We start from the raw sequence: 57,671 nt of genomic DNA, 5'->3' as shown, positions 1-57,671 counted from the left end.
TGCGCGGCGTGTTGGTGACGACGACGGGCTTCATGCCAGTTCCTCGACGATCTGCGGGAAGATGCGCTGGTAGGCTTCGCCATAGGTCATGGCCTTGCCCGAGTTCCGGCCGCCCTGCATGCCGCGATTGAGTGCGACGCGGGTGTAGTATTCCCACAGGTGCTTCTGGGCGGCGAGGATCTCGAAGGCCTTGCGCTTCGTCTCCCAGACATCGTCGATGTTGAGGATCACGTTGGGCTTGTAGTTGCACTGCTCGGGCTGGTGTGGCTCGAACAGGAAGACCGGCGGCGCATTGTAGGCGAGGTCCGGATTCGGCTTGTGGCCGGCCGCCTGCGCGATGATGCGCGCCTCTTGCGCAAAGCGCGTCGCCTCCGGGTGGTCGACGTTATAGGGATCCTCAAGCGAGTGGGTGAGCACGAAGGAGGGTTTCATCTCGCGGTAGATATCGACGAGGCGGTCGAGCATTTCGGGCGTGGTGTGGAGCGGATAATCGCCCGCATCGAAGAACTCGATCTCGGCACCGAGCGTTTCGGCCGCGCGCTGGGCCTCCTCCTGCCGCTGGGACTTGACCTCGGCGAGGGACACGTCGCCCTTCTTCCAGGCCCATTGGCTTTCGCCGCGCTCGCCATAGGAGAGGCAGACGATCTTCATGCGATAGCCTTTGCGGGCATGAAGGGCGATCGCGCCGCCCGCCCGCCACACGAAGTCGCCCGGGTGGGCGGTCACAACCAAGCCGGTCTTTCCAGTATTCATCGGTGCCTCTGAAATGGGGTTCGTCGGTCAGGCTGCCTGCGGCCAGCCTGGAATGCCGGGTTGAATGGATCGACCGGAGGGTGCATCAGCCATTTGGGTGCATCAAATGGTTTGTTTATGGGCTTTGATGAATTTTTTTCATCGCGGTGCGAGGAGATCCTCGCTTCTGCCTCGGTTCCGCGAAGGCCTGCACAATCAGCTTGCGCAGCTCGTCCGCCAGGGGCGAGAGCGGCGTGCCGCGTTTCGAGATGATGCCGAGCTGGCGGGTGACGCTCGGATTGCGCAGGGGGATCAGCTTCAGCCCGCGCTCATCGACCGTATCGAAGGCGAGGCTCGGAATGACGGTCAGCGCCACGCCGGCCCGGACGAGGGCGACCGCCGTCTGGATGTGCTGCACCTCGTAGCGCCAGCTCAGCGCCTCCCGGCGGCTCCCCAGCGCATCGTCGATGATGATCCGGTTTCCGGTCTGCGGGCTGATCCGGATCAGAGGTTCGTCTGCAAGGTCCGCCCAGCTCGCGGTCGCCTGCGCGGCGAGGGGGTGATCGTCTGGGCAGACGAGGGTGAACGGGTCCTTCATCAGCAGTTCGATGTCGAAATCCCAGCGATGGGCTGCGACGAGGGTGATGCCGAAAGCGATGGTGCCATCCTGGACCAGGGTGCTGATCTCGGTTGCCGAATTGTCGTAGATCCGCACCAGCACATCCGGATGCCGTTCCTGGAAAGAATGCAGCACCCGCGGCAGGCGCCCGGAGGCGATGGTCGGCAGGCAGCCGATCGACAGGGTCTCCTGCCGGCTGCGGCCCTCCTGGCGCAGGTCGTCGAGAGAGACGGCGAGGCTTTCGATGGTCTCCTTCACCCTTGGCAACAGATTGAGCCCGGCCTGCGTGAGCGAAACCTCCCGGGTCGTGCGTGACAGGAGTTTTACGCCGAGATCCTCTTCCAGCTTCCGGATCCGATGGCTGAGCGCGGTCTGCGAAAGGTTCAGATGGGCGGCCGCATGCTGGAAGCTGCCGCGCTCGGCAATGGCGACGAAGGCGTGAAGGCCAAGGAAGTCGATACGCATGCAGGTCTCCGAAGTCGGCTCTCTTGCTAAAGATGAAACAAATTCATCAATAGACAAATATAAACCATTTGCTTCATGTTTTGGCGATGCCCATGCTCGGCCCGACTCTCGAAGGATGGGAAGGCGAGGCGGGCGGCAGCCTGCCGGCGTGACCATGCCCGACATTCTTCGATCCGCCTGAAAAGGCTCTCGATCAACGCTCATCCGAACGGCAGCATGACGTCAGCGCCCCTGATCCCGCCTCCGCATCCCGATCCGCATGTGCCGTCCTTCAAGCTCCCGCCGAAGGCCTGCGACACGCATTGCCATATCTTCGGGCCCAATCACCTTTATCCTTACGTACCGGAGCGCCCCTATACGCCGCCGGATGCGCCGCTGGAGATGTTCAAGGCGCTGCACGAACGGCTCGGGGTCGAGCGGGCGGTGATCGTCAATGCGACGCCGCACGGCCGCGACAACCGCGTGGTGACCGATGCGATCGCCCAGAGCGGCGGACGCTACAAGGGCGTTGCAAATGTCGACGAGGCGTTCAGCGATCGGGATCTCCAGCGACTCACCGATGCCGGCATCACGGGATGCCGCTTCACCTTCCTGCCGCGCCTCGGCAAGCTTCCGGACATGTCGTCCTTCGACCGGATCGTGGAGCGCGTCGCCGCGTTCGGCTGGCATGTGGACCTGTATCTTCCGGCGACGCTATTGCCCGATTTCAGACCCAGGCTGACTGCCTTGCCCGTCTCTTACGTGCTCGACCACATGGGGGTCGTCGATGTCGCGCAGGGGCTGGGTCAGCCGGCCTTCACCGCATTGCTCGATCTGCTGCGCGATGACGAGAAATGCTGGGTCAAGGTCACCTGCCCGGAACGCATGTCGCGGACTGGGCCGCCCTTTCACGACGTCGCTCCCTTCGGCCGTGCCTTGATCGAGGCGGCGCCCGATCGCGTTCTCTGGGGGACGGACTGGCCGCATCCGAATGTGCCCGTCATGCCCGACGATGGCGATCTCGTCGATCTCATTCCCCTCTACACCGAGGATCCCGTCCTGCAGCGCAAGCTGCTCGTCGACAACCCGGCACGCCTGTTCCGCTTCGCGGATTGAGTGCCGCGGCAAACACATAAGAATTCAGGGAGAAACACATCATGTTCGAAACCATTGCGAGGCGAACGTTGCTGGCGTTTGGCGTGGCAGCTGGTCTTTCCGCCGCGATGCCGGCACAGGCGCAGCCGGCCTATCCGACACGCCCTGTCAAGGTGGTCGTTCCGTTCGGAGCCGGCGGTGTCGCCGACATCACGATCCGCATCGTGTCGGAAAAGCTGAGCGAAAAGCTCGGGCAGCGCTTCATCGTCGAGAACATGCCGGGGGCGGGGGGCATCACCGCCGCCCGCGCCGCCCTCTCGGGGGAACCGGACGGCTACACCCTGACCATGCTCACCAACGGCACGGCCATCAGCGTGCCGCTCTTCGCCAACCTGCCGTTCAACCCGGTGACGGATTTCGTGCCGATCTCGACCCTTGGAACATTCGACTTCCTCTTCGTCGTCAATGCCAATTCGAGCTTCAAGACGCTCGAGGATCTGCTCCAGCAGGCGAAGGCCAAGCCCGGCTCCCTGAATGTCGCGACTGTGGCCGTCGGCAGCAGCCAGCATCTCTCCTCGGTGCTCTTCAAGGCCGAGTCGGGTGCCGACATGGTTCATGTGCCGTTCCGCAGCACGCCCGATGCACTGGTGTCGCTGCTGCGCGACGACAGCCATCTGCTGATCGATTCGCAGGCTGCGGTGAAATCCGGTCTCGAAGGCAAGCAGGTGAGGGCGATTGCATCCTCCGGGCCGAACCGTTCCGCCGCCATGCCCGATGTCCCGACCGTGCGCGAATCCGGAATCGAGGGCTTCGACGTCACCTCGTGGAACGCCCTGTTCGCGCCGAAGGGAACGCCGCAGCCGATCATCGACACCCTCAACAAGGCCCTGCAGGACATCCTGAAGGCGGATGACGTGAAGGCGCGACTGCTCGATCTGGGCATCGAGGCCCGCAGCGAGACGCCGGCCGAGCTGAGCCAGCGCCTGCGCTCCGACATCGAAAAATGGCGGGCGGTGATCGAGAAGGCCGGGATCCCGAAGCAATAGCCAATTCATGAGGGATTTTCATAAATCCCGAAAAACAAACCATTTGCTTCATGTTTACGCCCTGGCCCATCTTTGGAGCCAGGCTGGATACAGGGATCAATGAGCAAACGGCCGACCATCGTCCTGCTGCCGGGACTTCTCTGCGATGCCAGTATGTGGGACGCGCAGAGGAAGGCGCTGGAGCCCTATGCGGATGTGCGCATCGGGGACTTCTCCCAACTCGATTCCATCGAGGCCATGGCCCGCTCGGCGTTGGCCCTCGCGGATGGCCCGCTGGTCGCGATCGGACATTCCATGGGCGCCCGCGTCGCGATGGAAATGGTCCGCCTGGCTCCGGAACGCATCACGAAGCTGGTGCTGATCGATACCGGCATCGACCCACGCCGGGATGGCGAGCAAGAGAAACGGCGGGAGCTAGTCGATCTCGCTTTCGCCGAGGGCATGGAAGCCCTGGCGGACACGTGGCTGCCGCCGATGGTTCATCTGGAACGGGTCGCGGACGAGGCACTGCTTGCCCCACTCAAGGACATGGTTCTGCGGGCCTCGCCCGAGCAGCACCAGCGCCAGATCAAGGCGCTCCTCGATCGCCCGAATGCCCGGCTTGGCCTTGCGCAGATCGCCTGTCCGACTCTGGTGATGGTGGGACGGCAGGATCGCTGGAGCCCGCTGGCCCAGCATGAGGAGATGGCGGCGCTGATCCCTGAGGCCGAACTCGTGGTGATCGAAGATAGCGGGCACATGTCCCTGGTGGAGCAGCCCGAGCAGGTCTCACAGGCTCTGCTGCGTTTCCTTGGTTTCGGGAACAAGAACGACGACACCCATGGCGTCGCGACAGGGAGAGAAGAGCCGATGGACGAAGAGGCCGCGCCGGATCGCATTCCGGATACACCTTTGTTCGACCGCAAGCGGTCGCTGCGCGGATACCGCATCAACAAGATGGCCATGGGCCTCGGCGATCCCGCCAACCGGGAAGCGTTCAAGCAGGACGAGAGCGCCTATCTCGACCGCTTTGGCCTCACCTCCGAGGAGAAGGACGCGGTGATGACGCGCAATTGGCAGGAGATGGTACGCCTTGGCGGAAACCTCTTCTTTATTCTCAAGATCTCGGCCGTCGATCCGGTGCGGATCACGGAGATCGGCGCCCATCAGGCGGGCATGGAACATGCGGATTTCCTGCGCGACCGTTTAGGGAAGAAATAAGAATGGCAAAGCTCATTGGCGGCCTTGGAACATCGCATGTTCCCTCGATCGGTGCGGCTCTCGACAAGGGGTTGCGGGATACACCCGATTGGAAAGCCTTCTTCGACGGCTACATTCCCGGCCAGGAATGGGTGAAGCGGCACAAGCCCGACGTTGCCGTGGTGATCTTCAACGATCACGGCAACACGTTCTTCCTCGACAAGGTGCCGACTTTCGCCGTGGGCTGCGCGGAGGAATACCGCCCGGTCGACGAGGGCTGGGGGCCGCGCGCCATCGCGCCCTTCAAAGGGGAGGTCGACTTCTCCTGGCATTTCATCGACACGCTGGTCGAGAACCGCTTCGACCCGATGATCTGCCAGGAGATCGAGGTCGATCACGGCTTGCAGGTTCCGATGGAACTGTTCTGGGGCAAGCCCGACGCATGGCCGGTGAAGGTGGTGCCGATCTTCGTCAACGTGATCCAGTATCCGATTCCGCTCCCGAGCCGGTGCTATGAGATGGGCCGCGTGCTTCGAAAGGCCATCGAGAGCTATGACAGCGACGAGCGTTTCGTCATTCTCGGCACCGGCGGCCTGTCTCATCAACTCCAGGGCGCTCGCGCCGGCTTCGTCAATCCGGAGGCGGATCAGGCGTTCTTGAATGACATAGCCGACAACCCCGACAAGCTCGCCGGGATGTCGCGGGAGCAATATGTCGAGATGTTCGGCAGCGAAGGGGCCGAGCTCATGATGTGGCTTGTCATGCGCGGGGCGATGGACCCCGACGTGGTCGTCCGACACAAGCACTACTTCGTGCCGGCCTCCATGACCGGAGCCGGCATGATCGTCATGGAAAACCGGGCGGATGCCGCCTCGGCAGCGGCTGCCTGACGCCATGTACTGGCTCATGACCTGCCGTCACCGGCGCGATGCACCGGCGCTACGCGAACAACATCGGGATGCACACCGCCAGCATGTCGCTTCGGGCGGCGGTGGATTGGTTCGGGTGCTGATCGGCAGCGCTCTGACCGAGGACGACGGCGAGGCACCGAATGGCAATTTCGGCATTCTGGAAGCACCTTCGCGAGAGGCGGCGCAGGCCTTCGCCGAGAGCGACCCCTATGCTCTGGCGGGCCTCGTCGAGGCTATCGAGATCACCGCGCTCGCCTCGCGGTTGCAGGCGCATCGGATCGACCCCATGACGCCCTAGCAGTTTCATAGACAGAGGCTCCGGGTCGCTCAAGAAGCCCGGGCCGAAGACTTCGGGAGGAAGACACAAGTGACGACACAAAAAGACCTGGGGGCTTTGACTCCGGCATCCGGCATGACGCGCCGCCATTTCCTGATGGGTGCCACCGCCTTCGGTATGGCAGCGACCTATTCCATAAGCGTCTCCGCACAGGCCTATCCGAGCCAGAACATCCTTCTCGTCGTCCCGTTCACGCCCGGCGGATCGACCGACATTCTGGCAAGGCTTCTCGGGCAGCGGCTCGAGGGCGCGCTCAAATATCCGGTCATCGTCGAATCCCGCCCGGGCGCCGGCGGCTCGGTCGGTGTGGGTTCCGTCGCTCGCGCCGCCGCGGACGGCCATACCCTGGTCATGGGCCATATCGGCACCTTTGCGGTCAATCCGGCCCTCTACCCGAAGCTGCCCTACGATCCGATGAAGAGCTTCGAGCCGGTCAGCGGCATCGCGAACGTGCACAACATGCTTGTCGTCCATCCGGACGTGCCGGCAAAGACGTTGCAGGAACTCATCGATTACGCCAAGGCGAACCCCGGAAAGCTGAACTACGCCTCCGGCGGCATCGGCAGCGCGGCCCATATCGCGATGGTCGCGCTTGCCGACCGGACGGGCATGAGCCTGACCCACGTTCCCTATCGCGGCACCGCGCCGGCGGTGACCGATCTTCTCGGCGGTCGTGTGCAGCTTACCTTCACGGGGGCGCCGAACCTGCTGCAGCATGTGGAGGCCGGCTCGATGCGGGCGCTTGCGGTTTCCGGGTCGTCGCGCCTCAAGAGTGCTCCGAACGTTCCCACCGTAGCGGAGTCGGGCTTTCCCGGATTCGAAGCGTCGCAATGGTACGGCATCCTGGTGCCGGCCGGCACGCCTCAAACGGTGGTGGACAAACTCAACACGGAGATCAGGACGGCGATGGCCGCGCCTGAGATCGCCGAGCGTCTGTCGCTGGAGGGCGCCGAGGTGTGGACCAACACGCCTGCCGAATTCCGCGATCACATCTCCAAGGAGATGGTGCGCTGGGGTGACCTGGTGAAACGCACGGGCATCAAGCCTGAATAACCATTTCCTTCCTGCTTCCTGAAAGGGATGCCGTCAGACGCATCCAAAAGGAGGCGGGGAGTTTCATAAGGGAGGAAAGAGAATGCTACGACGGACATTGTTGAGTGCTGCAGGAGCAGCCGCCGCCATGCTCGCCTTGGGTGGGGCGGCGATGGCGCAGGAGACGCTGAAGATCGGCCTGATCCTGCCGATGACCGGGCCCTTCGCCTCGACCGGACGCCAGATCGAGGCGGCGGCGAAGCTCTATATGCAGCAGAAGGGCGATACGGTCGCGGGCAAGAAGATCCAGCTGATCGTCAAGGACGATACCGGCACCGCCGACGTCACCAAGCGCCTCGCCCAGGAGCTGATTGTCCAGGACAAGGTCACGGTCCTTGCCGGTTTCGGGCTCACGCCGCTGGCCCTGGCGACGGCGCCGCTCGCCACGCAGGCGAAGGTGCCGGAGGTGGTGATGGCGGCCGCGACCTCGATCATTACCGAGCAATCGCCCTTCATCGTTCGCTCGAGCTTCACGGCCGCGCAAGCTACCGTTCCTCTTGCCCAATGGGCGGCGAAGGAGGGTCTCAAGCGCGTCGTCACCATCGTTTCCGACTATGGTCCGGGCATCGATGTGGAGAAGGCGTTCACCGAGACCTTCACCAAGGCCGGCGGGCAGGTGGAGAACCTGCGTGTTCCGCTCGCGAACCCGGACTTCTCGCCCTTCCTGCAGAAGGTGGCCGACGCCAAGCCCGATGCGCTTCTGGCCTTCGTGCCTTCGGGCGTCGGTTCGCAGTTCATGAAGCAGTTCGTAGAGCGTGGCCTCGACAAGAGCGGCATCCGCTTCCTCGCGGAAGGCAGCGTCACGGATGACGATCTGCTCAACAGCATCGGCGACGTGGCGCTCGGCGCCGTGACATCACATCACTACTCGGCAGCCCATGACAGCCCGGAAAACAAGGCGTTCGTCGAGGCCTTCAGAAAGGCCAATAACGGCATGCGTCCGAACTTCATGGCTGTCGGCGGCTACGACGGCATGCACCTGATCTACGAGGGCCTGAAGAAGACCAACGGCGAGGGCGGGCAGGCGCTGATCGACGCCATGAAAGGCATGAGCTGGACGAGCCCGCGCGGTCCCGTCTCCATCGATCCGCAGACCCGCGACATCATCCAGAACGTCTATGTCCGCAAGGTCGAGCGCAAGGACGGCGAGCTTTACAATGTGGAGTTCGCCACGACGCAGAACGTCAAGGATCCGGTGAAGGCAGCGAAGTCCAACTGAGCATCGAATCGTGACTGAGGCGCTGTTGCAAGACGGCGCCTCTTTTTATGTATACAGATTTAACGCTCACGCTTCGCTTTTTGTGCATCCGGTCGCGAATTAGCCGCAAGTATAGTTGCCTCGCGCCGCGACCTGTATACAGTCTGTATCAGGGAGAAAAAGATGACGCACGCCAATGCCTTTCCCCTCAATGCCTGGTACGCCGCGGCCTGGGGCCATGAGATCGCGCACGAACTCGCCCCCCGGACGATCTGCGACAAGGATGTGGTTCTCTACCGTCGCAGCGATGGTCAGGTGACCGCGCTCGAAGACGCCTGCTGGCATCGGCTGTTGCCGCTCTCCATGGGCCGCCTCGAAGGCGATCAGGTGATCTGCGGCTACCACGGGCTCGTGTTCAACTCGGCCGGGCGCTGCACCTACATGCCGGCGCAGAAGACCATCAATCCCTCGGCTTGCGTCCGTTCCTACCCGGTTGCCGAGCGCCATCGCCTCGTCTGGATCTGGCCCGGAGATCCCGCTCTGGCCGATCCGGCCAAGATCCCCGATTTCCACTGGAACGACGGTACCGAATGGGTCGGCGAGGGCGGCACTTTCTACAGCCTCAAATGCGACTACCGCCTCGTGATCGACAACCTGATGGACCTGACGCACGAGACTTACGTCCATGCCGGCAGCATCGGCGACGAGGCCATCACCAGCACGCCCTTCGACGTGACGCATACGGAACGTACGGCGACCGTCACGCGCTGGATGAAGAACATCGAGCCGCCGCCGTTCTGGGCCAAGCAGCTGAACCGGCCCGGCGAGCATGTGGACCGGTGGCAGATCATCTATTTCCAGGCGCCCTCGACGGTTGTGGGCGACGTGGGCGTCGCCGTGACGGGAACCGGTGCGCCCGAGGGCGACCGTTCCCAGGGCGTCAACGGCGCCTTTCTCGCGGCGATCACGCCGGAGACGGACAAGTCCTGCCACTATTTCTGGAACTTCGTGCGGACGTTCAGGACGGATGACGAGCAGCTCACGCGCGACATCAACAAGGCGCATGTGAACGAGGGCAAGGGCGTCTACGACCAGGACCACACAGTTCTCGAGGCGCAGCAGATCGCCATCGACAGAAATCCGCGCATGCCGTTCTACAACCTCAACATCGATGCCGGTGCGCTCTGGGCCCGTAAGTTGATCGATGGGATGCTGGCCGATGAGCACGGTCCGCGGCCTCACGTTCCGAGCCAGGCGGCCGAGTAAGATCCAACGATGGCCGAGCAAATCGAATGGCGCTCTGCGAAGCTCATCCGGACGCGGGATCTCACCCGTGATATCCGGCTCTTCGAGATCGAGCCCTCGGGAGACTTCGTGGTCCCGAAGGCAGGCAGCCACATCAATGTGACGGTGCAGATCGGCAGCCGGCCGGACGTGCGGTCCTATTCGATCGTCGGCCCGTGCACCGATGGCATGTACCGGATCGCGGTCAAACTCCTCGGCGACAGCCGCGGCGGCTCGGCCTATATGTGGAGCTTGGCTCCCGGCGCCCATCTCACCATCTCGACACCGGGCAACCATTTCGATCTCGGGCGCAACCGGCCGGAATATCTGCTGCTGGCTGGCGGCATCGGCATCACGCCGATCTTCACGATGGCCCTGGCTCTCGCCGAGATCGAGGCCGATTTCCGGGTGCTCTATGCCTGCCGCAGCCGGGCGGACATGGCGCTGGCCGACGAATTGCGGGAACGCATCGGCGAAAGGCTGCAGATGTTCGTCGATGAGGACGGGCAGCGGGTCGATCTCGACGCCGAGATCGCTAGGCTTGTCCCTGGTGGGGAACTCTACGTCTGCGGCCCCATCGGCATGCTGGAGGCGGCAAAGAGAGCCTGGCAGCAGAGCGGCCGCCCGGTCGAGCAGCTGCGGTTCGAGACGTTCGGCAATAGCGGGCGCTTCGCCTCGCAGCCCTTCAGGGTCAACATCCCGCGCCTCAACCTCGTGGTCGACGTGCCGCAGAACCAGACCATGCTGGACGCCCTCGAAACAGCCGGAATCGCCATGATCTCGGATTGCCGGCGCGGCGAATGCGGGTTGTGTGCGCTGCATATTCTCGACGTCGACGGTATTGTCGACCACCGGGATGTGTTCTTCAATGACGAGGAGAAGGCTGCCAATGCCAAACTCTGCACCTGCGTCTCGCGGGTCGCAGGGGGCAGCATCACCATCGATACCGCGGACAGGGCAGCGTGATGAGCGTGGACAAGGTCAGCGACCGCTCGCTTTCCCAGACGGTGAAGGCCCAGCTCGCCCTGCGCGAGCTCGTGCTTCGCGGCGAACTCAATCCCGGCGAGCGCGTATCCGAACTGCAGATGGTCGAACGTCTCGGCGTGTCACGGACCCCGGTCCGCATGGCCCTCGTCCGGCTCGAGGAGGAAGGTCTGCTGGAGGCCATTCCGTCCGGCGGTTTTGCGGTCAAGGCCTTCTCGGAGAAAGAAGTCTACGAGGCGATCGAGATTCGCGGCACCCTGGAAGGAGTGGCCGCGCGCTTTGCCGCCGAGCATGGGGCGAGCCGGACCGACCTGCGCAATGCCGCTGATATTCTCGATGCCATTGACGACGTGGTTCGACAGGAGCGGATCGAGATCGACCTTCTGCAATATGTGGAACTGAATGCGCAGTTTCACCGGATCCTTCTCGCCATGGCGGACAGCCCGACCCTGGCGCGGCAGCTCGAACGGGCCAATGCGCTGCCCTTTGCTTCGCCGAGCGCTCTCGTTCCGGTACAGTCGCGCTCGCCGGAGCTGCATCATATCCTGACCGTCGCGCAGGACCAGCATCGCTGCGTCCTCAGCGCCATCGAACGGCGGGAGGGAAGCCGGGCGGAAGCCATCATGCGGGAGCATGCGCGCATCGCTCACCGCAATCTGGAATGGGCGCTCACGAACCAGCGGGACATGGATCTCGTGCCCGGTTCCGCGCTGATCAAGAGGCGCATCCGCGCCTGAAACAGGAAGGCTTGGAAAAAGCCGAAGAGGGAGGAAGAGACATGCTGAGACGGACATTGTTAAGCGCTGTAGGCGCCACGGCGGCTATGCTGGCTCTGAGCGGGGTGGCGATGGCTCAGGAGACGGTAAAGATCGGCCTGATCCTGCCGATGACCGGGCCCTTCGCCTCGACCGGACGTCAGATCGAGGCGGCGGCGAAGCTCTACATGCAGCAGAAGGGCGATACGGTTGCAGGCAAGAAGATCCAGCTGATCGTCAAGGACGATACCGGCACCGCCGACGTCACCAAACGCCTTGCCCAGGAGCTCATCGTCAACGACAAGATCGCCGTCATGGCCGGCTTCGGGCTGACGCCGCTGGCCCTGGCGCCAGCGCCTCTGGCGACGCAGGCGAAGGTGCCGGAGGTGGTGATGGCGGCCGCAACCTCCACCATCACCGAGGCCTCGCCCTTCATCGTCCGCACCAGCTTCACCCTGCCTCAGGCGACCGTGCCGATGGCGGATTGGGCGGCCCAGAACGGCCTCAAGAAAGTCGCGACGCTCGTCTCCGATTACGGCCCCGGCATCGACGCCGAGAAGGCCTTCACCGCCGCCTTCACCGCCAAGGGCGGGCAGGTCGAGAACCTGCGAGTGCCGCTCGCGAACCCGGACTTCTCGCCCTTCCTGCAGAAGGTGGCGGACGCCAAGCCTGACGCCCTGTTCGTGTTCGTGCCCTCCGGTATCGGCGCCCAGTTCATGAAGCAGTTCGTCGAGCGCGGCCTCGACAAGAGCGGCATCAAGCTCATCGGACCCGGCGACGTCACCGATGACGATCTGCTCAACAACATGGGCGACGTTGCACTCGGAGCGATCACGACCCAGCATTACTCCGCAGACCACGACAGCGCGGAGAACAAGGCGTTCGTCGAGGCCTTCAAGAAGGCCAACAACGGCATGCGCCCGAACTTCATGGCGGTGGGCGGCTACGACGGCATGCACCTGATCTATGAAGGTTTGAAAAAGACCAACGGCGAAGGCGGGCAGGCTCTCGTCGACGCGATGAAGGGCATGAGCTGGACCAGCCCGCGCGGTCCGGTCTCCATTGACCCGCAGACGCGTGACATCGTGCAGAACATCTACGTCCGCAAGGTCGAGCGCAAGAACGGGGAACTCTACAACGTCGAGTTCGCCACGATTCCCAATGTCAAGGACCCGGTGAAAGCCGCCAAGTCCAATTGATCACTTCCGGAAGCGCCGTCGAAGGGCGGCGCTTCCCTGAATACGCCTGGAGAGAACGGTGCTGACCATCCTCTTTGACGGCATTGCCTACGGCATGCTGTTGTTCGTGCTGGCCTGCGGGCTCGCGGTGACCCTGGGACTGATGAACTTCGTCAATCTCGCGCACGGCGCCTTCGCCATGGCCGGCGGCTATGTGACGGCGGTTCTCATGAACCGCTTTGGCGTGCCGTTCCTTCTGACGCTTCCCCTGGCCTTTGCCGTGCCGGCCATCATCGGCCTGGTGCTCGAGCGGACGCTCTACAAGCAGCTCTACGCGCGCAGCCACCTCGATCAGGTGCTGTTCTCCATCGGTCTGGTCTTCATGGCGGTCGCAGCCGTCGACTATACCATGGGATCGCAGCAGCAGATGATCCAGATCCCGACCTGGCTCCAGGGCCGCGTCGAGATTCTCGGCATCCAGGTCGGCCTCTATCGCAGCTTCATCATCGCCGTTTGCGGCGTCCTCGTGGTGGCGCTGCAGTTCGTCCTGACCCGGACCCGCTTCGGCAGCCGCTTGAGGGCGGCGGTTGACGACCCGAGGGTCGCGCGCGGCCTCGGCATCAATGTGAGCGTGATCTTCGCCACCACCTTCGCGGTCGGCTCCGGGCTCGCGGGCCTAGGCGGCGCGCTGGGCGCGGAGATCCTTGGCCTCGATCCCACGTTCCCGCTCAAGTTCATGATCTATTTCCTGATCGTGGTGACGGTCGGGGGCACCACCAGCATCACCGGCCCGTTCCTGGGCTCCCTGCTGCTCGGCATCGCCGATGTCGCCGGCAAGTATTACGTGCCGAGCCTCGGTGCCTTCGTCATCTACACGCTCATGATCGTCGTTCTCGTTCTTCGCCCACAAGGCCTGTTCGCCCGTGCGCGCTGAACCGACAGGAAAACACCCGATGCAGTCGACCACTGCCGAAACCGTCAGGACGGGCTTAAGCCGAAGAGGGCGATGGGGCCTGGGCGAGATCGCCTTCTGGCTCGTGGCCGCAGCGACCCTGTTCTTCCTGCCCGAGCGCCATCTCATCCTGAACGAGATCGCGATCATCGGCCTCTTCGCGCTCTCCCTCGACCTCATCCTCGGCTACGCAGGAATCGTGTCGCTCGGCCACGCCGCCTTCTTCGGCCTCGGTGCCTATGTGGCTGGGATCCTGGCCAAGAATGGCATCACTGACCCGCTGGCGGGTCTGGTCGTCGCTGCGATCGCTTCGGCAATCCTGGGCTTCGTCACCAGCTTCCTCGTGCTGCGCGGATCCGATCTGACCAAGCTGATGGTGACGCTCGGCGTCGCGCTGGTTCTCGGCGAGCTGGCCAACCAGATGTCCTGGCTGACCGGCGGGGCCGACGGCCTTCAGGGCATCAGCATGGGACCGATCCTCGGGCTGTTCGAGTTCGATATCTTTGGGACTGTCGCCTATGCGTACAGCCTCGTGGTGACCTTCGTGCTGTTCGTGCTTGCGCGCCGGATCGTCGTGTCGCCCTTTGGCCTGTCGCTGCGTTCGATCCGCGACAATCCTCTGCGGGCCCGCGCCGTCGGCATACCGGTCAACCGCCGCCTTGTCGCGGTCTACACGCTCGCCGCGGCTTACGCGGGCGTTGCCGGCGGGCTCCTGGCGCAGACGACCCAGTTCGTCTCGCTCGACGTGCTCGCCTTCCACCGCTCCGCAGACGTGATGCTGGTGCTGGTGATCGGCGGCGTCGGCTATCTCTACGGCGGATTGATCGGGGCTGTGGTCTTCAAGGTGCTCCAGGACGTCCTCTCGGCCTGGACGCCGCAATACTGGCAGTTCTGGATCGGCCTGATCCTCGTCCTTCTCGTCCTCGCGGGTAGGGAGCGCCTGACAGACAAGGCCAGATTCGCAGTGAAGCGCTTCTTCGGCCGCTTCAAGGCGCAGCGCACCGACGCGATGCCGACCACCTCGGCCCGGGAGATCTGACATGGCGCCTGCTCTCGAAACCAGAGGCCTCGTGAAGCGCTTCGGCGGCCTCGTCGCCACTGATGACGTGACGTTCAAATTGGAGCAGGGCGCGCGTCACGCCCTGATCGGCCCCAATGGCGCCGGCAAGACCACCTTCATCAACCTGCTCACCGGCGTGCTGACCCCTACCTCCGGCCAGATCCTGCTGGAAGGCGAGGACATCACGCGCCTGCGTCCGGAACTGCGGGTCCAGCGCGGCCTGGCGCGCACCTTCCAGATCAATCAACTCTTCCCGGCCATGACACCGCTCGAGACCCTGGGCCTTGCCGTGTCCGAGCGGATGGGCGGCGGACGCGACTGGTGGCGCGTGATCGGCAGCAAGCGGGAGATCGTCGACGAGATCGTCGAGATCGCCCAGCGCTTCCGCCTGACCGACGTGCTCGACGAGCGCACCTCGAATCTCGCCTATGGCAAGCAGCGCCTGCTGGAAATCGCCGTCGCCTTCGCCTGCCGGCCGCGCGTGCTGCTTCTCGACGAACCGGCGGCGGGCGTGCCCGAGGCGGAGCGGCACGAGTTGCTCGCCACCGTGGCGGCGCTGCCGCGCGACGTCTCGGTGCTGCTGATCGAGCACGACATGGACCTCGTGTTCAGTTTCGCCGACCGGATTTCGGTTCTCGTCAACGGCGCGCTGTTCACGGAAGGCACCGTTGAGGAGGTTTCGAGTGACCCCAGGGTCCGCGCCGTCTATCTTGGGGAGAGCGTCGATGAGTGATCTTCTCAACCTGCAGCAGGTTTCGGCAGGCTACGGCGATGCCATCGTCATCTCGAAGATCGACCTCAGCCTGAAACCTGGGGAATCGCTCGCGGTGCTCGGCCGCAACGGCACCGGCAAGACCACGCTCATCAACACCATCATCGGCGTGACCCGCCTTCGCGGCGGCTCGATCACGCTCGGCGGTCGCGACCTGACCACGACCCGCCCCGACAAGCGGGCGCTCGCCGGAATCGGCTGGGTGCCGCAGGAGCGCAACATCTTCAAATCGCTGACGGTGGAGGAGAACATCACGGCCGTCGCCCGCCCTGGTGCTTGGAACCTCGCGCGGGTCTATGAGATGTTTCCCCGTCTCAAGGAACGGCGCTCCAATCTCGGCAACCAGCTTTCCGGCGGCGAGCAGCAGATGCTGGCCATCGCCCGCGCGCTGGTGCTCAATCCCAAGCTCATGCTGCTGGACGAGCCGACCGAAGGCCTGGCGCCGATCATCATCGAGGAACTGCTCGCTGCGCTCAGCCGGATCATCCGCGGGGAGGGCATGTCGGCCATCGTGGTCGAGCAGCACGCCCAGAAGATCCTCGGCGTCACCGACAACGCGCTTATCCTCGATCGCGGCACCATCGTCCATGCCGGTCCGAGCCGGGCGCTCATCGAAGACCCGGCCGCCCTCGAGCAGCATCTCGGGGTGACGGCCAAGAAAAAGTCCGCACGCGTGGCGGCGCACTGAACCAAGACAATGGAGGAACATCTGATGCAACGGACCAAGCCACCTTTCCGCGCCGACATGGTCGGCAGCCTCCTGCGCACCGCGGCTCTGAAGGACGCGCGCCACAAGCATCACGACGGCGAAATCTCCGACGAGGCTCTGAAGGAGATCGAGGACCGGGAGATCCGCGCCCTGATCAAGCGCCAGGAGGAGATCGGCCTGCAGGCTGTGACCGACGGCGAATTCCGTCGGGCCTTCTGGCATTTCGACTTCCTTGAGCATCTCGACGGCGTCACCTCCGTCGAGGCGGATTCCGGCATGAACTTCAAGGGCGGCGTCGGCATCGCCAAGGCGCTGCGGATCACCGGCAAGGTCGGTTTTTCCGGCCAGCACCCGATGATCGATCATTTCCGCTTCGTGAAGGACAACACCGACCGCGTGGCGAAGATGACGATCCCGGGTCCGAGCATGCTGCATTATCGCGGCGGCCGGAAAATGATGAACATGGGCGTCTATCCCAACATGGACGACTTCTATGCCGATGTCGGCAAGGCCTACAACAAGGCCGTCCACGCCTTCTACGACGCCGGCTGCCGCTATCTCCAGCTCGACGACATCTCGTTCGCCTATCTCTGCGATCCCGAGCAGCGCGAGATGCTGCGCCAGCGCGGCGACGATCCGGAGAAGCAGCCGGAGATCTATGCCGGGATGGTGCGCGAGGCGCTGAAGGACAAGCCGGACGACCTGACGATCACCATGCATCTGTGCCGCGGCAATTTCCGCTCGACCTTCATCGCATCGGGCGGCTACGAGCCGGTCGCGGAAGTGCTGTTCAACCGCATGCCGGTCGACGGTTATTTCATGGAATGGGACACGGATCGGGCAGGGGGCTTCGAGCCCCTGCGCTTCCTGCCGAAGGGCAAGTCCGTCGTTCTCGGTCTCGTGACCTCCAAGACCGGGACCCTGGAAAAGAAGGACGACATCAAGCGGCGTATCGACGAGGCGAGCAAGTTCGTCGATCTCGATCAGCTCTGCCTCTCGCCCCAATGCGGCTTCGCTTCGACGGAAGAGGGCAACACCCTGGCTGAGGACGAGCAATGGGCCAAGCTGCGGATGATCGTCGAGATCGCCGAAGAGGTCTGGGGCAGCCCTGGATCGGGAGCCAAGAAGGCGGCGTGAGTGTATGGCCCATAAAGGGTTTACGCCCCCTTAGCCCTCATCCTGAGGGCCGCCGCAGGCGGCGTCTCGAAGGGCGAGGGCGCTTCCAGTGCGCGCTAGATCCTCTTTCGAGACGCCACTTCGTGGCTCCTCAGGATGAGGACAGAGATTTACGAGCCGGACACTGAGGACAACGTGGGGACGAGCCGTTCGGCCCGCCCCCCGTCACGGCGATTTTCGTGTGGAAGTGATGACGATGCAGGAAGAACCGGTGCTTGACCTCGCCCATCTGGGCCATCTCGAGCTGCTGACGCCGAAGCCGGACGAGAGCCTGCGTTTCTTCGTCGACGTGATGGGCATGACGGAAAGCGGCCGCCAGGGCGATTCCGTCTACCTGCGCGGCTGGGACGACTATGAGCGCCACTCGCTCAAGCTGACGGCTTCGAAGAAGCCCGGCATGGGCCACATGGCCTTCCGGACCCGCAGCCAGCAGGCGCTTGAGCGCAGGGTCGCAGCGCTCGAGGGCTCTGGCTACGACATCGGCTGGACGGACGGCGATCTCGGTCATGGCCCGGCCTTCCACTGTCGCGATCCGGACGGGCATGTGGTCGAGCTCTATTACGAAACCGAATGGTATGCCCCGCCGCCGGAGCTCAAGCCTGCCCTGAAGAACCAGGCGCAGCGCTTCCCGGCGCGCGGCGTCAATGTTCGCCGGCTCGATCACCTCAATTGTCTCGCCGCGGATATCCGCGCCAATCGCATCTTCTTCGAGACCTATCTCGGATGCCGGCTGACCGAGCAGATCGTCCTGAACGACGGCACCGAAGCCGGCATGTGGATGACGCTGACAAACAAGAGCTACGACTTCGCCTTCACCCGCGACCATACGGGTGCGAAAGGCCGCTTCCACCACCTGACTTATGCCCTCGATAGCCGCGAGGACGTTTTGCGCGCGGCGGATATCTTCCTGGAGGCGGGGGTTCCCATCGAATCGGGGCCGCACAAGCACGCGGTTCAGCAGACCTTCTTCCTCTATGTCTACGAGCCCGGCGGCAACCGCGTCGAAGTCTGCAACGCCGGCGCGCGGCTCATCCTCGCCCCGGACTGGAAGCCGATCGTCTGGACGGAGGAGGAGCGCAAGAAAGGACAGGCCTGGGGCATGAAGACGGTCGAATCGTTCCACACCTATGGGACGCCGCCGGTCGAGGGCGCCCATTAGCGGCCATCCCGTATATTCGGTAGAGGAAAATTCCGTCAGTCAAAGATAACGGGCCCTATAACCATTAACTCTACCAAGGGTTTAACGGCTGCTGCTCGACGACGCTCTGTTGACGTTTAAGAATATATTACGACATTCTGCGCTATCGATACGCTGATATCCATGGCGGATTGGACGCTCACCGCGGTGAGACTGGGCCAAGGGCATGATGCCGTTCCGTCATACCGGTGAGAGCCCGGTATGCTTCTTCACCCCAATCATCGTCATCTCTCCCCGGCCGTCAGGCCAATGGAAGCGCAATGGATCGGTCCGCCGTCCTATCCGGGACATCGCCGCTGTCCGCCGGCCCCTGGCTGACACGCCCGTTCAGAGGCCTGATCGGCCGGTTCGGCATCGGCTTCCTGATTCCCGTGCTCGAGGCCACGCTGCTCATCACCCTGCTCGCGCTCGCGCTCCCGGTCGCTCTGCTCCAGGTCTATGACCGCATCCTGCCCAACAAGGCGGTCGGTACGCTGGCAGTGCTCGCGACGATGGTGACGATCGCCATCCTGCTGGAGGCGCTGCTGCGCCACGTGCGCGGACGCATTCTCGCTCGCATCGCCGCAACGTCCGAGGCGCAGGCGCATCGCCAGGCGATGGAATGCCTGCTCAATGCACCGCTGTCGGCTCTGGAAGGTCACGGCAACGGCTATTATGCCGAGCGCCTTTCGGCCATTGGCTCCTTACGCGAAGCCTGGTCCGGCCCGGCGCTGCAGGCGATGCTCGATCTGCCCTTCGCACTGCTTTACCTGGTGGGCATCTGGTATCTCGCCGGGCCGCTCGTTCTGGTGCCGGTGGCGCTCCTCGGCGGCGTCGGGCTGCTTGCCGTCCTGACGGGACGCCGCGTCCGCTCCGCCGCCCACAACCTCGCCATGGCCGAGGAACGGCGCTTCAATTTCCTCTTCGATACGCTGAACTGCATCCATTCCATGAAGGTTCTGGGCGCCGAGCCCCTGCTGGAGCGGCGCTACGAGCGCCTGCAGAACGGCTCGGCACAACTGCGGCGCAGGCTGGCGCAGACGATCTCCGCAGGCCAGGAAGGGGGCATGCTGCTCGCTCAGATCGCAACGGTGGGCGTAGCCGCCTTCGGCTGTCACATGGTGCTGAGCGGACAGCTCAGCGTCGGCGGCCTCGGCGCCTGCACCATGCTGGTCGGGCGCACCATGCAGCCCTTGCTCGGCGGCGTCGCCCTGTGGTCGCGCCTGCAGTCGCTGGCGGAAAGCCGCCGGCGCGTGGCCGAGATCGGGTCCTTGCCCCAGGAGCGTCACGCCGGCCGTCCCGTGCTGCAGGTGAGGGAAGGCCATGTTGTGCTGGAGGCTGTCCGGTTTCGAACCCAGCACTATTCCGAATGGCTCTTCGACGGATTGGCGCTCGAGGCGAAGCCCGGCGAGATCGTCGGCATCACAGGCTCCAACGGCTCCGGCCGCTCGGCGCTGCTGCGCCTGATCGCCGGCGATCTGCAGGCGAAAGAGGGTCATGTTCGGATTGACGGACAGAATCTCGCCGACGTCGATGTGGGGCCTGCGCGCCGGCTCGTCGCCCTGGTGCCGCCGGACCCGGCACTGGTGCGTGGAACGCTTCTGCAGAATATGACGATGCACCAGCCGCAGCGGGAAGCCCTGGCTTTGCGTCTCGCGACGGAACTCGGCCTGGATCAGGTCGCGAGCGCCCTGCCGGGCGGCTGGCACACGCAGGTCGGCGTTGCTGCGACGCCGCTGCCACGTGGCGCGGCCCAGCGCATCGGCGTCGTGCGCGCGCTGGTCGAGGAGCCGCGTATCCTTCTCCTCGACGATATCAGCTCGCAGATCGATAGCGACAGCGACGCACGTCTCGCCCGGCTCATGGTGGAATTGAGGGGCAGGGTGACCGTGATTATCGTCACCCATCGCCCCTCCACCCTGAACATCGCCGACCGGGTCTATGCGATCCGCAGCGGTGGATTGGAGCGCGTGTCGTGAGCGCGCACCTGCACGGCCCGATCGAGCTGCCTGAAGATCTTGCGACGCCGTCGGATCTCACGCGCTGCCTATCGGCCATGCTGTGGCTGATGGAATGGTCGGGCGGCGTCGACGATCTGCTGGCAGCTCTTCCTCACGCCAAGCCCGACATCGACCTCACGGATCTACGTAACTCGCTCGCCGTCCTGGGCTATCCGACCCGAATGGAACGTCTGCGCGGCGGTTCGCTCGATCCCCGCCGCCTGCCGGCGATCCTCCTGACCCGGGGCAAGGCGGCAGCTCTGGTCTATTGCGACGAGTCCGGTCAGGTGCTGACGCTGGACGGCAGCACGGGCGAGGTGACGCCATGTGTTCCTGAAACAATGCGCCATGGAGTGGCGCTGGTGATCGACACAGATGCCGCATCATCCCGCCAGAACTGGTTCGCTGGCATCGCGCGCCGCTTCCGCGGCGACCTGCCGGGACTGCTTTGCCTCAGCGGTCTGATGGCCGTGCTCGGGCTTGCCGTGCCGATCTTCACCATGGCGGTGTTCGACACCGTCATTGCAGGCTACAGCCCCGGCACCCTGCCCATGCTCGTCGGCGGAGTCATCGCGGCGATCCTGTTGGAGATCGCCTTCCGTGCCACGCGGCAGCGTGCGCTGCTGCGCATCGCCGAACGGCTCGACCGGCTGGTTCCGAGTGCGGTGTTCACGCAGCTGATGTCGCTGCCGACCGCGCTTGTGGAGCGGGCCGGCACCGCCTCGCAGGTGTCGCGTCTGCGTGATTTTGCAGCCATCCGCGAATTCCTGACCGGCAGTTTCGCAGTCGCCTTGCTCGACATGCCATTCACCGTGCTCGTCGTCGTGCTCATGGTGGTGCTCGGCGGCTGGATTGCCGTCGTTCCGGTCGGAACGGCCGCGGGCTTCGTCGTCCTCTATCTGGTCTCCCGCGGGCCGATGCGGCTCGCGATCGAGCAAGCCGCCCGCGCCAACCAGGCTCGGGAAGCACTGGCGGTCGAGGCACTGGAAGCCGTGCGCACCTTGAAGCTCGTCGGTGCCGAGGAGCGCTGGATCGAGCGCTATGCCGGCGCCTCCGCCGCAGCGGCCATCGCTTCGGCTCGGGTTGGCACGCTTTCCGGTTCGGTCCTCGCCGCCAGCCAGGCGCTCGTCACGCTTTCGGGACTGGCCGCGGTGGTGATGGGAGTTGTCTCCGTCCTTGCAGGTGCGATGACGGCGGGCGCGCTCATCGCCGGCATGATGCTGATCTGGCGCATCCTCGGCCCGCTGCAGACCGGTTTCGTCATGCTGTCACGGTGGGAGCAGACCGTTGCTTCCATACGCCAGGTCGACGGGATGATGGCGCTCGAGACCGAGCGCCCGCCGCCGCTCGAGGCGCGCATGGCGCCGCCGGAGCAGGGCGCCATCGTGTTCCAGCGTGTGACCCTGCGCTACATGCCGCAGGCGGAGCCGGTACTCGCCGGCGCCAGCTTCTCGATTCAGCCGGGTCAGGTCGTCGCCGTCACGGGTGCGGAAGGAACCGGTAAATCGACCTTGCTGCTCCTCATCGCAGGTCTCTACCGGCCCCAGGGCGGATTGGTGCGGATCGACGGGCACGATGTGCGTTCCTTCAACCCCGCTGTGCTCCGCCGCAGCATCGGCTGGGTGCCGCAATCGCCGGGTCTGCTTTACGGAACCGTCGCCCAGAATCTCCGCCTTGCCCGTCCCAGCGCCTCGGATGAGGAACTGCGCGCGGCAGCAGAAGAGGCTGGCGTCCTCGAGGCCATCGAGGCATTGCCGCAGGGTTTCGACACCCGCGTCGGCGACAACCAGAGCGGCCGGCTCCCTCGCAGCATCCTGCAGCGGATCGCCCTTGCCGGCGCTCTTCTGCGCAATGCCCCGATCCTTTTGCTGGACGAACCCGTGGCGGGACTCGACGATGCCTGCGCTCAGGCTTTCACCGATGTCATCGCCTCGCATCGGGGGCGCTGCACCATCCTCATGGCGACGCATCGGCCGAGCCATATCCGTCTTGCCGACCGTGTGCTGCGCGTCCGGGATGGACAGGTCGAGGAAATCGAACAGCAGGGCGCCCCTTCCGGACCGCGTCCTACCAGAACCTCCATCGGCGTCCCTTTGGCCAATGCCGCCTTCGCGAACGTCGCTGCCGCCAACAGCTCGAAGGTTGCCTGATGAGCAAGACCGCCAACCACGTCGCCGAGGGCGAGATCCAGCCGGCAACGATCGACCGACGCATCCTGCCCCGTGCCAGCCGACAGCCGCGCCCTGACAGCCATGTGCTCGCGCTTGAGGAACTGCGCGTTCACGGCTTGGAGCGTGCCGTCGTGCTCGGTACAGGGCTGCTGGTGGCCTCGACCCTCGCTTGGGCGGCCTTGACCCATGTGCCTGAAGTCGCTGTGAGCGTCGGCGAGATTTCGCCCGCCGTCGCCCCCGCGCCGGTGCAGCATCTCGAAGGCGGCATCGTCGCCGAAGTGCTTGTGAACGAAGGCGAGCGGATCGAGGCTGGGCAACCCCTGTTGCGCATGAACGATGCGGCCGCACAATCCGAGCTGTCGCAGGCCCGCCTGCGCCTTGAATCCCTGCAGCTTCAGGCACAGCGCCTCGCCGCAGCGGCGAACGGCAATCTCATCGCCATGGAATTGCGCGGGCGCCAGGGTCCTACGGCAGGAATGGTCGCCGACGCGACGGGAGGAACGCAGGTGGTGCCGCTCCTGACAGCCGGTACCTTCGCCGAACCGCAGCGCGCCGCCTTGACGGCCCGCATGCGGGCTCTCGCCGATCGCATTTCCGTTCTACAGGAGCAGGTCGCGCAGCGGCGCGGCGACCTTGCGACGTTATCCGGCCAGATCTCCTCTCTGCAGGAGCAGATGTCGCTGCATTCCAAGGAACTTGGCATCCGGGAGGATCTGGCGAGAAACGGCCTGACCACTCGCCTTTCCGTGCTTGAGGCGCAGCGGCTTTTCATGAGTGCCAAGGCCGAGCACGAACGCCTGAGCGGACAGCATGGCACCGCTCTGCGCAGCCTCGCCGAGGCGGAAGCGCGGATCACCGAGGCGCAATCAACAGCCGTGGACGAAGCCCGTCAGGAAGCGGCCCGCGTCGCGCTCGAAGTTGCGGAGACGACGGAAGTCGTCCGCAAGCTCGAGGATCGCGCCGACCGCACCGTTCTGCGGGCTCCCATCGACGGTGTTCTGCGCGGGCTTGCCGTCCATCGCCCCGGTACCGTGCTGCCGCCGGGCGGGCTGGTGGCCGAGATCATGCCGCAGGATTCATCGCTCGTCGCCGATGTGCGCCTCATGCCGCGGGATATCGGTTTCATCGAGCCTGGCCAGCAGGTTCACGTGAAGGTGCAGGCCTTCGACTACGCGCGCTTCGGCTCGGTCGAGGGAACAGTGGAGCGTGTCTCCGCCGGCACTTTCCTCGACGAGCAGCGGCAGCCGCATTACCGCGCGCGCATCGCGCTCAAGCAGCAGCATGTGGGCCACGATCCGCGTTTCGCGCAGCTCGTGGCCGGCATGACCGTCCAGGCGGACATCACCACCGGCACCAAGACGGTGCTGCAATACCTGCTGAAGCCGATCTACTCGGCGATGGCAGGCTCCTTCCATGAGCGCTGAGGAACAGCCCATGAGCCAGCAGCCCGATCTCACCATTCCCTTCGATGCCAGCGTTCTCGACGAAGAGGCCCTTCGCACCCTGCGCGCCGTGCAGCGCATGGTTCCAGCCGGTGACGGAGGTTCCAACAGCAATCTCGTCGGTGGCACCGAGGCGGTCGCAGCCTTCGGCATGGTGCCGGGGGCACCATCGGGAACGGCCTCCGTCAGGCCCTTCCAAATTGCGACCGAACGGATGGAAGGGACTGTTGCGCGCGAAGAAGCACCTTCGAGTGAAATGGATCTCGCTCCGTCGAACGATAATCCCGCGCTGGTCGAAGCGGCGCTGTCCGACGACGTACCGATGCAGGCACCGGCAGCACCACAATCCTCGCCTGCACCGAAGGCTGCCATATCCTCGGGCTCGTCGAGCTATGTGCCTGACACCTCCGCGGCCGTGGCCTTTGCCCCGGAGGCCGTGAAGGCCGGCGCAGATCTGCCCGACGATCAGGTTGCGCTTCCGCAGCCACCGACAGACGAGCCGGCTGAGGAACAACCGCAGGACCTCACCGCCGAAGCACCCCTCGTTCAAGCGGGCGACGCGGAAGGGCAGGAAGATCAGCCGATTGCTTTGAACCTTTCGGCGGCTCTCGCCGATACCGATGGCTCGGAGCTGCTGTCGATCAAGATTTTCGGTGTTCCGGAAGGTGCCACGCTCACGCACGGCACGCGTCAGTCCGATGGCAGCTGGAGCGTCTCTCCCGCCGATCTGGCCGATCTCGCGATCATTCCGCCGGAGAACTTCTCCGGTACCTTCAACCTTACCCTGCGTGCCACCTCTCAGGAATCCAACGGTGAGACGGCCGCGACCGAAGTCGTGTTTCAGGTACAGGTCCATGCGGTCGCCGATGCCCCGAGCGTCGCGGTCGCCGACGCCCATGGCCAGGAAGACGCGGCCGTCAGCCTCGCAGGCCTCGGCGGGGCTTTGCGTGATACGGATGGCTCGGAGAGCCTCAGCTTCGTGATCTCGGGCGTTCCCGCAGGCACGACGCTCAGTGCCGGCACCTCTCTCGGCGGCGGGCGCTGGGCACTCAGCCCGGCACAGCTCGAAGGGCTGACGCTCACACCTCCGGCCCATTTCTCGGGACAATTCAACCTCACGCTCACGGCCATCGCCACGGAGAGCGAGGCCGGCGTGCCGAGCGCCCGCACATCGGCTTCCTTTGTGGTGAGCCTGGATCCGGGGGTCGATGCCGCTAGCATTGGCGGCGCAAGTCAAGGGGCGGAGGACACGCCGATCCTGGTCCAGCCGGCCTTCCTGACGCCCGACATGGACGGCTCGGAGACATGGTCGGAGTTCACGCAAGTGGCAGGCGTGCCGGCGGGAGCCACGCTCAGCCGCGGCACGGAAATCGCGCCGGGCGTCTGGCAGGTTTCGACGGCGGATCTGCGCGGGGGGCTCGTGAGCGTGCGCCCGGCGGTGCACAGCGATGCGGACTTCACGCTGACCCTGACGACGACCCTGACTGATAGCGGCAACGGCACGAGCGTGAGCCGGGTCGTCACCGGGACGCATGCGGTGACCGTGGATGCCATCGCCGACGCACCCGCTATCTCCGCGAGCAACGCTGCAGGGGATGAGGACCAGCCGATCCCGCTCAATCTTTCCGCCGCTCTCGTCGACAACGATGGCTCGGAGGTTCTCTCGGTCAACTTCCTCGGCGTGCCCGATGGCGCGAGCCTCTCGCATGGCACGCGGCAACCCGACGGCAGCTGGAGCGTCTCTCCCGCCGATCTGGCTCACGTGTTCATCACGCCTCCTGCCGATTTCGCGGGAACCATCGATCTGACGCTCCGCGCCACAGCGCACGAGACCTCGAACGGCTCGACGGCGGTCCGAAGCGTCGATTTTCAGGTCGTCGTGGCCGATGTCTCCGACGCACCATCGGTGACGACACAGGACGCGTCAGGGCGCGAGGACGAGTCGATCGCTCTCGCTCTCTCGGCGGCCCTGACCGACACCGACGGATCAGAAATTCTCTCGGTCGCGGTTCTGGGTGTCCCGTCCGGCGCATCGCTATCGCATGGCAGCCGCGCGGCGGATGGCAGCTGGGTAGTTGATCCAAACGATCTCCCGAACCTGTTGATTCTTCCGCCCGCGAATTTCTCCGGCACGATCGACCTGACCCTTCGGGCCACCTCGGTGAGCGCGAACGGCGTCACCGCGACGACCAATTCGCCGTTCCATGTGGCGGTGGAGGCGGTTGCCGATGCTCCCGCTGTGGCTGTGCATGATGCGGCGGGGCAGGAGGATCAGGCGATCGCGCTCGACCTCTCCGCAATGTTGACCGATACCGACACTTCCGAAGTGCTGTCCGTGACGATCGAGGGACTGCCGCAGGGTGCGCGCCTGTCGGCGGGAACGGACAACGGCGATGGCACGTGGTCTGTGTCGCCAGCGCAGCTCGCCGGTCTCACGCTGACGCCGCCCGCCAATTGGAGCGGCACGATGGCGCTGAGCCTTGTGGCCCAGTCACGCGAGATTTCGAACGGGTCGACGGCGACCACGCGCGCCGGCTTCCAGGTCTCGGTAGAGGCCGTCGCCGATGCGCCGGTCCTGGTCGCGCATGATGTGCGCGGCCTGGAAGACACGGCCATCACCCTCGACCTCTCCGCGACGCTGCAGGACCGCGACGGCTCCGAACTTCTGTCGGTCAGCATCTTCGGGGTGCCTGCCGGCGCGTCGCTGTCGCATGGCATCCGTCAGGCGGATGGCAGTTGGAGTGTGTCACCGTCCGATCTCGCTCATCTGAAGCTGACGCCGGTGAGGGATTTTTCGGGGCCACTCAATCTGCGCATGGAAGCAACCACCAGGGAATCCTCCAACGGTGATACGGAGACAATTGCTGCCGACTTCCGCGTCCAGGTCGGCGCTGTCGCGGATACGCCTGATGTGGTCGTCGCCAACTTCTCCGGCCGCGAGGACGAGCCTGTGGCTCTCACCGGCCTCGGCGGCGCCCTGCGTGATCTCGACGGCTCGGAGAGCCTGAGCTTCCTGCTGACGGTGCCGGCGGGCGCGACGCTCAATGCCGGTGTGAAGCAAGCCGACGGCAGCTGGCTGCTGACGCCGGCACAACTGAGCGGGCTGATCCTTACGCCCCCCCCGCATGGCTCCGGCCAGTTCCAGCTTACGCTGACTGCCGTTGCGACCGAGAGTGAGCCGGGCGTGCCGAGCGCGCGCAATTCGGCCAGCTTCACGGTCAATCTCGATCCCGTGCTCGATGCCGGTTCCATCACCGGCTCTGCCGCCGGCAACGAAGACAGCTGGATCACGATCAGGCCGACTTACGATACGCCCGACAAAGACAATTCGGAGACCTGGTCCGAATTTACGAGAGTGTCAGGCGTACCCTCCGGCGCAACGCTCAACCGCGGAAACATGATTGAGCCGGGTGTCTGGTCGGTCCCGACCGGGGATCTGCGGTCCGGGCAGGTGAAGATCAAGCCGCCGGCGCACAGCGACGAGGATTTCACCCTCACATTCACCGCAACCCTGCAGGACACCGGCAACGGGAAGACCGTGAGCGGCGAGGTGACGGGAACCAGCCGGGTGACGGTCAATGCAGTGGCCGATGCCCCGAGCGTGACCGCCACCAGCGTTTCGGGGAACGAGGATGGCGAGATTTCGCTCAATCTCTCCGCCGCCCTTGTCGACAGGGACGGCTCGGAAACGCTGGCGGTCCGGATCTACGGCGTGCCGGCAGACGCCTCCCTGACAAAGGGCACGTTGCAGTCTGACGGCTCCTGGCTCGTGCGGACGGAGGATCTGCCGCAGGTCGCGCTCAAGCCGCCTCTCGACTTCTCTGGCACCATCGACCTGAAAATCCGCGCCACTGCGTCTGAAAGCTCGAACGGCAGCAAGGCATCGACCGAAGTGCCTTTCCAGGTGAAGGTCGAGGCCGTGGCCGATGCCCCGGGGCTTCGCGTCAACCATTCGGTGGGAGACGAGGATACGGCGATCCCGCTGAACATGGCCGCCTGGACGACCGATCGCGACGGCTCGGAAAAAATCGTCGGCTTCAGGATTGCCGGCATTCCGGAGGGAGCGGTCGTGCGCGCAGGGAGCGTCGTGCTCGTCCGCGCCGCCGATGGCTCCGTGCTGGTCGATCCGGCGCAGGTGAACGGCCTCACCATCACGCCGCCCGCGCATTCCGACAAGGACTTCACCCTGAAGGTCTCAGCCATTTCCGCTGAGCCCAATGGCAGCACCGCCGAAAGCCAGCCGCTCGATCTTCACGTGACCGTGCGCGCCGTGGCCGACGCGCCCATCATGGACGTCACGGGCGCGACCGGCTTCGAGGACACCCCGATCGCCCTCAATCTGTCCGCAACCATGCCGGATGCGGATGGATCGGAGACCTTGAGCTTCGTCATCTCCGGCATTCCGGAAGGAGCCGTGCTTTCCCACGGGACCTATCGCGGGCCAGGCACATGGTCGCTGACGGCCGAAGAGGCGAGGCAGGCGACGCTGCTTCCGCCACGCGATTTCTCCGGCACCATCGAGCTGCGCGTGACGGCCGTCACGCAGGAAGCCGATGGCGGCGATCAGGCGAAGACGCCCGTTCGCTTCCCGGTCAACGTGGTCGCGGTGGTCGACACCCCCGCCGTCGGCGGTCTCGACGGACATTCGGGCAATTGGGGCACCATGGCGGGGACGGAGGACCAGCCCATCGCGCTGCGTCTCGATCCCGGCCTGCGCGACAGCGACAATTCGGAAAAGGTCGTCGGCGACATCCTGATCGGGAATGTCCCGAACGGCGCTGTCCTGAAGCTTGCAGACGGCACGATCCTGGCTGCAGACGTAAACGGCATCTACCGGATTCCCGCCGCGCAGATGACGGGCGTGACGCTGACCATGCCGCACGATAGCGATCAGGCTGCGACGCTCACCGTCGAAATGACCGTCGAGGATACGGGCGGCGTCCGCGCGACCATCGGCGGCCACATGGTGGTGGACCCGGCCGGCGATGCGGACACGCCCGTGCTCACACTCACGGAATCGACCGGCACTGGCCATAACAGCTTCGATCCGGACGAGGGGTTGATCCCTCTTCACATCGCCGCGACACCCGGCGATACGGACGGATCGGAATCCCTGTATATGTGGGTTCGGGACGTACCGAACGGTGCGGTTCTCTCGGCCGGCATTCCGGCGGGCGAGGGCGTCTGGCTGGTTCCGGTCGAAGCACTTTCCGACCTCTCGATCCGCCCGCCGGCCGGCTTCAGCGGCAGCTTCGATCTGAAGGTCACCGCCGTTGCCGTCGAGCGCGAAGGCGACCAATCTCATCTCACCGAAGAGGTAACGGTCACAATCACCGCGCCCTCGGGAGGCGGGAGCGGAGGAGGTGGAGGCGACGGATCGGGCACGGTTCCTGGTAGCGCACCCGTTGCGCAGGCGCCTGCGCTCGCGGTCGCTGATGCGGTGACAGCCGAGGATCGCTCGGTGCAGTTATCGATCTCCGCCGGGACGGCGGATTCGGACAATGGTCGTGAGACGCTCGGCATCCGCATCGATGGTGTTCCCGCAGGCGCGAGCCTCTCGGTCGGCGTGAGGGATCCTCTCACCGGCACCTGGGTGCTGCGGCCGGAGCAGCTGGTGAATGTCAGTCTCCTTCCTCCGGCGGATTTCTCTGGCACGATCAGCCTGCGTGTGACGGCGGTTTCGACAGAGGCCACGGGCAGCCAGACGACCACCACATCCGACCTCAACGTCACCGTCTCCGCAGTGGCCGACAGCGCCGTCATCGCTGCCGCCCCGCCCGCCGGCGTCGAGGATGTAGCGGTTCCGCTCAATCTGAGCGTTGGGTTGAGCGACAGGGACGGCAGCGAGTCGGTTGCGGCCGTCGTCATCTCGGGCCTGCCGGCGGGCTCGCGCCTCGAAGGCACGGGCCTCACCGACATAGGCAATGGGCGCTGGTCAGTCGATCCCGCCCATCTCGGAAGCCTGAATTTCGTTCCGCCTCCGAACAAGTACGGCACGTATACGCTGACCGTCGAGGCGACGACGCGCGAGGCGAGCAACGGCGACACGCTGGCGACGAGCCGGACGATTGCCATCTCCGTTGCGCCGAGCGCCGATGCTCCGGTCGTGACGGTGCATGACGCGACGGGCAATGAAGACGGCAGGATCGCGCTCAACCTCTCGGCGTCCCTGACCGATACCGACGGTTCCGAAGTGCTCTCGATCGTGATCGAAGGTCTGCCGGAAGGCGCACGCCTCTCCGCAGGTCTCAACAATGGCGACGGCAGCTGGACACTGACGCCCGCGCAGCTTGCCGGCCTGACGGTGACGCCGCCAGGCGATTGGAGCGGCACCATGGCGCTGACCATGCTGGCGCATTCCCGCGAGACCTCCAACGGTTCGGTGAAAACCACGACGGAGACTTTCGACATCCACGTGGGTGCGACGGCTGATGCACCCGTAGTGAGCGCCCGCGACGCAGCGGGCCGTGAGGACGAGCCGATCGGCCTGAAGCTTTCCGCGCTGCTGACCGATCGCGACGGCTCGGAGACGCTGTCCGTGGTGATCTCGGGAATGCCCTCGGGCGCCTTCCTCTCGCACGGCACACGCCAGCCGGATGGAAGCTGGCTCGTGTCGCCATCCGACCTGCCGAACCTCGCGGTCACGCCGCCGCAGAACTTCTCCGGATCCTTCGGCCTGACGCTGCGCGCCACCAGCCGTGAGACGAGTGGCGAGACGGCCACGACCGAAGCCACTTTCCGTGTGCAGGTCGATGCCGTCGCCGATGCGCCTTCCGTGACCGTGGTGAACTTCTCGGGCAGCGAGGACACGTCGATCAGGCTTACCGGTCTGGGCGGCGCGCTGATCGATACGGATGGGTCGGAGAGCCTCAACTTCGTGCTCAGCGGGCTGCCGGCTGGCGCGAGTCTCAGCGCGGGCACCAAACAGGCCGACGGCTCATGGCTGCTCACGCCAGCGCAGCTCAGCGGCGTGACCTTCATTCCGCCGGCACAGGTTTCAGGATCCTTTACCCTCACACTCACCGGCATCGCCGCGGAGAGTACAGGGGGATCGAGCGCCCGGACATCCGTCGACTTCACGGTCAGCCTCGACCCTGTTGCTGATGCCGGCACGATTGCCGGATCGAGCGCCGGCTCGGAGGATACCGCGATCCTCCTCAAGCCGACCTTCACGCTTACGGACAATGACGGTTCTGAGACCTGGTCGGAATTCACGCAGGTTTCCGGCATGCCGCAGGGCGCGAGCCTCAATCTGGGAACGGAGCTCAGCCCGGGCCTGTGGCAGGTGGCAACGGCCGATCTGCGTGCCGGGCTGGTGACGATCCTGCCAGCCGAAAATAGCGATGCGGATTTCACGCTCACCCTGAAGGCGACGATCACCGACAGCGGCAACGGGACTTCTGTGAGCCGGGAGATCACCGGTACGCATAGCGTCGCCGTCGCGGCCGTTGCCGACGCGCCGGTGGTTGTCGCGGGAGATTCGAGCGGGCTCGAGGATCACGCCATTGCGCTGAATCTCTCGGCCGTGCTCGTCGACACCGACGGTTCCGAGGCTCTGACCGTCACGATTCTCGGCGTGCATGACGGCTTCACCCTCTCGCATGGCACTGCCGCCGGAGGCGGCGCGTGGACTGTGCCGGCCGCCAGCCTGCCCAGCCTCCAGCTCATGCCGCCACAGGATTGGAATGGAACGCTGAACCTGACCCTCCAGGCGACGAGCCGGGAATCCACGGGCCAGACGGCGACGACCACCACCGCGTTTACCGTAACCGTCGACGCCGTGAACGACGCACCGGAGCTCGCGCTGGTGGCGCCCGATCATGCGGAAGCCGGTTCCCACCAAGCACATGCGATCGGTGGTGCCGAGGCTGAGGATATCGACAGTGCGCATCTTGGTGGCGCGACCATCACGCTGTCCGGCGCTCAGCCCGGCGACCGGCTCGATCTCGACGGCTTCGTCCTCCATCAGGAGAACGGGCGCACGATGATCGGCGACACGGGTATCGAGATCGTTGGAGGCGGCTATGCCGCCGGGACCGGAACCCTGACGCTCAGCGGCCACGCGACACCCGAAACCTATTCGTCGGTACTTGAGGCTCTGGTGCTCGAGAGCGGCGACGCATCCGGCCTTGCCGCCGGCAGCCGCAGTCTCGGGGTGACTCTGATCGACAGCGAGGGAGCGGCCTCAGCTGAGAGAAGCGTCGAGGTCATCGTGGACGCTTCCAGCGAGGCCTCGGTTATGGCGGCTTCCGCCGACGGGGCAGGGACGATGCAGGATCTGGCTGGTTCCGACATGCTTCTGCTCATGGCGGACGGAGTGTCGGATCCGAGCCATGGCGCGGGGGCGGCTTGGACCGACCAAATCGGCGCAGGAGATGCCTCCGCCTCCGGAGCACATCCGACTCCGGACCTCGATCAGCCAGCCGCGGATCATGTCCAGCCTCTCGACGACTTCCAGGCGGACGCCTCGCGGCTGCAATGGTCCTGAGAGTTTTGCACGACAAGAGTTTTGCCCCTTAGCCCTCATCCTGAGGGCCGCCGCAGGCGGTATCTCGAAGGACGAGGGCGTCTCCAGAGATCGCTGAATTCTCCTTCGAGACGCAGCTTCGCTGCTCCTCAGGATGAGGTGAGTGATTTATTAGCTTGCCTCTGAGGACAGCGGGTGTCAGTTGACGCCCGCTGTCCTGCGGCCTTAGAGAGGAGCACTGGTCGGGGCGGGTTTCCTGCTCCTCCGGAGAGGTGGCCGAGTGGTTTAAGGCAGCGGTCTTGAAAACCGCCGTGGGTGCAAGCCCACCGTGGGTTCGAATCCCACCCTCTCCGCCATGATCTCATTAACCAAACCGCCGCAAAATGCTCCTTCGGCTTCCTTCCTGCCGACCATCTGCCTCACTGTTCGATGCAGGAAAGGCTCTCCGAAACGGTGATCACAGGCCAAGTTCTTGTTTTTGCTATTAAAATTTGACCTCCTTCCGCGGAAGGCAGCCAGGGTCTCACCTTCCTCAACGTTTTCAAGGCAGGGAAGCCGGCGCCGATGAAATTCAAGCTAAACGAGAGAATGTTCAAGTAAGACACTGAAAATATGTGTCTTTTCACATTCTGAAACTGAGTTAATCCAACCGCGGCTTTGCCATTGACAAGCGCAGCGGTTTAACCTTCCTTTAAGGTTCAACGAAGCACCTTGGCTTGATGCCCGGGCCAACCTCCGGGACGGTGCCACGAATGGTGCAGATAAAGGGTTGCGAGGACACATGCATTGTAATCGCGCAGAAGCGACATCCGGGCGCAAGGACGGTCTCGTCTCCTTGAATCATCGGACCCTCCTTCGCATTGCAGGCGTAACGGCCATCGCCCTGACGGCGGCCAATTGCTCATCGAATGTCCGTGGCGGCATCGATCCGAAATACGGCGTCGCACCCAGCCCCAAGATGATTGCCGACGGCCAGCCCGTTCCGAAGGGCGGCGGCCGCGAGATGGTCGGCAAGCCCTATTCGATTGCTGGCCGGACCTATGTTCCGAGCGAAACGCCGCGTGCAGCCGAGGGCCTGGCGTCCTGGTACGGGCCCAGCTTCCATGGCCGCATGACGGCCAACGGCGAAATCTTCGACCGCGATTCCGTTGCGGCTGCGCACACAACGATGCCGCTGCCGAGCTACGCACGCGTCACGAACCTGCAGAACGGTCATTCCATGATCGTCCGCGTCAACGACCGCGGGCCGTTCCATGGCAACCGGGTCATCGACGTATCGGAGCGTGCCGCTTCGGCTCTCGGCTTCAGGCAGCAGGGCACGGCCCGGGTGCGCGTCGAATATGTCGGCCGTGCCTCCACCAACGGCAGCGACGACCGCATCCTGCTCGCCAGCCTCCGGACGGACGGCCAGCCGGCAACCATGACACGCTCGGCCCCGACGATGATCGCTCAGGCTGCGCCGCAGCCGAACGCGCCGCGTCAGGCGATCGCGCTGCGATCCTACGAGCCTGACAGCGAGGCTTATCCCACGCCGGCCCGTCCGACCCAATCAAGCACGTCGGGCGCAGTCGCCAGCAATGTCCCGCTGCCGCCCGAGCGGCCCTTCGATCTCGGCACGATCCCGGGCGCGGCGAGCCCCGTGGCGAGGATCAGCGCCGCCAATCCGGCCTCGAGGCCGGTCGTGGCGAGCCTGTACGAGACGCAGTCCGGGTTCCAGAAGACCAACGCCTACTCGACCTCCGGCTCGTCGAAGTTCGTCCTGCGCTAGGCGCCGGACAACACACTCTCGTGATGGAATGTAACAACGCGCACAGGCGAGCGTAGCCGCGCGTTGATTTGCTGTTGACGCGCTACAGATTCGAGGTCTCCTAGGGGAATAACCCGGAGATGTCGACAATGCGTCACGTTAAGGTCGCCCAGTTCCTGGCGACGATCGGTCTTGTCTGGAGTGCCGTTTCCCTGGCTGTCGCCTGGCCACAGGCGGCGCGGGCGCAGGGCTTTCAGACGATTGCACCGACTGCGATCCTGATGGACGCCGAAAGCCATGCGGTTCTTTTCGAGAAGAATGCCGACGAACTGACGGCGCCTGCGAGCATGGCCAAGACCATGACGGCGGAGGTCGTGTTCAACGAAATCAAAAGCGGCCGCCTGAATTTCGACAGCGAGTTCATGATCTCCGAGAATGCCTGGCGCAAAGGAGGAGCGGGCTCCGGCGGCTCGGCCATGTTCGCCAGGGTCAACACCAATGTACGGCTGGAAGACCTGTTGCGGGGCCTGATCGTTCAGTCCGGCAACGACGCCGCCATCGCCATCGCGGAGGGCATTTCCGGGACGGAGGACAATTTCGCCCGCAAGATGAACGAGCGCGCCAAGCAGATCGGCCTGACGAAATCCACCTTCCGCAACGCCACCGGCTACGGCCATCCGGAGCAGAAGACCACGGTTCGCGATCTGGCCAAGCTCGCCCTCTACATCATCGAGACCTATCCCGACCTCTACAAGATCTTCGGCGAGCGCGAATTCACCTGGAACAAGATCCGCCAGCAGAACCGCAATCCGCTGCTGTTCCTGGACATCGGCGCGGATGGCCTGAAGACCGGCAACATCGACGAGTCCGGCTTCGGTCTCATCGGCTCGGCGGTTCAGAACGATCAGCGTCTGATCGTGGTCGTGAACGGTCTCAAGACCGCCAAGGACCGGGCGGCGGAATCGCGCAAGCTGCTCGATTGGGGGTTCAGGGCGTTCGAATCCCAACAGCTCTTCGCTGCGGGCCAGGTCGTCGGCGAGGCCCAGGTTTTCGGTGGGAACAGACGGTCGCTTCCGCTTGTCTCCCAGAAGCCTGTTCGTGTACTTGTTCCCCGTGGCGACGGCGAGCGGGTCACCGCTCGCATCGTCTACACCGGTCCGCTGAAAGCCCCTGTCCAGAAGGGGACCGAAGTGGCCCGGCTTCAGGTCAATCGTGGGGACATGCAGGCCGTCGAAATGCCGCTTTATGCCAATGAGGACATCCAGGAAGGCACCCTGAGCCAGCGGGCTCTGGATGGCCTTTTGGAATTCAGCACGGGCTGGGTCCGCCGCGCATTCACGAGCCTCGTCGAAGGAATCTGATGGCAGGCTGCTTCATCACGTTCGAAGGCGGGGAGGGTGCAGGCAAGTCGACCCAGATCGAGAGACTGAAGAACCGGCTCGAGAAACTCGCGCAACCCGTCCTCGTGACCCGAGAACCGGGCGGCTCGCCTCATGCGGAAGAGATCCGCGCCTTCATCCTCGGTGGTCATGCCAAGCATCTCGGGCCCTTCGCCGAAGCCCTGCTGTTTGCCGCGGCCCGCATCGATCATCTTGACAAGACCATCGTTCCCGCGCTCGAGCGCGGTACCCATGTTCTGTGCGACCGTTTCGCGGATTCGACGCGGGCTTATCAGGGCTCCGTAGGCAACATCGACAAGGGTTTGATCGACCAGCTGGAAAAAGTGACCTTGCGCGGAGTGAGGCCCGACCTGACGCTCATCCTCGATCTTCCCGCCGAAGTCGGGCTCGCAAGGGCAGGGGCGCGGCAGGCCGGAAAAGGCGAGGGCGCGGATCGGTTCGAGGAGGAGGACATCTCCTTCCATCAATCCCTGCGGCAGGCCTATCTGTCCATCGCCCAGGCTGAACCGGGACGGTGCGTCGTCATCGATGCGAACCGGGATCCGGATGAAGTCGAGGCCTCCATCTGGGCCACCCTCCGTGAGCGGCTTCCGCAAATGACCGACCATGCGCTGAGGCCTCTCGATGTCGCGTGACGATCAGGACATCGCCGAACCGGATCAGTTCGAGGGTGCGCCGCATCCGCGGGAGCAGTTCGCCTTTTTCGGACACGAGGAAGGCGAGGGGGCCTTTCTGGAGGGGCTGCGCAGCGGTCGTCTTCATCACGCCTGGCTGATCGGCGGAGCCCAGGGCATCGGCAAGGCGACCCTCGCCTATCGCGTCGCCCGGGCTGTGCTCGATCCCGAGAAGAGATCCGACAGGGCGGTTCGGAATCTCGACGTCCCATCCGGTTCGAACACCGCGCGACAGGTTGCGGCTCTCTCGCACCCCAATCTCTCCGTGCTGCGCCGTGCCCCGGCGACGGACAAGAAGGGGCCCTCGGCCACCATTCCGGTCGAGGCCGTCCGGCGGGCGCTCTCCATGTTCGGCTCGACCGCCGCCGATGGGGGCTATCGGGTCTGCATCGTCGACTGCGCAGAGGATCTGACGATCTCGAGCGCCAACGCCCTGCTCAAGGTGATCGAGGAGCCGCCTCCGCGGTCTCTGTTCCTGATCGTCAGCCACGCCCCTCAAAGGGTTCTACCCACCATCCGCTCCCGCTGCCGGCGCCTTCTGCTGCGACCGCTGGAGGATCGGGACGTCAGGGCGACCATTCGCTCCCTCGGCGAGCCGTGGGCCGGGATTCCCGATGCGGTCGTCGACCAGGCGCTACGCTACGGCGAAGGCTCGGTCCGGCGGACCCTGGAACTGCTCGACGAGGAGAAGGTCTCCTTCATCGACCAGGTCACCAGGCTCCTCGACGGATTGCCGAAAGCCGATCCCAAGCAGATCCTTGCCTTGGCAGAGGCTCTTGCCAGACGCGATGCGGACGATAGCTACGAACTCGCGCTGGATACCGTCCAGCGCTGGGTTTCCGGGAAGCTTCACGAGCGGGCGAGCCTTGGGGCTTCCCGTCTTGCGCCCTTGGTGGAGGTGTGTGAGAAGATCGACCGCTCGGCGCGCGAGATCGACGTGTTCAACCTCGACCGTCGGCCCTTCATCCTGACGATGTTCGACGATCTTGCCGACGCGGTCCGGCGAGCGGCCTGAAGCCTCCTCCATCGCAGGAGCCGAAGGGTTTCCAAGTTTCAGTTTAGGGATTCGATATGGCCGACAAGCAGAAATTCTACATCACCACGGCTATCTCGTACCCGAACGGGGCGCCCCATATCGGCCACGCCTACGAGGTCGTCGCGTCCGACGCGATCGCACGCTTCAAGCGCATCGACGGCTACGACGTCTTCTTCATGACCGGCACGGACGAGCACGGTCTGAAGATCCAGCAGACGGCTGACAAGAACAACACGACGCCAAAGGCCTTCGTCGACGAGATGGCTGCCAAGTTCAAGGCCATGGCCGACCGGCTCGACTGCTCCTATGACCGTTTCATCCGCACCACGGATGCCGATCATCTGCCCTCGACGCAGGAACTCTGGCGCCGGATGCAGGAGAAGGGCGACATCTATCTCTCCAAGTATTCGGGTTGGTACTCGGTCCGCGACGAGGCCTACTACGACGAGAGCGAGCTGACCAAGCAGCCTGACGGCAGCTGGCGTGCGCCCACCGGCACGCCGGTGGACTGGATCGAAGAGGAGAGCTATTTTTTCCGTCTCTCCGCCTATCAGGACCGCCTGCTCGCGCATTACGAGGCCAACCCGGACTTCATCAGCCCGGAGACCCGCCGCAACGAGATCACGAGCTTCGTCCGCTCTGGTCTTCAGGACCTCTCGATCAGCCGCACGACGTTCAACTGGGGCCTTCCGGTTCCCGACGCTCCCAAGCACGTCATGTATGTGTGGATCGACGCCCTCAACAACTACGTGACCGGATGCGGCTTTCCGAACGAGAACGATCCGCGCTGGCATTACTGGCCGGCGGACGTGCACATCATCGGCAAGGACATCGTGCGCTTCCACACGGTCTATTGGCCGGCCTTCCTGATGTCGGCGGAGCTGCCGCTGCCGAAGCGCGTCTTCGGCCATGGCTTCCTGCTCAACAAGGGCGAGAAGATGTCGAAGTCGGTCGGCAACGTGGTCGATCCCTTCGATCTCGCCGATATCTACGGCGTCGACCAGATCCGCTATTTCTTCATGCGCGAAGTGCCGTTCGGCCAGGACGGGAACTACTCCCACGAGGCCATCGTCAACCGCATCAACGCGGATCTGGCGAACGACCTCGGCAACCTTGCGCAGCGCTCGCTGTCGATGATCGCGAAGAACTGCGACGCCCAGGTGCCGCAGCCGGGCGAGCTCACCCAGGCCGACCAGGACATCCTGTGGCTCGCCGATGCGCTGCCGGGTAAGGCGAGGGCGGCGATGAAGGACTTTGCCGTCCATACGACGCTCGCCGAGATCTGGGCCGTGGTGGCGGAAGCCAACCGCTACTTCGCCTCCCAGGAGCCCTGGGTGCTGCGCAAGAGCGATCCGGCGCGTATGAACACGGTTCTCTATGTCACGGCCGAAGTTCTGCGGGCGGTCGGCATCCTGGCTCAGCCATTCGTCCCGACGGCTGCCGCCAAGCTGCTCGATCTGCTGGCCGTGGCGCCGGAGGGCAGGGTGGTGGCCGCCATCGGCCCGGAGCACCGTCTGGTCCCCGGGACTCCGCTGCCGCAACCTGCGCCGATTTTCCCGCGTTATATCGAGGCGGAGGCGTCCTGACGCATCCGCTTTGATCGGCCCGCAAGGGCCCTCGGCGGAAGCGCGCGATGTTCACCACCTTCATGTTCGCGACCGGGATCGAGAACAGCATCCCGACCATCAACAATGGCCGCACCCGCATCGACGAGATGGAGAAGTGCGGCCACTACACCTATTGGCGGACGGATTTCGATCTTCTCGAAGACCTCGACATCCAGGTTCTCCGCTACGGGCCGCCGCTTCACAAGACGTTCATCGGCCCGGGGCGTTATGACTGGTCCTTCGCCGACGTGACCTTCGGCGAGATCGAGCGCCGCAACATCATTCCCATCGTCGATCTGTGCCATTTCGGCGTTCCCGATTGGATCGGCAATTTCCAGAACCCGGATTTCCCAAGTCTTTTCGCGAGTTACGCCGAAGATTTCGCACGGCGCTTTCCCTGGGTGCAGCTCTATACGCCGGTCAACGAGATGTTCATCTGCGCGCAGTTCTCGGCGGCCTATGGCTGGTGGAACGAGCAGATGACGACGGATCAGAGCTTCGTGACCGCGCTCAAGAACATCGTGAAGGCCAATGTGCTCGCGATGGAGCGGATCCTGAAGGTGCGCCCGGATGCCCTGTTCATTCAGAGCGAGTCCTCGGAATATTTCCACGCCGAGAACCCGGCCGCGATCAAGCCGGCCGAGATCATGAATGCCAGGCGCTACCTTTCCCTCGACCTGAATTACGGGAAGCGCGTCGACTCGGAGATGTACGAGTTTCTCATGGACAACGGCATGAGCCGGGACGAGTACCATTTCTTCCTCAGCCGCTCGTCGCTGCGCCACCACTGCATCATGGGAAACGACTACTACGTCACCAACGAGCATCGGGTCTGCGCGGACGGCTCGACGCGGGCCGCCGGCGACGTGTTCGGCTACGATGAAATCACGCGCCAGTATTACGAACGCTACCGGCTTCCCGTGATGCACACCGAGACAAACCTCATGGAAGGCCCGAATGGCGACGAGGCCGTCAACTGGCTCTGGAAGCAATGGGCGAACGTGCTGAGGGTCCGCAACAACGGCGTGCCGATCGTCGGCTTCACCTGGTACTCGCTCACGGACCAGATGGATTGGGACACGGCCCTGCGGGAGGAAAACAACCGCGTCACGCCGGTCGGACTCTACGATCTCGACCGCAACATCCGGCCGGTCGGACGCTGCTACAAGCAGCTGATCAAGGACTGGTGCGACGTGCTGCCCGCTCAGAGCGTGTGCCTGACGGTGCCCGTGATCAGGCCGCAGGAACATGACGAGATGCCTGTTCGCCGGCATCAGGAGCGGCTGCGCACCATGGTACGCAAGGAAAGCAAAGAGGACGAGGAGCCCGTGCCGACCGCGCAGGGCGTGCGCCGGTAGACGACGGCACTGATCCGATCTATGCAGCCTATGCCGCTTGCCGCCGCAGAGGAGGGCGCCTTCACCGATGTTGGTCGACAGCCATTGCCACCTGGACTTCCCGGATTTTCAGAGCCGCCTCCCCGAGGTTTTGGCCTCGGCTGCCTCTGCAAGCGTTGGCCGGATGGTGACGATCTCGACCCACGTGGCGCGCTTCGAGGCCTATCGGGCTCTCGCCGAGGCCCATGAGAGCGTCTTCTTCACGGTCGGGACGCATCCGCACAATGCAGCCTTGGAGCCAGATATTCCTGCGGAGCGGCTCATCGATCTGTCCCGTCATCCGCGCTGCATCGCTATCGGCGAAGCCGGCCTCGACTATCACTACGACAAGAGCCCGCACGACGTGCAGCAGCGTGTCTTCCGCACCCATATTGCGGCCGCGCGCGACACCGGGTTGCCGCTCATCATCCATGCGCGGAATGCCGACGACGACATGATCGGGATCCTGACTGAGGAAACGGGGCGAGGGCGCTTCGATGCGGTTCTCCACTGCTTCTCGTCAGGTGAAAAGCTGGCCCAGGTGGGTGTCGAGCTCGGCTTCTACGTGTCCTTTTCCGGCATCCTGACGTTCAGGAATTCCGACGATATCCGCCGGATCGCGGCGAACGTGCCGCATGATCGCCTCCTGGTCGAGACGGACGCGCCCTACCTCGCTCCCGTTCCACATCGCGGCAAGACCAACGAGCCGGCTTATGTGGCGCATACCGCTCACGTGCTGGCCGAGGTCATCGGCGTGACCGATCAGGCGGCCGCGGAACTGACGACAGCCAATTTCTATCGCCTGTTCGCCAAAGCTTCGGCTGCCGATATCGCCCAGGGCCAGGTGCTGGCCTCATGACGCTGCGGGTTACGATCCTCGGCTGCGGGTCTTCCGCCGGCGTGCCGCGCGTCGGCGTCGGCTGGGGCGCCTGCGACCCTTCGAATCCGAAGAACCGGCGGCGGCGCTGCTCGATCCTGCTCGAAAGAACCGGACCGGAGGGCACCAAAACCACCGTACTGGTCGATACCACGCCGGATCTGCGCGATCAGCTTCTCGGGGCCGATGTGCGACGCCTGGATGCCGTTCTCTATACCCATGAGCATGCCGACCATATCCATGGGATCGACGACCTTCGGCCGCTCGCCCTTGTCCAGCGCCAGCGCATTCCGGTCTATGCCGACCGGATGACAAGCGAGCTGCTCCAGATGCGCTTCGGCTACTGCTTCGATACGCCGGCCGGCAGCTCCTATCCGCCGATCTTGAAGATGCGCCATCTGCAGATCGGCGTCACGACGGCCGTGCCAGGCCCGGGAGGTTCCATCGAGGCCCTGCCGTTCAGGATGGTCCACGGTGACATCGACGCCATGGGCTTCCGGTTCGGCGGCCTGGCTTACGCGCCGGATGTCAGCCAGATGCCGGAGGAAAGCGTGCGGAGCCTGGAAGGTCTCGACGTCCTGATCCTGGACGCCTTGCGCTACACGCCGCATCCCACGCATTTCTCCGTGTCGGAGGCATTGGAACTGATCGGGAAGGTCAAGCCCAAGCGGGCCATCCTGACGAACCTCCACACGGATCTCGACTACGAGACGCTGCGCCGCGAACTGCCGCCGCATATCGAGCCGGCCTATGACGGGCTGCAGATCGAGATGCCGTGAACGGCAAAGCGACCGCCGACATCATCGGTGGATCGACGAGGCGAACGCGACCGGATGCGGCCCGAAGTCTATCCCCCTGAAGGAATTGACCAATTTAAGTTCCATAATATATCTTATGCGAAATTGATATGGGCTGGGCGAGGCGCCCTCCTATCGGCTCAACGCGCCTCTCTCCCCGGCATCGATCTCACGCGCGGTTCGTCCTCGACGATCAAAATGGTTCGCAGACTTAGGCCACACGGACTCAGCCGGTCGTCACTTCTGAACGACGCAGAATGCGTTGCCGTCCGGGTCAGCCAGGACGACATAGTCCGCGCCCTCCGGATATCGCCAGTCGAAGCGACTGGCGCCGAGTTCCAGCAACTGCTCGACCTCCGCCATCTGTGCAGTTCTTCAAACTGACTGCGACGCCGACGCCTGTCGAACCCATCCGTGACCGGCTGCCGGTTCAGGCCGCGGTTTCCGCCGCCTCGTCGATTGCGGTCCAGTTGTGGGTGATCTTGGCCACGGCGCCCAGCATGATCGAGGCGGAGCAGTACTTTTCCTTGGAAAGCTGGATCGCCCGCTCGACCTTTGCCGGTGTGAGATCCCTGCCCTTGACGCGATATTCCATATGAATCGCCGTGAACACCTTGGGGTCCGTCTCGGCGCGCTCGGCCGTGACCTCGACCTCGCAATCCGTGACGTTCTCGCGGCCCTTGCGCAGAATCTGCACCACGTCGAAGGCCGTGCAGCCGCCAAGCCCGATCAGCAGCATTTCCATCGGGCGGATGCCGAGGTTACGCCCGCCGTACTCGGGAGCGGCGTCCATGACGACCGCATGGCCCGTGCCGGATTCGCCCACGAACATCATGCCGTCGACCAGTTTGACTCGCGCTTTCATAGGATTTCCCGTTCTCTCGAAGAATCTCGTTTCGCTCGTATAGCGCCAACTCGCGCGCGTGACACCAATCCGGCTAGCTCAGCGTCACGTCCTCAGGCTATGACACGGATAAAGATCGGGAATCCATCATGAAGCCTTCCTCAGACATCGCGCGGCTCATCGAGATCATGGCGGCTCTGCGCACGCCCGGAACCGGCTGCCCCTGGGATCTGGAGCAGGATTTCGCGTCGATTGCGCCCTACACCATCGAGGAAGCCTACGAGGTCGCGGACGCCATCGAGCGTGGCGATGTTGCGGATCTGCGCGACGAGCTCGGCGACTTGCTGCTTCAAGTGGTTTTCCATGCCCGCATGGCCGAGGAGCAAGGCTCCTTCGCCTTCGGCGACGTGGTCGACGCCATCACGCGAAAGCTCATTCGGAGGCATCCGCATGTTTTCGGCGACACCAGGAATCTATCGCCCGAACAGGTGAAACGCCTTTGGGATTCGATCAAGGCCGAGGAGAAGGCCGAGCGCCGAGCCGCCCGGGAGCGCATGGGGCAGGGTCCCGAGGCTCACGAGGCAGGCTTTCTCGGCGGTATCCCAACGGCCCTACCCGCCCTGACCCGGGCGCAGAAGCTCACCGCCAAGGCAGCGAAGGTTGGCTTCGACTGGCCTGAAGCGGCACAAGTCATCGACAAGATTCACGAGGAGCTGGAGGAGGTTAAGGAAGCCTCCTCATCCGGCGCGAGAGATCGGATCGAGGATGAGATTGGGGATCTTCTGTTCTCCGTCACCAACCTCGCCCGCCATTTCGGAATCGATCCGGAACGCGCCCTGAGGCGTACGAACGCCAAGTTCGAGCGTCGCTTCGCTTCCATCGAGACCGCTCTCGGAACGCAGGATCGGAGCCTCGACGACGCGTCCCTCGAAGAGATGGAGGAGCTTTGGATCGCGGCCAAGCACGCCGAGCGGGAGCCCGGCTCGTCCTCATAGGGTGCGGGCGTCCGGGAAGCGGTTTAGAAAGCGGGGCTCCTTGCCGGCAACGATGCGGATTTGCAGAATGGTATGCCCGTTCTCCTGGCTTTCGCGGTCCAGGATCTCCGTGTTCTCGTGAAGCCAGGCCAGCCCCTGCCCGTCCTCGGGCGCAACATCGACCTCGTAGGTCTTCCGGCCCATGGCGAGATGCTGCTCGATGGTGGCCAGGAGCTCAGGGATTCCGTCGCCTGTCAGGGCCGAGATGAGGATCGGCCGCCTCTCCTCGCCTGTCCTGTGCGATGCCGTGGCGAGCCGCTCGCGCTCTCCGGCGGAGAGAAGATCGGCCTTGTTCCAGACCTCGACGATGCGTTTCGTATCGTCGGGGTCGATGCCGAGCTCGCGCAGCACGATCGCGACGTCGCCGGCTTGGGCCTCGGTCTCCCCATGGGAGACGTCCCGGACATGCAGCAGAACATCGGCCTCGACCACATCTTCGAGGGTCGCACGGAACGCCGCCACCAGCATGGTCGGCAGGTCCGAGATGAAGCCGACGGTATCCGAGAGGATCGCCTTTTCTCCATGCGGCAGCTCGATGGCGCGGGATGTCGGATCGAGGGTCGCAAAGAGCATGTTCTCGGCCAGGACATCGGCTTGGGTCATGCGGTTGAACAGGGTCGATTTGCCGGCATTGGTGTAGCCGACGAGGGCGACGATCGGATACGGCACCCGTCGGCGGCTCGTGCGGTGCAGGGACCTGGTCCTCACGACGCCCTCGAGGTCCCTCTCGATCCGGTTCATCCTTTCCTGGATCAGGCGCCGGTCGGCTTCGATCTGCGTCTCGCCCGGACCACCGAGGAAGCCGAAACCGCCGCGCTGGCGCTCGAGATGGGTCCAGGAGCGGACCAGGCGCCCCTTCTGGTAGGACAGGTGCGCCAGCTCGACCTGGAGCGTGCCCTCCTTGGTGCGGGCGCGCCGGCCGAAGATTTCGAGGATGAGGCCCGTGCGGTCGATGACCTTGGCGCCCCAGGCCTTTTCCAGATTGCGCTGCTGCACCGGGCTCAGCGCGCAATCCATCACCACGAGACGGATCTCCTCCGCCCGGACGATGCCGGCGAGCTCGTCCACCTTGCCGCTGCCGATGAAGGTCGCGGGCCGCGGCGAACTTAAGGGGGCAATGACGGAATCGATGACGGTGAGGTCGATGGCGAGGGCAAGGCCCGCAATCTCGTCGAGACGCGCTTCGGGAGGGCGCGGATTGCCCCCCTCGCCGTCTGCATCTGCGGAAATCCGTCGCTTGCGGGTCAGATAAGGACCGACGACAAGTGCGCGGGTCCCTGCCGCAACCTCTTTTTCAGGTTCGGCAAGCTGAGCGAGACGTTCTTCCCCCGGAGTCCGCGGTTCCGCCACCTCAGGCCTTCTCGCCAGCCTCGTCGATCTGATCGAACAACTGGACGGGCTGTCCCGGCATGATGGTGGAAATGGCGTGTTTGTAAACCAGCTGGGAATGACCATCCCTGCGCAGAAGGACGCAGAAGTTGTCGAACCAGGTAACGACGCCCTGAAGCTTCACCCCGTTGACGAGGAAGATCGTCAAGGGAATTTTCTGCTTCCGGACATAGTTCAGAAATGTGTCCTGAAGATTCTGCGCGCGATCGCCCGCCATTGAAGTTGCCTCGCCAGCCCATCGCCGCCGGTCTTGGCTATGGGGCCGCCTGGATATGGTTTTCCGCTTTCGTGCGGTCGCTGACCGGCCCTCATATTACAGGGCGAACGGCCGCGTTCGGCAAGGGGGGCGCAACGGTTCTACCTCCTCGGAACATATTTTCCCGTGGATGGCCCTGCATCTTTTCCTTTTGGCGGCGCGAAAGTCACTTCCGCGCTACACTGAAACGCTCTACCCGCCGATGCCCAGCGACTTGAGCTTCCGGTGCAGGGCCGAACGCTCCATGCCGATGAACTCCGCCGTCCGCGAGATGTTGCCGCTGAATCGGGCGATTTGCGCCAGGAGATACTCGCGCTCGAAAATCTCGCGCGCCTCCCTGAGCGGGAGGCTCATGAGCTTCTCGCCCCCTGCCCCGCCCGGCGTGCTCGGCACGAGCGCTCCGATCTCGGAAGGCAGCATATCGGCTGTGATCTCGGCATCGGGATCGCCGGAGGTGAGAATCATCAGGCGTTCGACATTGTTGCGGAGCTGGCGGACGTTGCCGGGCCAGTCGTGCGACTGCAGCACCGCCATGGCGTCCTCGGCGATGCGCCGCTTGGGCAGACCCGTCGTGGACGAGATCTGCTCCATGAAGAACTCGATGAGCTCGGGGACGTCCTCGCGCCGTTCGGCGAGGGACGGCACCCGGATCGGAATCACGCCAAGACGGTGAAAAAGGTCTTCCCGGAACTGACCGGCGGCGATGGCCGCAGGCAGATCGCGGCTGGAGGACGAGACGATGCGCACATCCACATGAACGCGTGTCGTGCCGCCGATGCGCTGGAAGTTCTGGTCCACGAGGACGCGCAGAATGCGATTCTGGGTCTCGCGCGGCATGTCGGCGATCTCGTCGATGTAGAGCGTGCCGCCATGCGCCTCCTCGAGGGCGCCAACCCGCCGCCCGCCGCCTGCACCGCCTTCGGTTCCGAAGAGCTCGGCCTCCATGGTCTCGGGCGTGATCGTGGCGGCGGAGAGAACCACGAAGGGTCCGTTGGCACGGGTGGAAAGGCCGTGAACGGTCCGCGCCGTCAGTTCCTTGCCGGAGCCGGGCGATCCCGTGATCAGGATGCGGGCATTGGTCGGAGCGGCACGTTCCACCGCCTGCCGAAGCTGGTTGATGACGATCGACCGTCCGGCGATGCGGCTCGCCTGAACGGAGCGCGAGCGCAGGTCGCGCACCTCGCGCTTCAGGCGGGAGGCTTCGAGTGCACGCTCGGCCACAAGCACGAGGCGGTCGGCCTTGAACGGTTTTTCGATGAAGTCGTAGGCGCCCGCCTTGATGGCGGAGACCGCCGTCTCGATGTTGCCGTGGCCCGAGATCATCACGACCGGCAGGTCGGGATGCTGGGCCTTGACGATTTCCAGAACCTGGAGACCGTCGAGGCGGCTTCCCTGCAGCCAGATGTCCAGGAAGACGAGGTGCGGGCGACGCGTCTCGATGGCGGCAAGGGCATCGTCGGATGTGCCCGCGGTACGGGTGCGGTGTCCCTCATCCTCCAGGATGCCAGCGACCAGTTCACGAATATCGACTTCGTCGTCGACGACGAGAATATCAGCGCTCATAGGCTTGCCTTGCGAGTATCATTGCGGCTGGAAGCGGCCGATGCCTCTTCCGCCACAACCTGTTTCGTCTTCGGGATCCACATGCGGACCTGACCGCCCCGTCCGGCGGGATTGTCGGCCAGTTCCATGCCACCCCCATGGTCTTCCAAAATCTTTGCGACGATCGGCAGGCCGAGCCCCGTACCGCCCTCGCGGGTCGTCATATAGGGCTCCAGAAGCCGTTGGCGGCCTTCGACGGGAAAGCCCTTGCCGTTGTCGGTCACGGCGATGATCAGATACTCCGGATGGGTGTCGTCGAGGAGCACTGAGATCTGTGGCTGCCCCCGCTCCTCTTCCGGAACGGCCGCGATGGCCTCGGTCGCGTTCTTGACGATGTTCGTGACGGCCTGCGAGACGAGCCGGCGGTCGAAGGGAGCGACGAGACGTCCGGGAGGAACATGGTCGACGAACTCGATCTCCGGGTGGGCGATCTTCATCATGAAGACCACCTGTCGGATCGTCTCAGCCAGATCCTCGTCGCTGATCGCCGGCTTCGGCATGCGCGCGAAGGACGAGAACTCGTCGACCATGCGCTTGATGTCGTCCACCTGCCGGACGATCGTGTCGGTGCATTGATCGAACACCTCGCGATCCGTGGTGATGACCTTGCCGTATTTGCGCCGGATGCGCTCGGCCGAGAGTTGGATCGGCGTCAGCGGGTTCTTGATCTCGTGGGCGATGCGGCGCGCGACATCGGCCCAGGCGGAGGTACGCTGCGCCAGGACGAGATCGGTGATGTCGTCGAGGGTTATCACGAGATCCCGCTTCTCCGCACGGGCCTGCTCGCTGGTCACGCGGACATTGATCGTGCGTTCCTTGCCCCGTCTGGAGAGGTGGATCTGCTGCTGCATCAGGCGCTGTCGCCCATGGCTCATCTCCTCGACGAGTGGCGCCACCTCCGGCAGCACCATGGCGATCGACTTGCCGAGCAATTCCTCGCGGGTCGTGCCGAGGAGGGCTTCCGTCGAGGGATTCACGATGGTGATCAGTCCACGGGCGTTAACGCCGATCACGCCGGCCGAGACGCCGGCCAGAACCGCCTCGGTGAAGCGGCGGCGGCGGTCCATCAGGTCGCTCGCGGCGGTCAGGCCATCGTGCTGGCGGCGCAGCTCCGAGGTCATCTTGTTGAATGTCTCGCCGAGATGGCCGAGATCCCCCTCACCCCGGCGCACCGGCACCTGGACGTAGAAATTGCCGGTAGCAACCTGATCGGTGGCGTGGATCATCCGACGGATCGGTGCCACCAGCCGGTTGGCGAAGTTCAGGCCGAACCAGACGGCGGAGAGCAGCACGATCAACGCGATCAGCGTGAACATGGAGGCGAAGGCGATTTGAATGCCCGCCTTCTTCTGATCGAGAGCCTCGTAGAATGCGACGCCCACCTCCGCGACGCGCGGGAACTCCACGGCGCGGGGGTCGACCTCGCGGGCCACATAGAGGATGCGCCCGCCATGGGCATCGAGCTTCAGGGCGGACCGGAAGATGTTGCCCGATCCAGGGAAGAGGCAGAGCGCCTCCCGGTTGCTTGCCTCCTGGAGATCCGTCTGCGACGGCGGGGGTATGCCATCGAGCTTCTTGGCTTCGATCCGCTCGACGACCGTGCCGTCCGGATCCACGATCATCGCAAGCGGGAACCCGAGAAAGACCGTCCGGGAATTCATGAATTCCCGGAACAGATTGCGGTCGGCGTCGAAGAGAACCTTGGCCCGGTTGAGGTCTGCCGCCATCAGCTGAGTTTCGCGGGCGAGCGTGCGGCATTGCAACTCCCGGTAAGACCGCGCGATCGAGACCGTGTTGTTCATGAGCTCCTTGAGCGAGCCCGTAAACCAAGGATCGAGGCCGCGCTCGAGGGTGACCGTGGCCACCGCCGCCACGAGAATCGCCGGAAGGACCGCCACGAGACTGAACAGGCCGACGATTCGCACGTGGAGGCCGGCAGCAGCCGCCCCTGCCCTGCGCTCGCGCACCAGCTTCCTGGTCTGCCAGGCCACGATCCCGAGAAGCACGGCGATCAGCACGCCGTTCATCAGGAACACCCACACCACGACGTTGTGCGTGGGCAGCACCGGCGTTGCGCCGGCGAGGATCAGGAAGGTCGCAAGGGCCGAGGCGAGGGCCGACAGCACGGCGCCGTAGCCCAGCCAGCCCATGCCGCTCTGGGACGGCTCCGCCGCCTGCCGCTGTCCAATGGTGTCCTGGTCGATCAAGACTGAAGCCCCGCACGATCGGGTGCCTTCGGAACGGCACCCTGCCCTCGGGTGATGCACCAACACAACACTGTGGTCAAATTATTACAGGAAGCCCAGCTTCAAACCCGGTTCGAGCGCACCACCATCAGCTCGAGATCCCGCACTTTCTTGCGCAGAGTGTTCCGATTGACGCCGAGCAGCTCCGCCGCGCGGATCTGATTGCCGCGCGTGGCGGCAAGGGCGGCACCGATGAGAGGGCCCTCGATCTCGCGCAGAACCCGGTGATAAAGGCCCGGAGGCGGAAGCGTGTCCCGAAAGCCCGAAAAATACTCGTTCAGGTGACGCTCCACCGCATCCGAGAGCCCCTCGGACGACTGCTGCGACGGCTGCGAGGAGGCCTTGCCCACCGGCTGGGACGGCAGCAGGGGCTGGGAATCGAGCTCGGAATCGATAATGGCCCCGGTAATCGTGTCCTGCGGGTAGAGCGCAGCCAGGCGCCGGACGAGGTTCTCCAGCTCGCGGACATTGCCCGGCCAGCGATAGCGCTTGAGCCGATCCATGGCGTCCACGTCGAGCTGCTTGCGGGCGAGTCCCTCCTTCTCGACCAGCATGAAGAAATGGCGCGCCAGGTCCGGGATATCCTCGACGCGCTCCCGCAGCGGCGGCAGGCGCAGGGGCACCACGTTGAGCCTGAAATAGAGGTCCTCGCGGAAGAGCCCTTGCTGGATCAGGACGCGCAGGTCCTTGTTCGTCGCGGCAACGATGCGGACATTGGTCTTGATCGGCACCCGGCCGCCCACGGTGGTGTATTCGCCCTGCTGCAGCACACGCAGGAGGCGGGTCTGCGCCTCCATGGGCATGTCGCCGATCTCATCGAGGAACAGGGTTCCGCCTTCCGCCTGCTCGAAGCGACCGGTATTGCGGGCGGTCGCGCCGGTGAAGGCCCCCTTCTCGTGGCCGAAGAGTTCCGATTCGATGAGCTCGCGGGGAATCGCCGCCATGTTGACGGCGACGAACGGTCCCTGACGGCGCTTGCCGTAATCGTGCAGCGCCTTCGCGACCAGTTCCTTGCCCGTGCCGGATTCGCCGGTGATCATCACGGTGAGGTCGGTCGGCATCAGGCGTGCGAGAGCCCGATAGATCTCCTGCATCGCATGGGAGCGGCCGACGAGCGGGATGTCCTCGTTCTCCGGCGAGGGATTGGCGCCGGTCGGCACGGAGCGCGGGCGGGACAGTGCCCGACCGACGACGGCAACGAGCTCCTTCAGGTCGAAGGGCTTCGGCAGGTATTCATAGGCGCCGCGTTCCGAGGCCTTGATGGCGGTCATGAACGTGTTCTGGGCGCTCATGACGATGATCGGCAGCTCCGGGCGCATCTTCTTGATGCGCGGGAGGAGGTCGAAGGCGTTCTCGTCCGGCATCATCACGTCGGTGATGACGAGATCGCCCTCCCCTTGGGCCACCCAGCGCCAGAGGGTCGCCGCGTTGCTGGTCGAGCGGACTTCGTATCCGGCCCGCGACAGGGCCTGATTCAGAACGGTCCGGATGGCGGCATCGTCGTCAGCAAGAAGAATCTGTCCGCTGGGCATGTCTCAAATCTCACAAATCGGCCCCGCGGCCATCGTCCGCGCGGTGCATGGGCAGAAGAATTCGGAAAGTGGTGCGTCGGGGCGCCGGCTCGCATTCGACGATGCCGCCGTGATCGCCGACGATCTTCGCGACCAGCGCGAGTCCCAGGCCGCTGCCCTGGACCTTGGTGGTGACGAAGGGGTCGAAGAGCTCCCGCATCAGGTCCTGAGGAACACCGGGGCCATTGTCGGTGACGCTCAGCTCGATCGGCAGGCTCACCCGCTCCTGGGAGCCGGGCACCTGCAACCGCACGCCGGTCCTGAAAGCGGTCGAGAGGATGATCTCGCCGTCCGTCGCATCGATGCCGACCGCTTCGGCTGCGTTCTTGACGAGGTTCAGGATGACCTGGATCAGCTGGTCCCTGTTGCCGAGCACCGGCGGAAGCGACGGGTCGTAGTTCTCGGCGAAGCGGATGTGACGAGCGAAGCCCGATTGCGCGAGGCGCTTCACATGGTCTAGCACGCCGTGGATGTTCACCGGGCCACGCTCCACCGGGCGTTCCTCGCCGAACAGCTCCATGCGCTCCACGAGCTTCACGATCCGGTCGGTCTCGTCGCAGATCAGCCTTGTGAGGAGGCGATCGTCCTCGCTCGCGGATTGCTCGAGGAGCTGCGCCGCGCCGCGAATGCCGGAGAGCGGGTTCTTGATCTCATGCGCCAGAAGAGCGCCCAAAGCCGTGATCGAGCGAGCCGCGCCGCGATGGGTCAGCTGGCGGTTCATCTTGTCGGCGATCGTCCGCTCCTGCAGCATCACGATCACGTTGTCGCTGTCGTCGCCGAGCGGCGATGCGGACACGTCGACGATCCGCTCGGCACCCAGGCGCGGACTGCCGATATCGACGCGGTGCTCGCTGACGCTGGAACCGCGCTGACGGACGTCTTCGACGAGTGCCATGACCGGCGAGCCGAACGGGATGAAGTCCGTCAGCTTCTGCCGCAGCATCATGCGCAGGCTCATCTCGAAGAACGATTCGGCTGCGGAATTCGCGTGCACGATCCGGTGCTCCGGCCCGACGGTGAGGATCGGGATCGGCAGCGCGTTCATGATGAGGTCGTTGAGGTTCGGCGTCGCCGTCATGCTGCCTCGCGCTCCTGGCGGCTGTAGATTGAGCGCAGGAGGGCGGTCACCGTCCGCGGCTCCTCCGATGTGACGAGAGCGGTGCGAATGTTCGAAGGAACATGGAAACCGGAGGCAGAAGCCACATCCGCATAACCGGCGAGGTGCTTGCGCGCATGCCGGATGCCGACCTTCTCACCGTAGAGGGACAACAGGCCTTCATAATGCTCGATGGCGATCGCCATCATCTCATCCGGTGTCGGATCGGGAATCGTTCTACCCTGGAGCGCGGCGCCGATCTGGCCGACGAGCCAGGGCCGCCCGACGGCCGAGCGGCCGATCATCACTGCGCTGGCGCCGGACGCTGCGAGGCAGCGGCGAGCATCATCGAGAGTGCCGATGTCGCCATTGGCGATGACGGGAATGTCGATGGCGTCTACGACGGCGGCGATGGCATCCCAGTCGGCCTGCCCCTTGTAGAATTGCTGCCGCGTGCGGCCATGGATCGTGACCGCCTTGACGCCGAGTTCTTGAGCCCGGCGTGCAAGCTGCGGCGCATTGATCGTGGCGTCGTCCCAGCCCAGACGCATCTTGACCGTCACGGGAACGCTCGCCGCCGCTACCGTCGCCTCGATGAGGCGGGCGGCGTGGTCGAGGTTGCGCATGAGGGCCGAGCCGGCATAGCCGCCGATCACCCGCTTCGCCGGGCAGCCCATGTTGATGTCGATGATGCGGGCACCAGCCGCCTCGGCGACCCGCGCACCCTCCGCCATCCAGTGCGGGTCGCAACCGGCGAGTTGAACAACGTGAGGCTCGATTCCCGCCCCTTCCGCCCGCAACTGTGCTTCCTCGGACCCCTGGACGAGCTCGTCTGACGCGACCATTTCGGACACGACAAGGCCAGCCCCCAGACGCTTGGCAATCCGCCGGAAAGCGACATCGGTGACCCCGGATAGCGGGGCAAGAACGGCTGGTGCTTCGACCCGTACCGGACCGACGCTGAAGCTGCCCACGCCTAATTTTTGGTCAAAACTCATTGTGCCTAATCAATAGCCAATTCCAGGATACGCGCAAGTCCCTCTCACAGGGATTTGCCTTCTTGCGAAGTCACGCTTAGGAGAGCGTTCTTGACGGAGAGAGCCGATCCGAATGTCAGTTGCCGCCCTCATCGTTGCCGCAGGCCGAGGATCAAGAGCCGGGCAAGGGATCCCGAAGCAGTACCAACCACTTCTGGGACAAACGGTTCTTGCCAGGACGCTGGCCGCCTTTGTCGCCCATCCGCGCATCGACCGAACCATCGTCGTGATCCATCCGGACGACCGGGCTCTCTATGACGCAACCCTCGCTTCCTTGCCAGCCGCCACATCGGCAGTTCTGCCATGCGTCCATGGCGGCGACACACGGCAGGATTCGGTGCGCAGCGGGCTCGAAGCCCTGGCCGAGCTCGGTCCCGAGATCGTCCTGATCCATGACGCCGCGCGGCCTTTCGCGAGCGCCGACCTGATCGACCGGGCGATCGCTGCGGCTAAGGAGTGGGTGGCGGCCGTTCCGGGAATTCCCGTGACCGATACGATCAAGGTGATCGACGACCGGTCGCGGGTTCTGTCCACTCCCGACCGTGCGAGTCTCCGGGCTGTGCAGACGCCTCAGGCTTTCCGCTTTCCAAACCTGCTCGATGCCCATCGCCGCGCTGCTGCCGCGAGGCTTCACGCCTTCACCGACGACGGCGCGCTGGCCGAATGGGCCGGCCTGCCCGTGCATGTGTTCGAGGGCGATTCCGGCAACATCAAGCTCACCCATCCGGCCGATTTCGCGGAGGCCGAGCGGCGCATGAAAGGCGAGACGATGACCTATGTGACCCGCCTCGGGACCGGCTTCGACGTGCATGCCTTCGGCGACGGCGATCACGTCTGGCTCGGGGGCGTAAGCGTTCCCCACGACCGCGGCGTCGTCGCCCATTCGGACGGCGACGTGATCCTGCACGCCTTGACGGACGCCGTTCTCGGCGCCTTGGCGGATGGGGATATCGGCACCCATTTCCCGCCGAGCGACCCGCAATGGCGCGGCGCCTCCTCCGACCGGTTCCTCGCTCATGCGGTCGGCCTCGTCCGCGAGCGTGGCGGGATCGTCGATCATCTCGATGCCACCCTGCTCTGCGAACGGCCGAAGCTCGGCCCGCACCGGGAGGCGATGCGCAACCGCATCGCCGAGATCGCGGGACTTCGCCTCGACCAGGTGTCGCTGAAGGCGACGACCACGGAGAGGCTCGGTTTCACAGGACGCTCCGAGGGCATCGCCGCCCAGGCGGCCGCGACGATCCGTTTGCCGGAGGTGAGTGCATGACGCCCGAGATGAAGAACCGCGCGGCGGCGCTGCTCGATGCCTACAAGGCGAAGGGCCTGAAGATCGCGACGGCCGAATCCTGCACCGGCGGTCTCGTCGCCGCCCTGCTGACGGAGATCTCGGGCTCCTCGGCCGTCGTCGAACGCGGGTTCGTGACCTATTCGAACGAGGCCAAGACCGAGCTGATCGGCGTTCCGGCCGACCTGATCGCCGCTCATGGCGCCGTCAGCGAATCGGTCGCCCGGGCGATGGCGGAGGGGGCGCTGTCCCAGTCCTTGGCGGATGTGACGGTGGGCATCACCGGCGTGGCGGGCCCGACCGGCGGGACGGCGACGAAGCCTGTCGGGCTCGTCCATTTCGGCCTGGCGCGCAAAGGTGCGGCGACGGTCCACCTGGAGCGGCGCTACGGCGATCTCGGTCGGGAGACGATTCGCCGGCGGGCGGTCGAGGATGCCCTGTCCCTGCTGGAACAAGCGCTTCGCTGAGCTCAAGCCCGCGCCTGCTGAGCCTTCGACGGGCTACCATAGATGGCATCGGCGCGTTCCTCGAAGGCTTCCGTGAACTTGCGGAAGGCCTTGTCGAAAACGCTGCCCATGAGCAGGCCGAGGGCGAAGCTCTTGAACTCGTAATTGATGTAGAAATCGACCTCGCAGCCGCCGCCCGGCACCTCGCGGAAGGTCCAGCGGTTCTCGAGATACTTGAACGGACCGTCCACGTATTCGACCGTGATCTTCCGGCGCGGATCGTCCAAGGTCACGCGGGTCGTGAAGCTTTCGCTGATGGCCTTGTAGCCGACCGACATGGAGGCGACGAGGCTCTCGATGCCCTCCCCGCTCTGGACGCGGCGGATGATGCGCAAATCCTCGCACAGGGGCAGGAACTCGGGATAGCGCTCCACATCCGCCACGAGGGCGAACATCTGGTCCGGCGTATGCTTCACGGTCCGGGTCGTGCGGAAGGTCGGCATCGCTCAGGCGGCCTCTTTGAGGGTGGACAATTCGGCCTCGAGGGCCGCGATCTCGGACCGGGAACGCAGCACGTAGACGCGCTGGTCGGGACGCAGACGCTGCAGCATGCGAAGTGTCTTCGGCCGCATTTTGGCCGGATAGGACCAGATCCAGCGCATGAAAGACCAGTCGAACCGCTCGGTGCAGTCGGGGCCGAGATCGGCCCGCACCCGACCGTAATTCCTGGCGACGCGCCAGAGGACGCTTGCGAGGCAGCGCCAGCGCGGCAGGTCGAGCCAGACGATCACGGTCGCCCGGGGCACCCGGATGTCGAAGGTGCTGGCATAGTTGCCGTCCATGACCCAGGCCGGCTTTGCTGCAAGCGCCCTCACCCGCTCCCGCCATTCCTCCCTGTCCGGAACGGCCCAGCCGGGTCCGAAATATTCGCGGTCGAGATGGATGACGGGCAAGCCGAGGCGCCCGGCGATACGGCTCGCCAGGGTGCTCTTGCCCGCGCCCGGGCTGCCGATGACCAGAATGCGCTGCATGCGGCGTCCGAAAACCTGCTCGCTGTTAGCCGAGCTTCGCCAGACGAGCCGCCTTCAGCTTGGCAAAATCCTCGCCCGCATGGTGCGACGAGCGCGTCAGCGGGCTCGAGGAGACGAGAAGGAAACCCTTGGCATAAGCGGTGGTTTCATAGGCCTTGAACTCGTCCGGCGTGACGAAGCGGATCACCTGATGGTGCTTCTTCGTCGGCTGGAGGTACTGGCCGATGGTCATGAAATCCACATCGCCCGAGCGCAGGTCGTCCATGAGCTGGAGCACCTCGTTCCGCTCCTCGCCGAGGCCGACCATGATGCCGGATTTGGTGAAGATGGTCGGATCGAGCTCCTTCACCTGCTGCAGCAGGCGGATCGAGTGGAAATAGCGGGCGCCGGGACGGACCTTCAGGTACTTGGACGGGACCGTCTCGAGATTGTGGTTGAACACGTCGGGCTTGGCCGCGACCACGATCTCGAGCGCGCCGGGCTTCCTCAGGAAGTCCGGGGTCAGAATCTCGATGGTGGTCTTCGGCGAACGGGCGCGGATGGCGTGGATCACGTCGGCGAAATGCTGCGCGCCGCCATCGCTCAGGTCGTCCCGGTCGACGGAGGTGATGACCACGTGCTCCAGGCCGAGCTTCTCCACCGCCTTGGCGACGCTCTCGGGCTCGTTCGGATCGAGCGCCTGCGGCATTCCGGTCTTCACGTTGCAGAAGGCGCAGGCCCGGGTGCAGGTGTCGCCCATGATCATGAAGGTGGCGTGCTTCTTCTCCCAGCACTCGCCGATATTGGGGCAGCCGGCCTCCTCGCAGACCGTCACGAGCTTGTTCTCGCGCACGATCCGGTTGGTTTCGGCCCATTTCGGCGAGCCGGGCGCCTTCACGCGGATCCATTCCGGCTTGCGCTGCTGAACGGGCTGGTCGGGCCGGTGCGCCTTTTCCGGGTGACGGGGACGCTGATCCTTGTTCAGCAGGTCGAGAACGACGGCCATGAATCACAAACCCTTGGAAGCTAAAACCCTTGAGGCGAAGGGACCCCGCCCCTTCCTGACGTGCCGATGATTTAAGACTTTCGGCGCACATTCGCAAATGCTCAGATGTCGGGGCTGCCTTTCCCTCGGGCGCGACGACGGACCGTCCGCAGCACGATCTCGACGCCGGCGCGCTGCCCGATCCAGAATTCACGGTGGTCGTGCATCTCCTCGAGCACCGCATCGGAAAAGCGCTTGCGATTCTCATAGTAGCATGGTGGGCCGGACCCGCCCTGGCAGCGACCCTCATTGCGGCACATGCGCCGGCGGCAGGTTTGCGGCACCCGGATCACGTCCGCGAGACGCCGCAGAGCGTCGTCGGCATCGGGCATCTCGGCAAGGACGGAGCGAATACGGCTCATGGAAAAACCTCTAATCAATGAATGGATGAAATTGCTTGGGGAACAAAAGGGCATGCCTTGCGGGCCCGGGGCCGTATCGGCTCCGAGCCTTTGGGCGATCGAGGGTGGCGCGAATGGCAGCCCGGCTCGATGATGGATGGAAATGCGATGAGCC

48 protein-coding genes and 1 tRNA gene (1 of these 49 running past the window's edge) are annotated in these 57,671 nt (G+C 64.6%); 33 read left to right on the top strand and 16 right to left on the bottom strand.

Translation table 11 applies throughout. From position 1 onward, the window contains the following. The 3 genes from JKL46_RS21215 to JKL46_RS21205 all read right to left on the bottom strand — a co-directional run. A protein-coding gene (locus JKL46_RS21215; protein ID WP_201837065.1) for a 4-carboxy-4-hydroxy-2-oxoadipate aldolase/oxaloacetate decarboxylase crosses the window boundary here: on the bottom strand, positions 1-34 show its 5' end (the start). It extends 659 nt beyond the left edge of the window; the window shows 34 of its 693 coding nt (coding positions 1-34); its start codon is at positions 32-34; its stop codon lies off the left edge, out of view. Beyond that, positions 31-753: a PIG-L deacetylase family protein gene (locus tag JKL46_RS21210; RefSeq protein WP_201837058.1), complete on the bottom strand. Its 723-nt coding sequence runs from the start codon at positions 751-753 to the stop codon at positions 31-33. The genes JKL46_RS21215 and JKL46_RS21210 overlap by 4 nt, the downstream gene beginning before the upstream one ends. Positions 754-868: 115 nt before the next feature. Further along, positions 869-1,816 (bottom strand): LysR family transcriptional regulator, encoded by a 948-nt coding sequence (locus JKL46_RS21205; RefSeq protein ID WP_201837056.1) that lies wholly within the window; start codon positions 1,814-1,816, stop codon positions 869-871. A gap of 216 nt (positions 1,817-2,032) precedes the next feature. On the opposite strand from JKL46_RS21205, the gene JKL46_RS21200 reads away from it, so the two are divergent. The 30 genes from JKL46_RS21200 (at position 2,033) to JKL46_RS21055 (ending at position 42,276) form a co-directional block, all read left to right on the top strand. After that, on the top strand, positions 2,033-2,911 hold the full coding sequence (locus tag JKL46_RS21200; protein WP_201837054.1) for an amidohydrolase family protein: 879 nt from the start codon (positions 2,033-2,035) through the stop codon (positions 2,909-2,911). Positions 2,912-2,952: 41 nt separating this feature from the next. Then, on the top strand, positions 2,953-3,936 hold the full coding sequence (locus tag JKL46_RS21195; RefSeq protein ID WP_201837052.1) for a Bug family tripartite tricarboxylate transporter substrate binding protein: 984 nt from the start codon (positions 2,953-2,955) through the stop codon (positions 3,934-3,936). Between the two features lie 99 nt (positions 3,937-4,035). Then, positions 4,036-5,136, top strand: coding sequence for an alpha/beta fold hydrolase (locus tag JKL46_RS21190; RefSeq protein WP_201837050.1), 1,101 nt, complete (start codon positions 4,036-4,038; stop codon positions 5,134-5,136). A 2-nt stretch (positions 5,137-5,138) separates the two neighbouring features. Beyond that, positions 5,139-6,005 carry a class III extradiol dioxygenase family protein gene (locus tag JKL46_RS21185; protein WP_201837047.1) on the top strand — a complete coding sequence of 289 codons (867 nt, stop codon included), beginning with the start codon at positions 5,139-5,141 and terminating at the stop codon, positions 6,003-6,005. Then, positions 5,980-6,324 carry a YciI family protein gene (locus tag JKL46_RS21180; protein ID WP_246529438.1) on the top strand — a complete coding sequence of 115 codons (345 nt, stop codon included), beginning with the start codon at positions 5,980-5,982 and terminating at the stop codon, positions 6,322-6,324. The genes JKL46_RS21185 and JKL46_RS21180 overlap by 26 nt, the downstream gene beginning before the upstream one ends. Before the next feature lie 69 nt (positions 6,325-6,393). Continuing rightward, positions 6,394-7,416 (top strand): Bug family tripartite tricarboxylate transporter substrate binding protein, encoded by a 1,023-nt coding sequence (locus tag JKL46_RS21175; protein WP_343074088.1) that lies wholly within the window; start codon positions 6,394-6,396, stop codon positions 7,414-7,416. Positions 7,417-7,498: 82 nt separating this feature from the next. After that, positions 7,499-8,674 (top strand): ABC transporter substrate-binding protein, encoded by a 1,176-nt coding sequence (locus JKL46_RS21170; protein WP_201837044.1) that lies wholly within the window; start codon positions 7,499-7,501, stop codon positions 8,672-8,674. 162 nt (positions 8,675-8,836) lie between these two features. Beyond that, a complete protein-coding gene (locus JKL46_RS21165; RefSeq protein ID WP_201837042.1) occupies positions 8,837-9,919 on the top strand; it encodes an aromatic ring-hydroxylating dioxygenase subunit alpha in 1,083 nt (360 codons plus the stop codon). A 9-nt stretch (positions 9,920-9,928) separates the two neighbouring features. Further along, positions 9,929-10,903, top strand: coding sequence for a PDR/VanB family oxidoreductase (locus tag JKL46_RS21160; RefSeq protein WP_201837040.1), 975 nt, complete (start codon positions 9,929-9,931; stop codon positions 10,901-10,903). Next, positions 10,903-11,658 (top strand): GntR family transcriptional regulator, encoded by a 756-nt coding sequence (locus JKL46_RS21155; protein WP_201837032.1) that lies wholly within the window; start codon positions 10,903-10,905, stop codon positions 11,656-11,658. Before JKL46_RS21160 ends, JKL46_RS21155 begins: the two co-directional genes overlap by 1 nt. 41 nt (positions 11,659-11,699) lie before the next feature. Further along, the gene (locus tag JKL46_RS21150) at positions 11,700-12,875 is read left to right on the top strand and encodes an ABC transporter substrate-binding protein (protein ID WP_201837030.1); all 1,176 of its coding nucleotides are present in this window, start codon (positions 11,700-11,702) and stop codon (positions 12,873-12,875) included. A gap of 58 nt (positions 12,876-12,933) precedes the next feature. Continuing rightward, complete coding sequence (locus JKL46_RS21145; protein ID WP_201837028.1) at positions 12,934-13,788, top strand: ABC transporter permease subunit; 855 nt, start codon at positions 12,934-12,936, stop codon at positions 13,786-13,788. Between the two features lie 19 nt (positions 13,789-13,807). Beyond that, on the top strand, positions 13,808-14,845 hold the full coding sequence (locus JKL46_RS21140; protein ID WP_201837026.1) for a branched-chain amino acid ABC transporter permease: 1,038 nt from the start codon (positions 13,808-13,810) through the stop codon (positions 14,843-14,845). Between the two features lies 1 nt (position 14,846). Then, positions 14,847-15,599, top strand: a complete 753-nt coding sequence (locus JKL46_RS21135; protein WP_201837024.1) for an ABC transporter ATP-binding protein — start codon at positions 14,847-14,849, stop codon at positions 15,597-15,599. Further along, positions 15,592-16,326 (top strand): ABC transporter ATP-binding protein, encoded by a 735-nt coding sequence (locus JKL46_RS21130; RefSeq protein ID WP_201837023.1) that lies wholly within the window; start codon positions 15,592-15,594, stop codon positions 16,324-16,326. The genes JKL46_RS21135 and JKL46_RS21130 overlap by 8 nt, the downstream gene beginning before the upstream one ends. A gap of 24 nt (positions 16,327-16,350) precedes the next feature. Continuing rightward, positions 16,351-17,484, top strand: coding sequence for a 5-methyltetrahydropteroyltriglutamate--homocysteine S-methyltransferase (locus tag JKL46_RS21125; RefSeq protein WP_201837021.1), 1,134 nt, complete (start codon positions 16,351-16,353; stop codon positions 17,482-17,484). Positions 17,485-17,719: 235 nt separating this feature from the next. Continuing rightward, positions 17,720-18,682: a catechol 2,3-dioxygenase gene (locus tag JKL46_RS21120; protein WP_201837019.1), complete on the top strand. Its 963-nt coding sequence runs from the start codon at positions 17,720-17,722 to the stop codon at positions 18,680-18,682. Between the two features lie 299 nt (positions 18,683-18,981). Then, entirely contained in the window at positions 18,982-20,679 is a 1,698-nt protein-coding gene (locus JKL46_RS21115; RefSeq protein ID WP_201837017.1) for a peptidase domain-containing ABC transporter, read from the top strand. Next, positions 20,676-22,850, top strand: coding sequence for an ATP-binding cassette domain-containing protein (locus JKL46_RS21110; protein ID WP_201837012.1), 2,175 nt, complete (start codon positions 20,676-20,678; stop codon positions 22,848-22,850). The genes JKL46_RS21115 and JKL46_RS21110 overlap by 4 nt, the downstream gene beginning before the upstream one ends. Beyond that, positions 22,850-24,295, top strand: a complete 1,446-nt coding sequence (locus JKL46_RS21105) for an HlyD family type I secretion periplasmic adaptor subunit (protein WP_201837003.1) — start codon at positions 22,850-22,852, stop codon at positions 24,293-24,295. Before JKL46_RS21110 ends, JKL46_RS21105 begins: the two co-directional genes overlap by 1 nt. A gap of 10 nt (positions 24,296-24,305) precedes the next feature. After that, the gene (locus JKL46_RS21100) at positions 24,306-32,801 is read left to right on the top strand and encodes an Ig-like domain-containing protein (protein ID WP_201837001.1); all 8,496 of its coding nucleotides are present in this window, start codon (positions 24,306-24,308) and stop codon (positions 32,799-32,801) included. Between the two features lie 245 nt (positions 32,802-33,046). Continuing rightward, positions 33,047-33,136, top strand: a tRNA-Ser gene (locus JKL46_RS21095). Between the two features lie 479 nt (positions 33,137-33,615). Continuing rightward, positions 33,616-34,548 (top strand): septal ring lytic transglycosylase RlpA family protein, encoded by a 933-nt coding sequence (locus tag JKL46_RS21090; protein ID WP_246529437.1) that lies wholly within the window; start codon positions 33,616-33,618, stop codon positions 34,546-34,548. Between the two features lie 128 nt (positions 34,549-34,676). Next, on the top strand, positions 34,677-35,888 hold the full coding sequence (locus JKL46_RS21085; protein WP_201836997.1) for a D-alanyl-D-alanine carboxypeptidase family protein: 1,212 nt from the start codon (positions 34,677-34,679) through the stop codon (positions 35,886-35,888). Continuing rightward, positions 35,888-36,562 (top strand): dTMP kinase, encoded by a 675-nt coding sequence (tmk, locus tag JKL46_RS21080; protein WP_201836995.1) that lies wholly within the window; start codon positions 35,888-35,890, stop codon positions 36,560-36,562. The genes JKL46_RS21085 and tmk overlap by 1 nt, the downstream gene beginning before the upstream one ends. Beyond that, complete coding sequence (locus JKL46_RS21075; protein WP_201836993.1) at positions 36,552-37,616, top strand: DNA polymerase III subunit delta'; 1,065 nt, start codon at positions 36,552-36,554, stop codon at positions 37,614-37,616. Before tmk ends, JKL46_RS21075 begins: the two co-directional genes overlap by 11 nt. Positions 37,617-37,672: 56 nt before the next feature. Further along, positions 37,673-39,223, top strand: a complete 1,551-nt coding sequence (gene metG / locus JKL46_RS21070; protein ID WP_201836991.1) for a methionine--tRNA ligase — start codon at positions 37,673-37,675, stop codon at positions 39,221-39,223. Between the two features lie 47 nt (positions 39,224-39,270). Next, positions 39,271-40,602 (top strand): family 1 glycosylhydrolase, encoded by a 1,332-nt coding sequence (locus JKL46_RS21065; protein ID WP_201836989.1) that lies wholly within the window; start codon positions 39,271-39,273, stop codon positions 40,600-40,602. A 67-nt stretch (positions 40,603-40,669) separates the two neighbouring features. After that, the gene (locus JKL46_RS21060) at positions 40,670-41,479 is read left to right on the top strand and encodes a TatD family hydrolase (protein ID WP_201836987.1); all 810 of its coding nucleotides are present in this window, start codon (positions 40,670-40,672) and stop codon (positions 41,477-41,479) included. Next, positions 41,476-42,276: an MBL fold metallo-hydrolase gene (locus tag JKL46_RS21055; protein WP_201836986.1), complete on the top strand. Its 801-nt coding sequence runs from the start codon at positions 41,476-41,478 to the stop codon at positions 42,274-42,276. The genes JKL46_RS21060 and JKL46_RS21055 overlap by 4 nt, the downstream gene beginning before the upstream one ends. A gap of 255 nt (positions 42,277-42,531) precedes the next feature. Here the strand turns inward: JKL46_RS21055 and JKL46_RS21050 are convergent, their stop codons facing one another. Both JKL46_RS21050 and JKL46_RS21045 read right to left on the bottom strand, forming a co-directional pair. After that, a complete protein-coding gene (locus tag JKL46_RS21050) occupies positions 42,532-42,657 on the bottom strand; it encodes a VOC family protein (RefSeq protein WP_246529436.1) in 126 nt (41 codons plus the stop codon). 67 nt (positions 42,658-42,724) lie between these two features. Continuing rightward, complete coding sequence (locus JKL46_RS21045; protein WP_201836985.1) at positions 42,725-43,159, bottom strand: OsmC family protein; 435 nt, start codon at positions 43,157-43,159, stop codon at positions 42,725-42,727. A gap of 128 nt (positions 43,160-43,287) precedes the next feature. Here JKL46_RS21045 and mazG point away from each other — a divergent pair, with 128 nt between their 5' ends. Beyond that, positions 43,288-44,133 carry a nucleoside triphosphate pyrophosphohydrolase gene (gene mazG, locus JKL46_RS21040; RefSeq protein ID WP_201836984.1) on the top strand — a complete coding sequence of 282 codons (846 nt, stop codon included), beginning with the start codon at positions 43,288-43,290 and terminating at the stop codon, positions 44,131-44,133. On the opposite strand, the gene hflX is transcribed toward mazG, so the two are convergent. From hflX to dusB, 7 genes are all read right to left on the bottom strand, one after another. Continuing rightward, positions 44,128-45,522, bottom strand: a complete 1,395-nt coding sequence (gene hflX / locus JKL46_RS21035; protein ID WP_201836980.1) for a GTPase HflX — start codon at positions 45,520-45,522, stop codon at positions 44,128-44,130. The genes mazG and hflX overlap by 6 nt on opposite strands. Before the next feature lies 1 nt (position 45,523). Then, positions 45,524-45,778, bottom strand: a complete 255-nt coding sequence (gene hfq, locus JKL46_RS21030) for an RNA chaperone Hfq (RefSeq protein ID WP_009491222.1) — start codon at positions 45,776-45,778, stop codon at positions 45,524-45,526. Positions 45,779-46,009: 231 nt separating this feature from the next. After that, positions 46,010-47,380, bottom strand: a complete 1,371-nt coding sequence (ntrX, locus tag JKL46_RS21025; protein ID WP_201836972.1) for a nitrogen assimilation response regulator NtrX — start codon at positions 47,378-47,380, stop codon at positions 46,010-46,012. Continuing rightward, a complete protein-coding gene (locus JKL46_RS21020; RefSeq protein WP_201836970.1) occupies positions 47,377-49,626 on the bottom strand; it encodes a sensor histidine kinase NtrY-like in 2,250 nt (749 codons plus the stop codon). The genes ntrX and JKL46_RS21020 overlap by 4 nt, the downstream gene beginning before the upstream one ends. Before the next feature lie 101 nt (positions 49,627-49,727). After that, on the bottom strand, positions 49,728-51,197 hold the full coding sequence (gene ntrC / locus JKL46_RS21015) for a nitrogen regulation protein NR(I) (RefSeq protein ID WP_201836968.1): 1,470 nt from the start codon (positions 51,195-51,197) through the stop codon (positions 49,728-49,730). A 10-nt stretch (positions 51,198-51,207) separates the two neighbouring features. Then, positions 51,208-52,314 (bottom strand): two-component system sensor histidine kinase NtrB, encoded by a 1,107-nt coding sequence (locus JKL46_RS21010; protein WP_201836966.1) that lies wholly within the window; start codon positions 52,312-52,314, stop codon positions 51,208-51,210. Then, complete coding sequence (gene dusB / locus JKL46_RS21005) at positions 52,311-53,330, bottom strand: tRNA dihydrouridine synthase DusB (protein WP_201836959.1); 1,020 nt, start codon at positions 53,328-53,330, stop codon at positions 52,311-52,313. The genes JKL46_RS21010 and dusB overlap by 4 nt, the downstream gene beginning before the upstream one ends. 112 nt (positions 53,331-53,442) lie before the next feature. Between dusB and JKL46_RS21000 the strand changes: the two genes are divergently transcribed. Further along, a complete protein-coding gene (locus JKL46_RS21000) occupies positions 53,443-54,636 on the top strand; it encodes a bifunctional 2-C-methyl-D-erythritol 4-phosphate cytidylyltransferase/2-C-methyl-D-erythritol 2,4-cyclodiphosphate synthase (protein WP_201836958.1) in 1,194 nt (397 codons plus the stop codon). Then, positions 54,633-55,121, top strand: a complete 489-nt coding sequence (locus JKL46_RS20995; protein WP_201836957.1) for a CinA family protein — start codon at positions 54,633-54,635, stop codon at positions 55,119-55,121. The genes JKL46_RS21000 and JKL46_RS20995 overlap by 4 nt, the downstream gene beginning before the upstream one ends. Positions 55,122-55,123: 2 nt before the next feature. Here the strand turns inward: JKL46_RS20995 and JKL46_RS20990 are convergent, their stop codons facing one another. The 4 genes from JKL46_RS20990 to JKL46_RS20975 form a co-directional block, all read right to left on the bottom strand. Next, positions 55,124-55,603 (bottom strand): type II toxin-antitoxin system RatA family toxin, encoded by a 480-nt coding sequence (locus JKL46_RS20990; protein WP_201836956.1) that lies wholly within the window; start codon positions 55,601-55,603, stop codon positions 55,124-55,126. Positions 55,604-55,606: 3 nt separating this feature from the next. Beyond that, complete coding sequence (locus tag JKL46_RS20985) at positions 55,607-56,131, bottom strand: AAA family ATPase (RefSeq protein WP_201836955.1); 525 nt, start codon at positions 56,129-56,131, stop codon at positions 55,607-55,609. A gap of 25 nt (positions 56,132-56,156) precedes the next feature. Further along, on the bottom strand, positions 56,157-57,116 hold the full coding sequence (lipA, locus tag JKL46_RS20980) for a lipoyl synthase (RefSeq protein ID WP_201836948.1): 960 nt from the start codon (positions 57,114-57,116) through the stop codon (positions 56,157-56,159). Between the two features lie 101 nt (positions 57,117-57,217). Continuing rightward, entirely contained in the window at positions 57,218-57,517 is a 300-nt protein-coding gene (locus tag JKL46_RS20975; protein WP_201836937.1) for a hypothetical protein, read from the bottom strand. Positions 57,518-57,671 lie beyond the last annotated feature (154 nt).

This window comes from Microvirga zambiensis WSM3693 (genome assembly GCF_016735695.1).
Classification (GTDB): domain Bacteria; phylum Pseudomonadota; class Alphaproteobacteria; order Rhizobiales; family Beijerinckiaceae; genus Microvirga; species Microvirga zambiensis.
The sequence above is the reverse complement of the archived record's forward strand: the minus strand, read 5'-3'. Positions and strand labels throughout refer to the sequence as shown.

Coding starts and splice junctions, on each gene's coding strand:
- JKL46_RS21210 (WP_201837058.1), bottom strand. CDS start 753: ATGAATACTGGAAAGACCGGCTTGGTTGTGACCGCCCACCCGGGCGAC.
- JKL46_RS21205 (WP_201837056.1), bottom strand. CDS start 1,816: ATGCGTATCGACTTCCTTGGCCTTCACGCCTTCGTCGCCATTGCCGAG.
- JKL46_RS21200 (WP_201837054.1), top strand. CDS start 2,033: ATGACGTCAGCGCCCCTGATCCCGCCTCCGCATCCCGATCCGCATGTG.
- JKL46_RS21195 (WP_201837052.1), top strand. CDS start 2,953: ATGTTCGAAACCATTGCGAGGCGAACGTTGCTGGCGTTTGGCGTGGCA.
- JKL46_RS21190 (WP_201837050.1), top strand. CDS start 4,036: ATGAGCAAACGGCCGACCATCGTCCTGCTGCCGGGACTTCTCTGCGAT.
- JKL46_RS21185 (WP_201837047.1), top strand. CDS start 5,139: ATGGCAAAGCTCATTGGCGGCCTTGGAACATCGCATGTTCCCTCGATC.
- JKL46_RS21180 (WP_246529438.1), top strand. CDS start 5,980: ATGCCGCCTCGGCAGCGGCTGCCTGACGCCATGTACTGGCTCATGACC.
- JKL46_RS21170 (WP_201837044.1), top strand. CDS start 7,499: ATGCTACGACGGACATTGTTGAGTGCTGCAGGAGCAGCCGCCGCCATG.
- JKL46_RS21165 (WP_201837042.1), top strand. CDS start 8,837: ATGACGCACGCCAATGCCTTTCCCCTCAATGCCTGGTACGCCGCGGCC.
- JKL46_RS21160 (WP_201837040.1), top strand. CDS start 9,929: ATGGCCGAGCAAATCGAATGGCGCTCTGCGAAGCTCATCCGGACGCGG.
- JKL46_RS21155 (WP_201837032.1), top strand. CDS start 10,903: ATGAGCGTGGACAAGGTCAGCGACCGCTCGCTTTCCCAGACGGTGAAG.
- JKL46_RS21150 (WP_201837030.1), top strand. CDS start 11,700: ATGCTGAGACGGACATTGTTAAGCGCTGTAGGCGCCACGGCGGCTATG.
- JKL46_RS21140 (WP_201837026.1), top strand. CDS start 13,808: ATGCAGTCGACCACTGCCGAAACCGTCAGGACGGGCTTAAGCCGAAGA.
- JKL46_RS21135 (WP_201837024.1), top strand. CDS start 14,847: ATGGCGCCTGCTCTCGAAACCAGAGGCCTCGTGAAGCGCTTCGGCGGC.
- JKL46_RS21130 (WP_201837023.1), top strand. CDS start 15,592: ATGAGTGATCTTCTCAACCTGCAGCAGGTTTCGGCAGGCTACGGCGAT.
- JKL46_RS21125 (WP_201837021.1), top strand. CDS start 16,351: ATGCAACGGACCAAGCCACCTTTCCGCGCCGACATGGTCGGCAGCCTC.
- JKL46_RS21120 (WP_201837019.1), top strand. CDS start 17,720: ATGCAGGAAGAACCGGTGCTTGACCTCGCCCATCTGGGCCATCTCGAG.
- JKL46_RS21115 (WP_201837017.1), top strand. CDS start 18,982: ATGGATCGGTCCGCCGTCCTATCCGGGACATCGCCGCTGTCCGCCGGC.
- JKL46_RS21105 (WP_201837003.1), top strand. CDS start 22,850: ATGAGCAAGACCGCCAACCACGTCGCCGAGGGCGAGATCCAGCCGGCA.
- JKL46_RS21100 (WP_201837001.1), top strand. CDS start 24,306: ATGAGCCAGCAGCCCGATCTCACCATTCCCTTCGATGCCAGCGTTCTC.
- JKL46_RS21085 (WP_201836997.1), top strand. CDS start 34,677: ATGCGTCACGTTAAGGTCGCCCAGTTCCTGGCGACGATCGGTCTTGTC.
- tmk (WP_201836995.1), top strand. CDS start 35,888: ATGGCAGGCTGCTTCATCACGTTCGAAGGCGGGGAGGGTGCAGGCAAG.
- JKL46_RS21075 (WP_201836993.1), top strand. CDS start 36,552: ATGTCGCGTGACGATCAGGACATCGCCGAACCGGATCAGTTCGAGGGT.
- metG (WP_201836991.1), top strand. CDS start 37,673: ATGGCCGACAAGCAGAAATTCTACATCACCACGGCTATCTCGTACCCG.
- JKL46_RS21065 (WP_201836989.1), top strand. CDS start 39,271: ATGTTCACCACCTTCATGTTCGCGACCGGGATCGAGAACAGCATCCCG.
- JKL46_RS21060 (WP_201836987.1), top strand. CDS start 40,670: ATGTTGGTCGACAGCCATTGCCACCTGGACTTCCCGGATTTTCAGAGC.
- JKL46_RS21055 (WP_201836986.1), top strand. CDS start 41,476: ATGACGCTGCGGGTTACGATCCTCGGCTGCGGGTCTTCCGCCGGCGTG.
- JKL46_RS21050 (WP_246529436.1), bottom strand. CDS start 42,657: ATGGCGGAGGTCGAGCAGTTGCTGGAACTCGGCGCCAGTCGCTTCGAC.
- JKL46_RS21045 (WP_201836985.1), bottom strand. CDS start 43,159: ATGAAAGCGCGAGTCAAACTGGTCGACGGCATGATGTTCGTGGGCGAA.
- mazG (WP_201836984.1), top strand. CDS start 43,288: ATGAAGCCTTCCTCAGACATCGCGCGGCTCATCGAGATCATGGCGGCT.
- hfq (WP_009491222.1), bottom strand. CDS start 45,778: ATGGCGGGCGATCGCGCGCAGAATCTTCAGGACACATTTCTGAACTAT.
- ntrX (WP_201836972.1), bottom strand. CDS start 47,380: ATGAGCGCTGATATTCTCGTCGTCGACGACGAAGTCGATATTCGTGAA.
- ntrC (WP_201836968.1), bottom strand. CDS start 51,197: ATGCCCAGCGGACAGATTCTTCTTGCTGACGACGATGCCGCCATCCGG.
- JKL46_RS21010 (WP_201836966.1), bottom strand. CDS start 52,314: ATGACGGCGACGCCGAACCTCAACGACCTCATCATGAACGCGCTGCCG.
- dusB (WP_201836959.1), bottom strand. CDS start 53,330: ATGAGTTTTGACCAAAAATTAGGCGTGGGCAGCTTCAGCGTCGGTCCG.
- JKL46_RS21000 (WP_201836958.1), top strand. CDS start 53,443: ATGTCAGTTGCCGCCCTCATCGTTGCCGCAGGCCGAGGATCAAGAGCC.
- JKL46_RS20995 (WP_201836957.1), top strand. CDS start 54,633: ATGACGCCCGAGATGAAGAACCGCGCGGCGGCGCTGCTCGATGCCTAC.
- JKL46_RS20990 (WP_201836956.1), bottom strand. CDS start 55,603: ATGCCGACCTTCCGCACGACCCGGACCGTGAAGCATACGCCGGACCAG.
- JKL46_RS20985 (WP_201836955.1), bottom strand. CDS start 56,131: ATGCAGCGCATTCTGGTCATCGGCAGCCCGGGCGCGGGCAAGAGCACC.
- lipA (WP_201836948.1), bottom strand. CDS start 57,116: ATGGCCGTCGTTCTCGACCTGCTGAACAAGGATCAGCGTCCCCGTCAC.
- JKL46_RS20975 (WP_201836937.1), bottom strand. CDS start 57,517: ATGAGCCGTATTCGCTCCGTCCTTGCCGAGATGCCCGATGCCGACGAC.